The sequence below is a fragment of the Galliscardovia ingluviei genome (genome assembly GCF_014635685.1).
GTDB lineage: Bacteria > Actinomycetota > Actinomycetes > Actinomycetales > Bifidobacteriaceae > Galliscardovia > Galliscardovia ingluviei.
In genome coordinates this window covers 807,400-865,070 of the sequence record NZ_BMDH01000001.1, presented here as the reverse complement: position 1 = coordinate 865,070, position 57,671 = coordinate 807,400, and the positions used below count along the sequence as shown (strand labels likewise).

The following is a 57,671-nucleotide window of genomic DNA, read 5'->3' as shown; positions in this document are numbered from 1 at the left end:
ACACTCCATGTGGTCAACGGTGGCACTGATACTACATCGGCAAACTTTATTGCATACAATGCTGACGGCAAAGAAGTAGGTAGTAAGAAGCTCGAATTACAAGCGAAAACTGGTGTAAGCCTTGAAACACAGGATATTGCTCAGGATAGTGCTGTAATAGTTATGCAGGTTCAGGGACACCATGGTGATACGCCATTGCAATGGTCAGCTACAGTGCATGGGACTAGTGATCATCAGACTGCTAATCTTGCACAAATCCTGCCGACTGCATTAGAGCCTTCATCAGCATCTGTTGCGTTGCAGTATAGCCAGCGCGTGGTGTCATAATTATAAAGCTACTTAGTTCATTGCGGTGCGATATTGGTTTACAACCTAGAGATACTGCTTAGCAATTGCAATAGCGGCTAATCCATATCCCATTGTGGATCAATATCGCGAGGGTCTTTGCCAAGAAGCTGAGCAAAACGCTTGGTAATCTCATCTCGAATAATAAGTTCGCACGCATACCTATCACGGCTGCGATGTTCAATGGGCATGCGATACAGCACGATTCTCATGCGCTCTCCATGCTGTGCAGGAAAGCCTTGTGATAATGCGACACGCTGCTCTTCCCACGCGAGCGGAACACTTGGTGGAACATCTTCAATGGCACAATCACATTGCGCAACTTCTTTAGGAAATTTGGTAGCAAGACGCTTAAATTGTGCAATAACCAAGTTATCAAAGGTTCCTTGGCGGGTACGGTATTGGGGCATTTTCATATGAAACATCGGTTGACGCATTCCGCGACCATGACGATCTCGATAGGTAGAACCAAGCCATGGTACGATATGTTCTGGCGATGATTGCATCTCGTATGAACGCTCATCATGTATGGATAACGCATGCGACATACTTGTAGCATATCGTGTACTATGTGAAAGTTATAAGAATTAGGTGTATAAGCGCGTTTCTTAAATGATACGGTGTATATACAGGTGTGGGTTTGACTTGCAGGAGGCACAATGGAGTGTAATGTCGATATTCATGAGGCAACAGCTGCACAAACTTGTGTTTTACCTCAACATATTCAGGCAATTGCATGTGATTTAGACATGACATTGGCATTATCTCGCCAGCCGATAGAGCAGTCTATGGCTCAAGTATTGTGTGAATTATCTTGGCATATGCCGCTTGCTATTGTTTCAGGTGGAGCTTTTCACCTATTTGAATATCAACTTACACCATATGTGGATGCTCAAGCTAATCGAAAACATATCTATTTACTGCCTACGAGTGGAGCTAGGAGATATGAATTTATCAATGACACGTGGCAATGTGTGCAAGCGCATGATTTAAGCGATGATGATAAGCGCATGGCTATAGCGTCATTAACTAGAAGAGCGCACGAACTAGGACTGTGGCTTGATGATAGTATGGTACAAGGTGACCGTATTGAGGATAGAGGAGGTCAAATTACTTTCTCTGCGCTTGGTCAGTTAGCAAGTCGAGCACACCGCGAAGCATGGGATCCTCAGCGTGTGAAAAAGAATGCGCTGGCGCGACTTGTGGCGCAAGATTTGCCTCACTTAACAGTGAAAACGGGTGGTTCTACTAGTGTTGATGTGATTGCACCTGGCATTGATAAAGGTTTTGCAGTGCGCTCACTAGCCGAGTTGTGGCATATTGATGTTCGTAGTATTGCATTTTTTGGCGACCGTATGCAGAACGATGGCAACGATTGGCCAGCCGCTAAAGAGGGCGCCTACGCTATCCATGTGAATAATCCTGATGAAACCTATACTGTGCTGTCTGCATGGGCGCAAGCATTGGCGCAACGTAAGCTGTGCTAATCATGGAAAGTCTATGGCATACTATCGAAGAACTGGTAGACGCACAGCGTCGTGTGATTACAGCTTTCGGTTTACTGCTATTTCCTAGAGGATGTGCAGGATGTGGCAAACCTGATGAAGTGGTATGTCCGCAGTGTTATCGTCAGCTCACGCAGTGGCAGCAGCAGTCTATTGATACGCGTATTTGCAGTAGTGGCGTGGTTTGTTCGTGTGCACGCTATCAAGGTGCTGTTCGACATATGATTTTGTCGTGGAAAGATAAGGGCGATTGGCAGTGTGATCGAGTATTTGCTCAAAGTATGCGCTCGCTTATCACACATGCTGATATTACTACTGTGTTTAATCAGTTGCCGAAAACAATAACTATTCTTGTAGTTCCTGTGCCATCATCTCATGCATCGCGCCGCAAGCGGGGTAGGTGGCATACAGTAGTTCTTGCTCGTGCAGTAGCTCAACAATGTCGCACACAAGGTTGGAACGCGCAATCGGTGGCATTATTGAGTATGCGTCTGACTGCAGCGAAGTCGCTAACATTATCGCGTGGCACTTCGCGCTCCACGCGTCTTGCTGGACGCCTCAAACTGACAAGAAAAGCTGTACGATATAGGAATACGCATGGTAATACGCCGTTATGTGTGATTCTTGTTGACGATATTATTACTACAGGCGCCACAATTCGCGCATGTAGCACTCAACTGCAAGAAGCTGGTTTTCCTGTATTTACAGCGTTAAGTATTGCTATGGTATAGCGTTTGTATCGCTGCACATGAATGTACGTATGAATGACCTACAAGGAAGTAGTATTGATTAGTGCTACTTTACGATACTGTCATCGATGTGCATAGGAAGCACAACTTCAAAATTAGTGCCGCGAGGGTCGTCCACGACCTGAATACTGCCGCCGTGCAATCCTGCAGCCCATCGCGCAATTGACAAGCCTAGACCCGTACCACCTGAGCCAGTGCCAGGTTTACCGGTGCCTTTAACATAGCGGCGGAAAATATCATTACGCGCCCCACGCGGGATTTGTGAACCAAAATTGATAACATGCGTAATAATTTGATTATGCTGCTCTTTTGCAGTTACCTCAATGAGCACCGTAGTATTATCAGCAGAATGCTTTAGTGCATTACCAATAATATTGGTGAAGAGTTGCCGTAGCCTATTTGGATCACCCTCTACCATAATTCCTGTCGGGGCTTGTAAATGAATATCATGACCGTGCCCACCATCAGCAAGTTCAAGCGGCTCAATTGTTTCATCAAGGAACTGCGCGAAATCAAAGGTTTCAATTTCCAAACTTGCAGCTCCCGCTTCAACACGTGACATATCAAGCAAAAATGCAATCAAATCTGCAAGGCGATGTGTTTGATTCAGAATGCTTTCAAGATTAGCAGGAGTTGGCTCTACTACGCCATCGGCCATATTTTCAACTTGTGCTTGCAAAGCAGAAACAGGTGTACGCAACTCGTGAGAAACATTCGCAATCATATCGCGTCGCATCTGGTCGGCATGTTCAAGCTCAGCGGCCATAGCATTAAATGCACGTGCAAGCTGTCCAATTTCATCGCGTGAATCTTCAATATGATCAACGCGAATAGAGTAGTCCCCATCAGCCATAGCGTCAGCAGCCTTGCGCATTTGGCGCAGTGGGGCAGTAAGACCATGAGCAAAACCGTAGGTGATACCTAGCGCTACGGCAAGCGTCAGCGGCATAGCAATCCAGCCACTCCAACCCCATTTCAGAAAATGCCAAGCTAAAGCAAAAGCAATAGCTGTTGCAATAACAATGAGCACACTGAGTTCCATTTTAATAGAACGAAACATGCCAATAGGGCGTCCAGCTACTGTAGCAGCAACACGTTTACGCCTGCTTGCAAAAGACTGATCATAGGCATTAAAGGAGCTCGAAAACTTGTTTTGCTCACTGCTTTTGCCTGTGCCTTGAGTACGTTTTGCTGTGCTTGGTGGAGTAAACGATGTTGTTGCCATACCAATAAGATCCTTGAAATTAATAAATGCGATAAGCGTGGCGAAGTTGCAGATTGCAAACTGCTCTCGCTTATACGGCTTGCATGTACTCCTCTTGCTTATTGCTCAACAGGTGGCTCAAAAGCGTAGCCAACGCCATGAACAGTACGAATTAAATCAGCACCAAGCTTATGTCGTAATGCTTTAACATGAGAATCTACAGTACGAGTAGTGCCAGAGGCATCAATCCAATCCCATACTTCCTCAAGGAGCTTCTCGCGAGTGAGCACGGAACGCGGTTTACGGGCGAGAGTTGCCAGTAAATCAAACTCTGTTGGTGTTAAATGTACCTGCTTGCCATCAAGTGTGACAATACGTTGTGCAGGGTCAATAACGAGTGAACCAAAATTCAATACTTTCTCATGTTCAGAGTGCTTAGCAATATCTTTTGCACGTTCTACACGGCGCAGTAATGCCTTGCAACGGGCAATAAGTTCACGCATAGAAACAGGCTTGGTCATATAATCATCTGCACCCGCGCCAAGACCGTTAATTTTATCAATCTCACTATCACGTGCGGTCAGCATCATGATAGGCACAGGGCGTGCAGCAGAAATACGCTTCGTTGCCTCTAAACCATCCATAACTGGCAGCATAATGTCCATAATAATTAAATCTGGTTTGAGCTGCATTGCTGCCTGCACTGCACTAGCACCATCTCCAGCAACGCGCACACTCCATTTTTCAGCAGTAAGACGTTGGGCAATTGCAGTGGCTAATGTTGGTTCATCTTCAACTACCAAAATGGTGTAAGGGGTACTTGCCATTGGCGTATTCATGCTTTTCCTTCACTTTTGTGCTTCGCTAATATGCGTTCTGCACGTGCTGTACTATAAACTCTACCGCTATTATAGTCGATGCCAATACAGTTTGCCGAAGGATTGCTGTAACTTAGCTGTGTATTTACTGAAATAGGCAGCCACATTACGCAGCTGCCTAATTTGAATTCTGATAATAGCGTATTGCTACATATTTATAATGGTAACTTACTATTCTTCCTCAGCTACGGGCTTCAAAATAATGGCACCAAGTGCTGGAACAGTAATTGAAGCACGATATGGGCGAGAGTGATACTCACGCTCTTGCGCCACAATATGATCATTATGAATACCTGAACCACCATAGCGCTCGTCATCGGTGGTGAGTATCTCTTCCCATGCTCCACCCTGAGGGAGAGGAACAATATAATCTTGCCATGCAGAGCCGGAGAAGTTCACTAACACAACAATTGGATTGCCAGCTTTATCAAGTCTCATATAGCTCAGTACGTTATGGTCAGCATCGTCACTAGTCAGCCATTGGAAGCCGGCAGGGTCAAAATCAAGCTCCCATAATTGTGGAGTATCGACATACAGAGCATTAAGGTCCTTCACTAGATCATTAACACCCTGATGATCTGGCCATTCCAAAGCATCCCAATCAATGCTTGCGTTGTAATTCCATTCGCCATACTGCGCAATATCATTGCCCATAAAGGTCAAATTCTTGCCCGGGTGAGTCCATTGATAGGCAAATAGCGCACGAACGCCGGCGAACCGTTGCCAATCATCGCCTGGCATCTTGCCAAACAGTGCACCCTTACCATATACCACTTCATCATGGCTAATCGGCAGTACATAATGCTCAGAATAGGCATACATCATAGAGAAGGTAATTTCACCATGATGCCATTTGCGGTTAATAGGGGATTCGTGCAAGTACTGCAACGTATCATGCATCCAACCCATATTCCACTTCAAACCAAAACCAAGTCCGCCGCCATCAGTTGGTGCAGTAACTCCTGGCCATGCAGTAGATTCCTCCGCGATCATCATAATGCCAGGATAACGACCGTATGCTGTTGCTGTAGTTTCTTTAAGGAAATCAATAGCTTCGAGATTTTCACGACCGCCAAACTTATTCGGTCGCCACTGACCTGCACTGCGACTGTAATCCAGATAGAGCATAGAGGACACAGCATCAACACGCAATGCATCCACATGGAACTCATCAAGCCAATAGCAGGCATTGGCAACAAGGAAGTTTCGTACTTCATTGCGTCCGAAATTGAACACATATGTGCCCCAATCCGGATGCTCACCGCGCAGCGGATCTGGATCTTCATACAATGGTGTGCCATCAAAACGGGCTAATGCAAAATCATCCTTAGGGAAGTGCGCAGGCACCCAATCGACAATTACACCAATACCTTCTTGATGGAAAGCATCAATCAGCGCCTTTAATTCATCTGGAGTACCAAGGCGAGATTGTGGTGCATAATATCCGGTAACCTGATATCCCCAAGAGCCGGTAAATGGATGCTCGGCTAGTGGCATAAATTCCACGTGGGTATAGCCCATAGACTTTACATAAGGGACCAGCTCTTCGCGTAACTTCGTGTAATCGTAGCCCTGTTTCCAGCTGCCGGCATGTACTTCATAAATGCTAATAGGCTGGGTATGTGGGTCAGTATCTGCGCGATGCTCCATCCAAGTGCTATCTGCCCATTGATGGTGAGAATCGACGACAATAGAAGCTGTTTCTGGTGGAATTTGATGATAGCGTTCCATGGGGTCAGCTTTTTGCTTCCACTCATTGTTAGCATTCAAAATTTCATACTTGTAGCGCTCGCCAGCACCAATGCCAGGAATGAAGAGTTCCCAAATACCAGAGGAGCCGAGTTCTCGCATGGCATATTGCCTGCCGCCCCAGCCGTTAAAGTCGCCGACTACGCGCACTGCATGAGCATTTGGAGCCCACACCGCAAACGAGGTGCCGCTAACATGACTGGTATCGCTGCCATCTGGTTCGCCCATAGGGTCTTCGTAGGTACGCACATGAGCGCCAAGGACTTCCCATAGACGTTCGTGGCGACCTTCGCCAAATAAGTACAAATCCATTTCGCCCAACGTTGGCAAATATCGGTATGGGTCATCATGCAATGTTTTGGTGCCGTCTTCATACTGTGTCGCAATGCGATAATCGGGCACGTCACCAGCATGTTCGACTGGAATTACTGCGGTGAAAATACCGTTAAATTCGTGCTGAGCTTCGTAGGATCCGTCTTGGGTGATAATAGTGACGGTTTGGGCGAGTGGTCGAAGCACTCGAATTGTTACCCAAGGCTCACTATCGCCGTGTGGATGTACTCCAAGCACAGCATGAGGATCGTAGAAGGTACCATTGCTCACGGCATCCAAAGTGTGGTGATCAACGTTGATCGGCTGGGGGATGCTTCCCGCGGTTTGTACTGTAGCCATAGTCTCAGTGTACCAATCAATTATCGGCTGTCAGCTCCAACGCGCGGAAAGTTCAAAAAATGATACAAGGAATGTGCTGAGCATATCGCGTGGAGTTTGCACAGAGCAAAATTATAGGTCGAGACTTTATGCAATTATGGATTGTCCAAATTTAGCATGGAGGAATTGCAATATGGGATATCAAATCGGCGACACCGTTGTATATCCGCGGCATGGAGCTGCACGAGTTACAGAAATTAGTGAACGAGAAGTTGGCGGTGTGACTCGCAGATATCTCAAATTACAGGTTTTGGCTGCTGACGGACTTGAGATTCAAATTCCTGAAGAGAATGTTGAAAAAGTTGGTGTCCGTGATGTTGTTAATGGCACGGCAGTGTCTCAGGTATTTGAAATTTTGCGTACTCCAATTGTTGAAGAGAAAACTAATTGGTCTAGACGCTATAAGTTGAATGTTGAAAAAATTGCTACTGGCGATGTGAATAAAGTTGCCGAAGTAGTACGTGATTTGGCGCAGCGCGATGATGATGAGCATGGACTTTCTGCAGGTGAAAAGCGTATGCTTACCAAGGCGCGCAATATTTTAACCAGTGAAATCGCGCTCAGTGAGTCATTGAGTGAAGAAGAAACACAGCGTCTGCTCGACGTAAATTTGGGTTATGCAGATCCACAACCTGGTGATGAGCAGCATCATACTCAAGCGCCTGAAGAGCCTGTATATGAGACTTTGCATCGTCTTGAGCAAGAACGTTTAGCTCGTTCCCGTAAGCGTAGGGCTTAGTGCTGATGTGCTGTGTTGCGCTGTAATATAGACGCAGTTTTATAGGGAATTTTATTAGATTTAATAGAGTGCTTTGAACCGCATTGCGACTAGATTGGAGTAATCCGGATTGTAGCCGCGATGCGGTTTATTGGTACTTTGCTGGTTTTGTGCTGTCTTAAGGATAGGTAATTAGAGCACAAACTCTGCAATCAATGTGTGGGATGAATCGGAAGTGTGCTCATAGTACATCATGCTGTCCAGATGTTAGCCTGGTAATCAGCCAAATTAGCGTACTAATAGATACGATAATAAAGCTTGGTGGCGCAGGAAAAATTGCAGAGAGTACTAATCCGCTCCAAATGCTGACAAGGCAAATAAGTGTTGCTACCACCATAGCGCTTAATGGGGAGCGAGTGAGCATACTTGCTGTTGCTGCAGGGGTAATTACTAAGGCAAACACAAGTAACGTGCCTACAGCGGGGACGGCAACAGTAATAACTCCAGCCATAATGGCCATAAAAATAATATTAAGTGCGTGAACAGGCACTCCGCGTGCTGCAGCGACCTCGGTGTCTAATGAGCTGAATAGCAGTGGTCGATACACAATGCACATTACGAGAAATAGCAGTGCGTCAAAGATGGCGAAACCAATAATCTGTGCCGTGCTAATGGTGAGAATGGAACCAAATAAAATAGCTTGCATTTGTTGAGAGGCGCTCGATGAGAGCCGAGCAAAAAAGAGTCCCAAGCCTGTGGCAAAGGCGAGTACTGTGCCGGTAGCAATTTCGCGTTCGGACACCTTCTTGCCCAGTGTGCCAATAACTAATGCACCGCCAAGGGCAAAAGCTCCTAATCCTGCTGCGACAGGAAGCCCTAGGAGTACAGCTCCTGTTGCGCCAGGCAAACCAATATGTGCTAGGGCGTGTGCTGCAAATGTGGAGTGGCGAATAATGGTGAAATAGCCCATCATACCGCAAGCAATGGCAATAAGGATGCCAGCAATAAAGGCTTGAAGCATGAAATCAGATGTGAGAATTTGCGTCCACTGTGTATTAATCAGTGATGTCATAGGTGCTCCTCAGAGTCAGTATGCGATAAAGTCAGTATGCAGTTGTGTTGCAAGTATTGCATAACCGCTAATGGTGTTTTTGGTTTAAGTGCCCTTGCCGTGTGCTGGCACTAGCAGTGTGCGTGAAATTGTGCCGCTTCAAGCACATTATGTGTGTCTATCGTTTGGTGATGTGCCGAACTATGCGGAGTGACAAACATATCACCTTGTGGAGTGGTAATAACTTCGACTTCGGTGCCGTATAAGTGCGTCAGCAATTTCGCATCCAATACCTCAGACATCGGTGCATAATGAGGATGTCCGTCAAGGAGGTAAATTGCTCCGGTTAGTATCGGTAGGAGCATATTGAGATCGTGTGACACAACCTGTACGCTCATATGCCAAGCAGTATTAAGCGTGGCAAGTAAATCTACCAGCGACTGCTGGCTGGCAATATCAAGATTTGCTAATGGCTCGTCTAGTAATAGTAATTCCGGTTTGCTTGCAAGAGCCTGTGCTATAGCCGCGCGTTGGCGCTGTCCTCCTGAAAGTTCGCCCAATCGGGCATTTGCATAATCTTGTAAATGTACAACTTCGATGGCTTCATGAACCTGTTGCCATTGGTGTTCCGTAGTACGGTGCCATCCAAAGCGTGTACCAGTAAGACCGAGGAGTACTGACTGTCGTACGGTAATTGTTGAATCAAGTCCTGATATATAGTTTTGCGGGACGTAGCCGATACGATGGTTTTGTGTACCGGCTGGCGCTCCTAATACAGTAATGCTGCCTTGACTAAGAGCAAGTAAACCTAGTTCTGCGTTAAGTAGTGTTGTTTTGCCTGTACCATTAGTGCCAACAATGGCGGTTATAGTTCCGGTGGGAATGGTGAAATTTCCGTTGAACCAAATAGTGCGACCGTCTCTGCTGATTGCGGCATTGCTAAACTGCACGCTAGCAGTTGGTGTTTGTGCAGATTGCTCTGGTTGTGGTGTGCTCATGGCTTCTCACATTCTACGTAGTCTTATTGATAATCATAATCAATAATGCGGTCAATGTGCAAGCCAAGAGCGTGTGTTGCATCTTCCAGTTCTTGGTAGTGTTTTCTATATATTTGGATTGACACCAACATATTAGTAGTACTCCAAATTACATAGTTCACTTACCATTATCGGAGTATATTTTATTTACCTGGGTCCACCTGTCCTTCATTTGACGGGTGCTCAGCAGATCCTTCGGAAGATTGACCATTGCCTGCTTGCCCAGTATTTGAAGAAGTTCCCGTGTTGTTACTAGTTCCTGTACTACTAACAGGTTATTGCATCGGCATAGCCAAATCGGTGCTGACATGGTTCACAATAGCTGTAATCCAAGAAGGCAATGAAGCATAACTTGCAGGCATAATTGGACTGAGGTCAAGCATTGGCACATCAGAACGTCCCGCAATACCACCAAGTAGATTGACTGTATTACGTTCGGCATCTGCAGGCTGTGTGGATCGGACTAACAACTGTGTTTGTCTTGCTTCCAGCATGGACTGCATACGTCCCACATCTTCTGTAGTAATTGCCGATCCGTTGTCAAGTGCTTGTGTTGCTGTATCTGGAGTTGCGTCAGCAATTCCCATATCACTCATTAAATACTGACCAATAGTACTCGTGGTGATATAAGTGTATTGTTGCTTATCTTTTGCAATGGCTTGAATGGAATCAGCGATGTTCTGTTCTTCGGTGTTATATGCTTCCAGTTGTTGTTTGAAATAATCAGCATGCTGTTGATCTACATTGCTTAACGTATTAGTAAGCTCTTGAGCTACCGCTTTGCGCACATCTGATGAGAACCATAGGTATGGGTTGTCGCCTGTATTCGCGCCAATAATGCGCGCAGCGTTAATGATTTGTGTATTTTGATTGCTTTGGGTGCTCTGGTCATTTTGAGTACTCTGATCATTTTGCTGTGTAGTAGTTGATTGTTTCATCCAATCGTCAAGTCCTGCTCCATTCATCACAAGCAGTTGTGCTTTATTTATAGTGTCCTGCTGTTCTTGAGTAGGAGTGAAATTGGAAATACTGGTATTCTGATCAGCGATGCATGATGTTACTTTCACATATTTGCCACCGAGCTGGCTAGCAAGCGCACCCCATTGGGGTAGTGAGGCAACAATAGTTATTGGTTGGCTCTCTTGAGCCTGTTGCTGTGTAGTATGTTGCGTAGATGCTGATTGCTGCTGCGATGACGAAGCAGTGCCACAGGCAGATAACCCTAGCAATAGTCCTACGCAAGTGCATACAACAAAGACCGTAGCAAGTACATGCGATAGTATGCGATAGGGAGTATGTGACGCGCGTGTATGCTGAGACAAACCTGACATAATTACTCCTTATCGCTCTGTTAGTTGTATTGTAGCGCGGGGCTTGTGTATTTGTGTTATATCGTACAGTAAGACGGTTGTCGGTAACTGCGTGAACTTAGCTATACTAAAAGGACAACAGTAGTTCAACCAGGGGGATTCATGGTACTGGTATTAGATGGCAAACGTACTGCTGCAGCAATTAAACAAGATCTTGCAGAACAAGTAGCGCAATTAAAAGAACGCGGCATTGTTCCCGGTTTGGGAACTTTACTTGTCGGTAATGATGCTGGTTCAGTGAAATATGTCGCTGGAAAACACAAAGACTGTGCGCAAGTGGGGATTGCGTCTATTGCTCGTACATTGCCTGAAAATGCTACAAGCGAGCAAATCATGAATGAAATACAGTACTTGAACCAAGATCCATCAACTACTGGGTTTATTGTGCAACTACCTTTGCCACGTGGTATTGATAGCAATGCCATGATTGATGCGATAGATCCTCATAAAGATGCTGATGGTATGCATCCATATAATCTGGGTGAGCTCGTGCTTCATCCTTATGGGGATATCGAAACACCGTTACCATGTACGCCATTGGGCATTGTGACATTGTTGGATTATTATCGAATTTCTTTAGCTGGTAAACATGTTGTTGTGCTGGGGCGTGGTATTACTATCGGGCGCACTATTGGTTTATTGCTTACTCGCAAAGAAATCAATGCTACGGTAACATGTTGCCATACGGGCACGGTGAATGTTGAAGATATTTTGCGCAGTGCTGATGTGATTGTTGCAGCCATGGGTCAGGCGCATTATGTGAAGCCTTCTATGATTCGTCCTGATGCGGTGTTGATTGATGTAGGAGTGTCGCGCGTTTTTGACGAGCAGGCTGGGCGATACCGTGTATTAGGTGATGTGGATCCTAGGTGTTATGAACATTGTGCGGCATATTCTCCAAATCCGGGCGGGGTGGGGCCAATGACACGTGCCATGTTGTTGCATAATGTTGTTACTATTGCTCAACATATGGCGTAGGCGAAGTGGATGCAGATAAACCTGCATGTAAGTAAATACAGCGGAGTCTAATAAAGATTTGTTTATTGGGTATCTTCAGTAGCTATTGTGTGTTTGCAATCTCTGACCATGCGCATAGCTGAAAAATCCGGGAGTGTCGCATAGTGAAATCCCTTTGTTTTTGACTATGGTTGCAGGTATTCTTATCTTTTGCATGCCCAATGACACACTGCTGAAAGCTCAAAACATATGTTAGTAGTATTCAGCATGTGGCAAGCAGCACGCAAATATATAACTGAATATCGAGTATTATCCATCTATCTATTGAGAAAACCAGTACGTAATGGCAGAAAACAACGCAGAAGTCACCAAGGTCGCAATTAACGACATCGGCACCGAAGAAGACTTCATCAAGGCAGTCGACTCCACCATCAAGAATTTTGACGATGGTGATTTGGTTGAGGGTACCGTAGTCAAGATTGATCGCGACGAAGTACTGCTTGACATCGGCTATAAGACTGAAGGTGTTATTCCTTCCCGCGAACTTTCTATTAAGAAGGACGTCGATCCAGATGACGTCGTAGAAGTTGGCGATACCGTAGAAGCTCTTGTCATCACTAAGGAAGACAAGGAAGGCCGTCTGATTTTGTCCAAGAAGCGCGCACAGTACGAGCGTGCTTGGGGCGATGTCGAAAAGATCAAGGAAGCCGATGGCGTGGTCGAAGGTACCGTCATCGAAGCAGTCAAGGGTGGCCTTATTGTGGACATCGGTCTGCGTGGCTTCTTGCCAGCATCCCTCGTCGAAATGCGTCGTGTACGCGACCTCGCACCATACATTGGTCAGAAGATTCAGGCCAAGATTCTCGAGCTCGACAAGAACCGCAACAATGTGGTACTTTCCCGTCGCCAGTACCTCGAGGAAACTCAGTCCGAAGTACGCGAGACCTTCCTGTCTCAGCTCAAGAAGGGTCAGATTCGCGAAGGCGTTATCAGCTCTATCGTTAACTTCGGTGCATTCGTTGATCTTGGCGGTGTAGACGGTCTCATTCACGTTTCCGAGCTTTCTTGGAAGCACATCGACCACCCATCAGAGGTAGTCAAGGTTGGCGACAAGGTTACTGTTGAAGTACTTGACGTAGATCTCGATCGCGAGCGTATCTCCCTGTCCCTGAAGGCAACTCAGGAAGATCCATGGCAGCGCTTCGCACGCACCCATGTTCCAGGTCAGATTGTTAAGGGCAAGGTTACCAAGATCGTTCAGTTCGGTGTATTCATCTCCGTTGATGACGGCATCGAAGGCTTGGTACACATCTCCGAGTTGGCAAACCGCCACGTAGAGAACCCAGAAACCGTAGTCAAGCCAGGCGAAGAAGTCTTTGTCAAGGTTATTGACGTAGATCTCGACCGTCGTCGTATCTCCCTGTCCTTGAAGCAGGCAAATGATTCCGTAGATATTGCATCTGAGGACTTCGATCCAGCAATGTACGGCATGCCAGCAGAGTACGATGAGCAGGGTAACTACAAGTACCCAGAAGGCTTCGATCCAGAAACCAACGAATGGATTGAAGGCTTCGAGCAGCAGCGTGAAGAGTGGGAATCCCAGTATGCAGCAGCTCACGATTTGTGGGAGCAGCATAAGGAATTTGTCGCTAAGGAGCTGGAGAATGCTGAAGCATCCGCAGCTGCTGACGGTCAGAATGAAGCTGAAGCACCAGAAGAGAAGCCAGTTGAGGAAACCTCCAACTACTCTTCTGAAGCAAGCAACGAAGGCACTTTGGCTGATTCCGATCAGCTGGCAGCACTTCGTGAGCGTTTGCTCAGCGAGAACAAGTAGTCTAAGCACTACTAGTTCTTGATAACTGCTTACAGGGTCTTTGCTCTATTTGGGCAAAGGCCCTTTTGTATACCTGAAATCGACACACACTTACATAAAAATTTGAAAAGTGCTACCCTGTAGGTGGGAAATGTTTTCAAGCGAATCTATTTTATAACAAAAAGATTAAAAATTTAATTAGTTTGTATCTGATGTCTTGTACATGGATATCGTTTAACGTTGCATTGTCAATGGACTTGCTTCATTATTCATTTCCCGAGAAAATAAACACATTATCTGATACAAGGGGGTATCTATTATGTATAGAATAAAAAGGATAGTGGAGTCATTCTTTGTTTTATTGGCGGCACTTTCATTTTGTGTTTTCTTATTGCCTTCTCAAGCAACTGTAGCGAACGCTGCTGGCATTGAAACAACTAACGATACGTTAGCGATTATACCTGCAAAAGATGGAACGCGTACATTAGACAGCTCAAATGGTGTTGATGTACATGCTCAGCTACTTGATGGGGATAGTTTTGTAATTAAAAACAACGAAGTAACATTGGTTAATGCATCTGGAACAAATGTTGCGAAAATTACTGTCACTCTTCCTGTCGGCAAAAAAGTAGTATTTAACAGTACGACTAGTACTTTGCGTATTGTTAATTCCTCGTCTTTTGGGCTAATGTCGGCGAACGGTTGTACAAACAACAAGTGGGCGCAGTGGTTGGTTAGAGTATCGGGTGATCTATTAGTCTGCACACCTGCTGCTATTGCTGCCACAGGTGTTTCTGCTGGTGTTGCTGAAGCTTTTGTCGCCGCTGGATGTGCAGGTGGTGTCGAAGCTTTAGTGACTTGGATCTCGTGTTAAAAGGAGAAAATAATGATACATGATATAGTAACAATGAACAAAAATCCTGTATCTCACTCCACAATGACCGGACACCAGTTGAGCTTGCTCTTGACGGCAATTTTAGGGATGAATCTTATTATTATGTCTATCAAAGAGTTTGACATAGTAATGTTTGTTGCATCTGTTGCTGTGATTATAGTGTTCTTCTTAATTTTTGAGTTTGCGCTCTACCGTATGAACGTTTCTCAAGAACAGCATAAGAAAAAAACAGGTTGGAAGTTTCTAATTTTCGCTGTTGTGTGTGCAGTAATCCTTGTGGTAGCGGTTGCTTGGATTTACGTTCTATAATCTGATTTATCGGAATGTGGGCATCTAAAGTAAAAAGATGTCCACATTCTCTGGGGTATAAGTCAACGTATGCATCTCGTAATCGAAATGGTATCGAAGTTGATACGGTGAGGGAGTTTACTATGTTACGGGAAGTCTGGAATGCAAATAAGCATTATTACAAGCAATCACATATGACAGGTCATGCATGGGCACTACTAATAACATGTTTAACTGCTGTACCATCATTATGGGTTGCATTTTTTCAAGCAAGTGGTTCAGCGATAATGGCGAGTGTAATTGCACTAATTTTTGTTTTTATGCTCTCTGAGTGGTTCTTTGCGCAAGACTATTTAGACAACAAGCATCGCCATACGAAGCAGTAATGCGGTAGTGCCAACACTTTGCAAACTGATAAATACCGTATGAGTGGATTGTTGACTAGTTCACAAAACATATGTTTTTTCAAGTAATACCAGCATAACCTGCCGGAAACAAGTACACTGGTGCATAGGGGTAAGGGGGAGCTATGTTCACTAGAGCAGGACTTACAGGAGGTATTGCTGCTGGTAAAAGCACCGTCGCTGAACGCTTTGAAGATTTAGGTGCGTATGTAATTGATTACGATAAGCTTGCTCACCAAGCAGTTGCTCCAGGAAGTGTGGGATTACAGGAAGTAGTGCGTACTTTTGGGCGTAAAGCTAGAGCTACAGATGGCACTATGAACCGTCAGTGGATGGCGAAGCATGTGTTCAACGATGATGATGCGCGTGCCAAACTCAACGCCATTATTCATCCCATTGTATTTCGTGAAGCAGGTCGTCTCGAATACATGTGGCTTGCTAAACATCCTGTGCCATTAGGTCGGCGAAATTTGGTAATTCATGACATTCCGCTATTAGTAGAAACTGGACGTGTAGGGTATTTTGATACTGTTATCACTGTGGAAGCGCCAGAAGCGTTGCGCATTAAGCGTATGGTCAAAATGCGAGGTATGAGTAAAAAAGATGCACAAGCGCGTATCAGAGCACAGGCAAGTAGCGATTTGCGACTTGATGTAGCTGATTACGTAATTGACTCCACTAAAGATTTCGAACATATGTACGAAGATATTGATAGACTATATACAATATTGACGCGACCTGTGGTGAAAACGCAATACGGATTTGGTTTGCAACGCCATGAAGCATAACGACAAGTTATGTCAAGCTGGTACATAACCGTTATGGCGCAACAAAAATAGCGCAAGCGGCTATGGAGTAAACCACCGTAATGTTATAACTATAAAAAGGTTATCGAGTTTGGGTATCGTGTTTGTGACTGCGCGTAGCTACTGTGCATTGCAATTGCAACACTCGATATGAGACTTGTGAGTATGGGGCTGCTGGAGGATTATGTCATTACTCAATCAGTCAGGAACGATTGAACGTATAGATAAGCCATTTGTTGTGAAATCACCATATAAGCCATCTGGAGATCAGCCTCAGGCTATTGAGGAATTGGCTACACGCATTGAAAATGGTGAAAATGATGTAGTGTTGATGGGTGCTACAGGTACTGGTAAAACCGCAACAACGGCATGGCTGATTGAGCGATTACAGCGTCCAACCCTGATTTTAGAGCCAAACAAAACGCTGGCTGCACAGCTGTGTGCTGAGTTTCGTGAACTTATGCCAGATAACGCGGTGAGCTACTTCGTGTCGTATTACGACTACTATCAACCAGAGGCGTATATTCCACAGACTGACACGTATATTGAAAAAGATTCAAATATCAATGACGATGTAGAACGATTGCGTCATGCGGCAACTGCGAATCTGCTTACACGTAGAGACTGCGTAGTAGTAGCAACAGTAAGCTGCATTTATGGTTTGGGTACGCCAGAAGAGTATGTCGGCAGAATGTTGCTGCTCAAAGAAGGTCAGGTAGTAGATCGCGATGAGCTGCTACGTACTTTTGTCAGTATGCAGTATAAGCGCAACGATATTGCTTTTACCCGCGGCACGTTTAGAGTGCGTGGCGACACTATTGAAATTATTCCTGTATACGAGGAATTAGCAGTACGCATAGAGATGTTTGGTGATGAAATTGACCGTATCAGCACCCTACACCCGCTTACTGGAGATGAAATCGAACATGTTGAGCAAATTCACATTTTCCCAGCATCGCACTATGTTGCAGGTCCTGAGCGCATGGCAAAAGCGCTTGACGGCATCCGCACTGAACTTGATTGGCGTGTAAAAGAATTCAAAAAACAGGGTAAGGAGCTTGAAGCGCAGCGCCTTATGCAACGTACTACCTACGATTTGGAAATGCTAGAGCAGGTTGGCGTGTGCGCTGGCGTAGAGAATTATTCGCGACATTTAGATGGCAGAGGTCCTGGTACGCCACCGCATACGTTGCTTGACTTTTTCCCTGATGATTTCCTATTAGTTATTGATGAGTCGCATGTTACTGTGCCACAAATTGGTGCAATGTATGAAGGTGATGCTTCACGAAAGCGCACTCTGGTAGAACATGGTTTCCGTTTGCCAAGTGCTATGGATAATAGGCCTTTGAAGTGGGATGAATTCCTAGATCGTATTGGGCAAACTGTGTATCTTTCAGCTACTCCTGGCGATTATGAGGTGGGGCTGTCTGATGGTGTGGTCGAGCAGATTATTCGACCAACTGGCTTGCTTGACCCGAAAATTGAAGTACGTCCTGTGGAAGGGCAGATTGATGATTTACTGGCAGAAATTAAAGATCGTGTAGCTAAACATGAACGTACTTTAGTGACAACGCTTACTAAGAAAATGGCAGAGGATTTGACCGAGTATCTGCTTGAACGAGATATTAAGGTCGAATACTTGCATTCTGATGTTGATACCTTGCGTCGTGTGGAATTACTACGTGAACTTCGTGAGGGTAAAATTGACGTTATTGTTGGCATTAACTTGCTTCGCGAGGGTCTTGATTTACCAGAGGTATCGCTCGTCGCTATTCTTGATGCCGATAAAGAAGGTTTTTTGCGTTCGTATCGTTCGCTGATTCAGACTATTGGTCGAGCAGCACGAAATGTTTCCGGCACAGTGCTGATGTATGCCGATCACTACACCGATGCAATGCGTAAAGCTATTGATGAGACTAACCGTCGTCGTGAGAAGCAGATGGCATTCAACAAAGAGCATGGTATTGATCCTAAGCCGCTGATGAAGCGTATTAGTGATGTTAATGACATGTTGGCTAAAGAGGATGTGGATACGCAGGAACTGCTTGCTGGTGGTTATCGCAACGCTGGTAAGGCGGGGAACTCGCATATGGGTATTCCTGGTCTTGATGCTGATTCGGCTCAAGAGCGACATCGCAGAATAGAAGAGTCTGGACTTCCTGCACAAGATCTTGCTGACTTGATTCGCAAACTTTCTGAGCAAATGCATACTGCTGCAGAACAGTTGCAATTTGAGCTTGCAGCACGATTGCGTGATGAAATTGCTGATTTGAAAAAGGAATTGCGCCAAATGACTCAAGCACAGCAATAATCAGCAATAATTAAGTACTGAGTTTGTAATTTGTATATTTGTAACTTGTATAACTTGGTTGAGGTGGCTTAGGCAGACTAGGTATTGCATGGGTCACCTCCACACGATAGAGTGGGAAACATGGCAGAAACACCCCTATGGTTTATGATCGCGACATTCGCGGTGCTCGCTGTATTCTTTGTTGTTGATTTGCTGATTATCGGCAGACGTCCTCATGTTCCTTCCACGAAAGAGTGCGTAACACATATTGCCTTTTTTGTGGTGATGGCACTAATTTTTGGCGCTTTAGTCTGGATAGTCGCAGGAGCAAAGCCGGCTATTGAGTTTTACTCAGGCTGGCTGACAGAGTACTCATTGAGCATCGATAATTTATTTGTATTCGTTATTATTATGGCGAATTTTGCTGTGCCTAAGCAGTTGCAGAAGTTTGTGCTGTCTGTTGGTATTGCTATTGCGCTAGTGTTGCGTGGTATTTTCATTCTGCTTGGGTCGGCGATTATTACTCGCTTTACTTGGGTATTTTTCATCTTTGGTGCTTTTCTACTCTATACCGCAATTAAGTTGGTTAAAGGAGAAGACGATGATGATGAATATAAGGAAAATGCGCTGATTCGTACGTTGCGCAAAGTAATCCGCCTCAGTGATGAGTTTGACGGTGAGCGCTTACGCACGAAGAAAAATGGCATAACATATTGGACGCCAATGCTTGTAGTGTTGCTCGCTATTGGTACTACCGATGTGATGTTCGCTTTTGACTCGATTCCTGCAATTTTTGGGTTAACCAAAGACCCGTTTATTGTGTTTACTTCTAATGTGTTTGCGCTACTTGGATTACAGCAACTGTATTTCTTGCTTGGTGCATTGTTGGATAAGCTCGTGTATTTGCCGCTCGGTTTAGCGGTAGTTCTTGGGTTTATTGGTGTAAAGCTGATTATGGAAGCATTGCATGCCAACACGTTGCCATTTATTAACGGTGGTCAGCCTATTCACGCGGTTCCAGAAATACCTACATGGCTTTCACTAGTTGTCATTATTGTTTCTATTGGCACTGCTGCACTGGCAAGCGTGTTAAAAATGCGTAAACTTGAACGCAAAGCATAGGCTTAGCGCTGCAATGTGGCTTAGTGCTGTACATGATAAGCGTGTAGGTTAATAGTTACTTAGTGTGCCCTCGATGAGGGCGCCATGTGTATGAGCAATATATGCTTTAATACTGGCATGTTGGTATGTATACTATATTTCATGCTTTTTTATACACATCATTGTGCTCATGTAATAGGGCAGTGAATAGGTTGTAAAATGGTGTGTTCACGTCTTGAACGTTCGCTAGACTAGATGTCGGCAATCGTGAGAACTCCGGAGAGTTCTCAATTCAATATGAAGGATAGGCATATGCGTAAAGCCAAGATCGTTGATACTATTGGACCAGCAACCGAATCGCTGGAGAACCTCACTAAGATCGTTGAAGCTGGCATGGATGTTGCTCGCTTGAACCGTTCTCATGGTACTCCAGAAGATCACTTGCGCGTATACAACAATGTTCGTGAAGCTGGTAAGGCAACCGGTCGCAACGTTGCAGTCTTGGTTGATTTGCAGGGACCAAAGATTCGCTGTGGCTGGTTCAAGAAGAACGCTGACGGCGAAGATAAAGTACAGCTGACTGCAGGTCAAGAGTTCATTATTACTACAGACGATATCGAAGGTGACGAGCACATCACCTCCACCACGTTCAAGGGTCTGCCAGGCGACTGCCATCCAGGAGATCCAATCCTGATCGATGACGGTAAGGTACGTCTTGAAGTCACTAAGGTTGAAGGCAATAACGTACACACTAAGGTTATTGTTGCCGGCCCAGTTTCCAGCCACAAGGGCATTAACTTGCCAGGTGTTGCTGTGAGCCTGCCAGCGTTGACCGAGAAGGATGAAGAGGATCTTCGCTGGGCAATTCGCACCGGTGCAGATATTATTGCAATGTCCTTCGTGCGTTTTGCAACTGATATTGACCGCGCTCATGAAATTATGGACGAAGAAGGTCGTCGTATCCCAATCGTCGCCAAGATTGAGAAGCCACAGGCTGTAGAGAATCTTGAGGACATCGTTAAGGCATTCGACGGCATTATGGTTGCCCGTGGTGATATGGCCGTTGAGATGCCATTTGAAGAGGTGCCACTGGTTACTAAGCGCTGCATTTCTTTGGCTCGCCGTTACGCTCGCCCAGTCATCGTGGCAACCGAGGTTCTCGGCTCCATGGTTCATTCCCCAGTACCAAGCCGTGCAGAGGCTTCTGACTGCGCTAATGCTGTGCTTGACGGCGCTGATGCAACTATGACATCTAACGAGACTGCTGTTGGTGAATATCCAACCGAGTCCGTGAACACTATGGCACGTATTTCCGGCTATGCTACCGAGCATGGTTTGGCAAGCATTCCTTCTTTGGACAATCTGGATATGTCAAAGTCTGGTGCTGTTTCCAGTGCTGCTGTTGACTTGGCTGAGAAGATTGATGCTAAGGCAATTGTTGCCTTCACTCAGACTGGCGATACTGTACATCGTGTATCTCGCGAACGTCCAGCTGCTCCAATCTACGGTTTGACTACCGATGAGCACACCTACCACTGGTTGGCTTTGAGCTGGGGTACTGAGGCATTCTTGCTGGACGAGGATTACCATCAGTTGAACCGCAAGCAGATTATGGAGCTCACCGACGCTACATTGAAGGCTGCTGGCAAGGTTGAAGATGGCGATCATGTTGTAGTACTCACATGCTCTCAGGGCGATTTGGAACCAGGTAGCACTGATTCCATCTATGTACACACGGTTGGTACCACTCGCTAAGAGTTAGGATTAGACGGCGTACAAGCTGTTGAACGCGAATAAGGGTCAAGGTTTTCCTTGACCCTTTTAATTAATATATGGCGTGGTATATAGGAAGAAAATGATGCGGTCTAATATACGCGCCGAATGGAGCGTATATACTCATGATTATGAGCGATACTCTGGCTTCCAGATGGTGCTCTCAAGCGCTGCATCAATGGCATTGTCGGTTGGCTCTATGTTTACGCCGCTGAGATGTTGAGCGATAACATTACGTATCACTGCACGGGCAATAGTGCGTGAGAACGTAGTTAACTTCGATACTGGAGGCAGTACAGCAGCACCAGGTAAAGTTGGATCTACAATACCGCCTAGTGCATGGCTGGCAGCTGAGAGTGTATCGCGATTGACGAGTTTCGCATGTGATGCAAGAAGCCCTAGCCCAAGACCTGGGTACATCAGTGCATTATTGGCTTGCCCAATGGTATAAGTTATGCCGTTATACTCCACAGGATCAGCAGGAATGCCAGTAGCAACTAGTGCTCGACCATAAGTCCATTCAATTAAATCCTCAGCTGTTGCTTCTGCAAGTTGTGTTGGATTCGATAATGGAAAAATAATAGGACGTGCAGTATGCGCTGCCATGTCCTGTACAATTGCCTTGGTAAAGGTATGTGGCTGGGTAGATGTGCCAATCAAAATGGTTGGGCGTACAGTTGCTACTGCCGCAGCAAGCGTGGTGAGTGCTTCAGAGTGCGTAAATTCGCTACGCTGGCGTGTGAACTGTCGTTGCGCTGGAGTAAGCCCAGGCGTGTCATCAAAGAGTAGACCTTGCTTATCAACAAGATAAAACCGTGAGCGAGCCTCTTGTGGTTCTAATCCCTGTCGCACCATCTCTTCATAAATCATAGCAGCAATACCACATCCTGCAGTACCTGCACCAAAACTCATCACGCGCTGATCGGTCAGTTGCTCTTTGGAAATATTCAAAGCCCCAAGAATGCCAGCAAGGGTGACAATGCCAGTACCTTGAATATCATCATTAAAAGTCGGGATTGACTGTGCATACTTATTCAAAATATTAGCAGCATTTTCTCGCCCAAAATCCTCCCAATGCAGCAACATATCAGGAAATATGCTGCGTGCAGCCGTAACAAACTGATCAACGAATTCCATATACCTTATGCCGCTAATACGCGGGTGGCGATTCCCTAAATATCGTGGGTTGTTAAGCAGCATGTGATTGTTAGTTCCAACATCAAGACTAACCGGTAAGACTTCTTCTGGATTAATACCAGCTGCAGCTGTATATACCATAAGCTTGCCGATAGCAATATCTACGCCGTTGACACCCCAATCGCCAATGCCTAGTATTCCTTCAGCATCGGTGACAACAATAAGACGAATATGCCGCCCGCCAGCAGCATGTTCGAGAGATGAACTGATTGCCTCAGGATGGTCTATAGATATAAATGCTGCCCCTTGAGGGCGTGTAAACAGATTGTGATATTGCTCAATTGACTGGGCGATCACAGGATCATAGACTATCGGAAGCATTTCTACAATGTGTGAATCAATAAGTTTATAGAATAACGTTCTGTTTGTGTTAAAGATATTCATTAAGAATAATCGCTGTTCAAGTCCCTTTGGCTTTTGCTGATATTGTGCGTAAGCTTGGTCGACTTGCTCTTCTAAAGTTTGCACTGCTGAAGGGAGCAGTCCGGTCAATCCCAGATCCTCGCGCTCTTGCTCAGTAAATGCGGTGCCTTTATTTAAAAATGGATTATTAAGTATTGCAAACCCCTTCATGGTTTCCCCTAACTGTTGACGTTTAATTATGTTCTTTGTGGTGTACTGGCATAGTTGTAACGTGAAGTGCTACGCTTGTGCTGTATGACTGCAGTATCTCGGTTAAGTATATTTATAGTCAATATTGCGCGTGTCAATAAAAATTCTTTATTAATACTATGGTAGGAAAAACTTGGTAAATGGAAAGAAGTGCGAATGCGTACTCAAGATATGCAATATTTTACGATGCTGTGCAAATTGCGTAGTTTCTCTCGCGCTGCACAATACTTTCATGTTACTCAGCCGACAATCTCATATGCGATACGTCGTCTGGAAGAAGAATGCGGCGCATCATTACTAATCCGTGAACATACGCAACAGCAAGTGAAGATCACATCTGCAGGGGAGATTGTACAACGTGCGTGTATGAATATGCTTTATGACTATCAGCAAATGCTCTCCCAAGTTGAGCGTTTTAAGCAGCAACGTATTACCTTTGGATTGCCCCCAATTTTAGGAAACGCGTATTTTATGCAGTTAATACGATCGGTACGACAGCAGGGCTTGCTTGAGCATATTGATTTCGTGAGTGCAGGTTCGAAGGAGATTTTGCAGCAACTTCATGATGGGAAGTTGGATCTCGCGCTAATTGGGTCAATACAGCCGTTGGATGAGTTGCTAGATGAGGGGACATTGCATGTAGTGCAAGTGGGGAAACGACCGTTTTGTATTGTGGTTGCTACTGATGATCCCCTTGCTACTCACTCTGAGGTGAGTATACAAGAGTGTGCGGATCGTAGTTTTATACTGTTAGATGAGCATTATGTGCATGAGTCTGCTTTTCGATTGTTGATGCAGCATGTGCAGCTTGGAGCACATGTTGAGATATATCAGTCTGATGTGCAGATTGTGTTATCGATGATTCGGGAAGGATTAGGAATCGGATTCTTGGCTGATATTGCTCTGAAACAAGCAGAGGGACTTGTGGCATTGCCAATAGCGGGTGCATATCAACCAGAATTTATTGTTTCTGTAGCGAGTACACGACCATTGGAGCAGATTGCTGAAGGTAGGTTTTTGTCGTTCGCACATGAACTGCAAACCGCTTTTCAATAAAGTAGTTTTGTTGTTCCATATGTCATTGCTTTATTGAGAATACGGGACATAAGAGTGGCATATTGGGTATTTATACAGCATTATATAAATTAAAAAAAACGAATATCAAGACCGAAAAATCAAAGCTGAGATTCTAATTCACGCACCCCGTGAGGGGTGCGACGGAAGCAAAAGCATAACCAACGGGGTTACTGCTTTATTTCAATTCACGCACCCCGTGAGGGGTGCGACCAGCAAGACGCTGCTCAACAAAACTCACACCAAATATTTCAATTCACGCACCCCGTGAGGGGTGCGACACGTGTTTAGTTGCCAGATGTACTGTGAGAATGATTTCAATTCACGCACCCCGTGAGGGGTGCGACGTTGATGATATTGACGAGTTTATCGACACGTTCCACATTTCAATTCACGCACCCCGTGAGGGGTGCGACACAAACAAAAAACTGTGCAACAATAGACGGATGATTTCAATTCACGCACCCCGTGAGGGGTGCGACAGCACATTATGAACTTTCTCACCGCACAAGACGTATTTCAATTCACGCACCCCGTGAGGGGTGCGACCTACGCCTGTTTGGTATTCGTGGACACGGTGTTTTGATTTCAATTCACGCACCCCGTGAGGGGTGCGACCTTAACGCCCATGCAGTTTTTAACGCTCTGACAAGTATTTCAATTCACGCACCCCGTGAGGGGTGCGACTGATAAGATCCGTAAGCACCTGAATCATGCAATCATTTCAATTCACGCACCCCGTGAGGGGTGCGACCGCGATAATGGACAATTATGCCCACTATCCAATCATTATTATGGCATATAAGGTACATGCAAAGATGGTTTTTTACTTCACACGCTATGAGGCTGTTTAATATCTCTTTGTAATTATCAGATTTTCAACAGTGTTTTGGATAACTACTCTTATCGTACCGCAGATAAGTTGGAAACTGTGGTGCGAACATGCCGTAGAGAAGTGTGTGCTTAAGGTTCGCGTAGCCGTACATTGGATAACAAGCTTCTTATATACAATGGGTATTGTAGCAAGGGTTGCAAGCTTTTCGAAGAGGAAAGACTAGTGCTACTACTGAAGTTCTACGTACCGTGCTAAGGCGCGATGGCGGTTACAACACATAAAGTGATGATGATAATGTTCAATGATGATAAAGCATTGTATTGGTAGACAAACTCTGCATGGTATTGTGCAATGAAGCAAGTATTCTCAACGCCAGGGTTCGAAGATTCCTACATAGTAGACTATGAACTCACTGACGAGGCACCAGAAGAAGCACGCAAATCATTCTATCAACAAAAAGGGTGAGGAAAATGGTATTGCAGTACTGTGATGAACCATTAGTGAATACTATGGCTGATATATTGTTTGGCAACAGTTATGATGGGTCAGCAAAGCTTGTTTTTGAGCATGTTCAATATGGAGAATTTGACTCTGCTGTTAGTCTTTTTACCGGAAAAGTAGAGAAACATAATATTACTGTTCCGCGTAAGGTTTATGGCGAGTTATTGAGCTGTTACTCTCTTGATCCACAGGATCTGAACTATAGTCCAGACATGTATGCTGATGTGAAAGCTATTGAAGAAGCTGGATTAGTTGAGGATTAAGCATGAAGCGGGATATGGATTGAGTCCGCACTATTTTATTGGAAGCAAGCGCATCTCAAGAGATGCTTGATGCCTCTTATTTCGTTAATGACCAGTATTCGCTAGAAATGGTTGGATACCATGATCCAGATCGTGCAGGAAGCTGAGCTTATTGATGCAACAGTAGTTCGCGCGTTTGGAGGGCAAATCGTTTCCGCGACAGTGAAGCACCTCACGCGGGATAGATTTGTTGTTGCCGAGTTTGCATGAAAATCTCATAAGAATAAGATGGTGTGTGTGCGAATGTCACCCGTGTATCTGACCGTGTTACAAGTGTCAATCTCCACACACCGTCTGTTTCAAAATTTTGTCACAAAGGTTTAAATTCCTCATTCCGCCTATAACCCCATTCTCGACTATTCAGGGAAAATGCTACGAAATCAAAAATGAACCTCTAGACCGAGAACCAGATAAGGGCTCAAAATCTAGAGGCTCTATTCAGAATATAACATTTTTGGGCGGTGTAGTCAAGTAGTTAACGACGCTCGACTGTAACTCGAGTTTCATTCGGAGTACTGGGTTCGAATCGGTGTCTGGCGGTTCTTCGCATTTTGTGGTGTTTGGAGTGAGTGTTTGTGGCAAAACTGGCTACTTTGGAATATCAGATGTTTCAAACCGTACAGAAGAACAGGGTGAAATGGCTGGTTTGCAATAGCTGCTATTGCAAACAGTGCACTACCCAAAACCGCTATTCCCAATAGCAACCGATAGCAAGCAATACAACCACCCTCACATCCCAAGAGGACAATCCAAAGAACCACTAAAAATCGTTGAAAGTAAACGAAAAACCGCTTATCGCAAGTCTTTGCAATAAGCGGCTCATTAGTGCCCCGGGTGGGACTCGAACCCACACTGTACAGATTTTGAGGCTGTCTCCTCTACCAATTGGGATACCAGGGCAACACCTCGATGAACTATACACGCACATGCTGGTAAACGCAACATTGAAGCTCTTCGGCGTGTCGTATTATGTTATCAATGTACAAACACGTATAAAAAAACACGTACGTGCTTACAATATACACCCATAGAAACGCCTATTCTAAAGGGATTTAGCACTTATACTTACTCATTACAAACCATCAAAACAACCCAGTCAACCTACCGATGCACAGCACGATAGAGCGCTCGTGAAATCCTAAACGCCCCATAACTTACTGCTGCAAGAACACTAGCACTTATTGCACTTAATGTAGCAAACACAGAAGGGCGACGTAATTCATCGCGTAGGGAAGCTCCATCAGTTACCACATGGTCTTCTACAAATACGCGCAACTCATTGCTGCTTCGACCGCCTACTAATTCGCCCCAATTCAGCATTCGTGTACGGTATTTCATTGGATCGGACTCATGAAACTCAAATAGGCGAACACCGCGCAGCTTAGTTTTTGGTCCATACGATGTAAAACCACATGTTGGCGCATACCCCAAATCCATGTCATGAACATGGCCAACGAACGCATTTTTATGATCATGTCCGCAATACAAAGCAAAATAGCCGCCAGCTTGACGCATTCGCTCCACTTGACCAGCATTAGTATCCGCGCACCCAATCGACTCGCCAAGCATGCCTCCCGGGTAGCACACATCAGGGTTTAATACGAAGCATCGCCCTGAAAAAGCACGAGCGCCTTCCACAGCGTGCGGCGTATATGCTGGCACTTCTTTCAAGCAATCATAAAATTCTTGTGGTGCAATATGCTGGAATGCAATAGAGGGGACTGGCTTGTTATCTCCATTCATCTGTTGCAGAGTATGTTGAACTGATTCTAGCCAATTAAGGGCTTGTTCAGAAGGTAACCCATAGCCATCTGAATCTGCTAAATCAAGCCCGCGCGCGTTTACCATATAGGCTGCTTGTTCGCTTGCAGATGTTGATCCAGTGCGAGCATGAGCCATATCATTATCAGAGTTGCTGCTAGTTGTATCATCAGCATCCTGCTGTATATCATCCGCATAATCACCCGAATTAACCATCATAATGGACATCGCAATGCGCGTACCGTCTTGCGTATAAATCGGAAGCGCAAATGTACCAGGTTCAGGAGCCAAAGCATTCTCGTCACTTGCTTTAGGGTTCAAGCACCCTGCAAACTCACGATATATATCGTCTTGTTCGTCTACCAGAATGCCGCACTGAAAATCATGATTGCCGTAAGTCGCTGCAAAGGGAACATTAGCCGCGACCATAGGGGCAAGAAAACCTTGGAAACATTGTCGAACTTTTGCTCTTGCATCATCAAGCAACTGCTCTTTTGTAGTATCGCGATGTTGTTCACTAGCATCAAGCATACGTTGTTCAACATCATCAAGTTGTTGGTGCATGGTATCTAACCGTGACACAGTTTCAGGCTTAGCATGTATCAATCGCAACAGTTGTGCTATTCGGTTATGTGCAGCTTGATGGAGGCGTTCGTTCTTCTCCCTAAAAGCAGATTCAAATTTGGTAACTACGCGCACCCTATCGCCAATTTTTTCGCCACGTCGTCGCAAAAATGTACGCATCCAAGCTGGATCATATCCGCGTATTTGATCCCCGGTTAATACCACCAAATCAGGGTCTGCTTGTTCAATCGCAGCTTCCAGTAAGCGAATAGTATCAGGGCTTACATCCGGTCCGTCTTGAATATCGGCCATTTGCAGTACTCTAAAACTTCCGTCGCTCCTGAAATGCAATGGTTGCTCAGCATGCGAAGGCGCATATGAAGAAGCCTGCGATGAAGCTTGTAGTGGAGCATACGAAGAAGTATTGCTTAGTGATTGCATTTGCGTACCCATAGTTCTACTGTAGTCATTTGCAAGAATGAGAGCAAGTGTTTAACTGTTCACTATCCTCTGTTTTGCGTTGGATCGCGTTGTAACAGCAGGAATATCAATGCCAAAACGAGCAGAATACCAATAGAAAGCACGCCGAGTGAAGCATTGCCAGTAATAGAAGTAATAGCAGCAACGAGTAGCGTACCCAAAACGGAAGCAGTACGTCCAAAAATATCATAGAAACCGTAGTATTCATTAGCTCGCTCTTTTGGAATCAGCTTGCCATAATATGAGCGACTTAATGCTTGAATACCGCCCATAAATAAGCCAACAAGTACTGCCAGAATCCAAAATTCCACTGCAGAATCCATCAATAGCGCGGCAAACATGACAATTCCTACATATGCGGCAACAGAAATTGTAATCATACGTTTCGCGCCGATTCGATTCGCTAACGCACCATACGCAATCGCTGAAGGGAATGCTACAAATTGTGTTACTAACAGCGCGACAACCATCATATTGGCATTAAGTCCAAGTTGCGCGCCGTAGGAGGTAGACATGCTAATAACCGTATTTACAGCGTCAATATAGAAAAAGTAAGCAATCATATACAGCAGTAAATTTCGGTTATGTGCGATAGTACGCATCGTGGTACCAAGTTCACTGAACGTACCACGCAGTGCTTCGCGCATTCGTGATGCTGGCAGGCGATAATGGTGTTGGACAAAACTACGTACTAAAGGAATAGTAAAGAGCAGCCACCATAGTGCTGTAATTGCAAAACTACATTGAATACCAAAAGTTTGTGAAAACCCGAAATATCGCGGACCTGCCAAAATAATGCCGAGACAGAGTATGAATGGCAGCGTAGAGCCGACGTATCCGATAGCGTATCCGTATGCGGAAATCTTATCCATGCGTTGCTCACCGGTAGTATCAATAAGCATGGAATCATAGAATGTCATCGATGCATTCAATCCAGTACGCGCTATGATATACAGGATTAAAAATGCTAGCCAATGCATAGGCAGTGCCATTGCGGCGCACGCAAGAATAGCAGTTCCAGTAAAACCAATAAAGAACTTGATTTTCATGCCCTCAATATCGGCAAGAGAACCCAGGATGGGCATAAGAATTGCAGCAATTAATGCGGCAATAGTTTGTGCATATCCCCATGTTGAAACAATATTGGTTTCTCCAGCAGCTTTAAGCAAGCCATTAACATAAATTGGGGCAACTGAAGTCGTTAATAATACGAATGCCGAATTGCCCATATCGTAGAGCATCCAGCGCTTTTCACGAGGGGATAAGGGAGCGGAAGGCTTATTAGGTAATTCGTCAAGTGGGCGCGGTGTAGATGGCTGTGTTGCTGATGCTGCCGGCGCTGCGCGGTGGATGCTTGACATAGGCACTCCTTACGTACGTTATGCATATCCTATCGGTTTACTGTGGACGATGAGGTTGCAATAACAAAATATGAATGAATATGCGCATATAATGGTGTACACGCCATGACCTGCTAGACGCAGGGTGTAGGATACTGGTACACTCAAAGATGAACTTTAACGCAGCATGTACGATATGAAGTACAGTTAAAGCAAACGTAGCTGAGTAATGGATTACAGGCGTAAGTCGGGGGCGTTTTGCAGTGTTTGCAGAATGAGCCTCGTATAGAGCAACGACGGAAGGGGCATAATGGGCCAGCAACGAAATCAAGAAGAAACAACTTCGCAAGGTCGTACAGTTGTAGTTGCTGAAGATGAAGCACTCATTCGTCTTGACATTGTAGAGTCTCTACGTGCAGCTGGATACGATGTTGTGGGAGAGGCAGCAAGCGGACAAGAAGCTGTTGATCTTGTCCGTGATCAAGAACCAGATGTAGTGGTTATGGATGTGAAAATGCCGGGTAAGGATGGCATTACTGCAGCTCAGGAGATTGCTGATGAAAACCTTGCTCCTGTGGTGATGCTGACTGCATTTTCACAGCAGTCCTTGGTTGAGAAGGCAGCAGATGCAGGTGCTATGGCGTATGTAGTAAAGCCATTCGTGCCAGAAAAACTGTTCCCAGCTATCGAAGTGGCAATTAGTCGTTTTGATCAGATGAATGCACTGCGCGATGAAGTTTCTGACATGAAAGCGCGTTTTGAAGCACGTAAGCGTGTCGATCGTGCTAAGGGATTGCTGATGGAAAATATGGGATTAAGCGAGTCTGAGGCATTCCGTTGGATTCAAAAAACTTCAATGGATAGGCGACTAACTATGCAGGAAGTGGCTGATGCTGTTATTGCTCAGGTGCAGTAGCAGTTTGATTGTACTCAACCGCAGTTTTTGCAGTATTTATTGCAGATGCAGTATCTATTGCAGATAATGTAGCTTATCTAAGGCGTGCATGTCACGCCTTTTCTTGTAATATTGACAGGGTATAAACAGCCGGTATTGCACGAAACTGCATAACAACCGCATAATTACGCATAACATATAAGTGTAAGCAGCACATAGGTAGCACAAAAACATAGACAGCACGTAGACAACACTGCAGTAAGTTGAACAGGGTATTATGACACAAGATCGTTTACTCATTATTGATGGTCATTCGTTAGCATTCCGAGCATATTTCGCTTTGGATGCCTCACATTTTTCTACAAAAAGTGGCTTGTCTACCAACGCCATCTGGGGATTTGCCAACATGCTTACTACTGTAGTTAATGATGAGCACCCCACGCATATTGCCGTCGCTTTTGATGTAAAGGGCGGTACTTTCCGCAACGAAATGCTGCCCCAGTACAAGGGCACCAGAGATGCTGCGCCAGAGGATTTATTGCCGCAGTTCCCTTATATTCAACAGCTTCTTAAGGCGTTGGGCATTACGTATATTGAAAAGCCCGGGTATGAAGGCGATGACATTATTGGCACGCTCGCCACAATGGGCTCTCAAGCAGGTATGGATACTTTAGTGCTTTCAGGAGATAGGGATGCCTTCCAGCTTATTGACGAACACGTCACTGTACTGTATCCAGGGCATCATTTTAGAGATCTGAAACATATGGATGAGCAGGCTGTGCTGGATAAGTACAAAGTAACTCCAGCACAGTACCCTGATTTGGCTGCATTACGAGGAGAAACTGCGGATAATATTCCGGGAGTGCCTGGAGTAGGCGATGGGTTTGCAGCAAAGTGGATTGCACAATTCGGCTCTCTTGAAGGCATTCTAGAACATAGCGATGAAATAACAGGTAAAAAAGGTGAAGCACTGCGCGAGCATATTGACCAAGTACGCCTCAATCGCAAAGTAAATGCACTTGTGCGCGATATTGATTTAGGCATTAGTCTAGATGAATTGTATTGCAAAGGCAGTCATTTAGGTGAGCTTGACAGTATTTTGCATACACTAGAATTTGGTACTCGTACACGCGCAAAATTATTGCGAGCGTTCCCTGCAGATCCCAATGATACTGCTGATAACTCAAGCAATAGCAGCAACTCTAGCGATGTTTCGGAGGAAACACTCGACCCATCAGCAACAGCGCAACAATCCGAACTGGATCCAAGACATGTGGTAAGCGTTAATGTGCTTGACCAACAGCAAGTCAGCGAACTAGTACGCGCTGAAGTCCAACAAGTATCGTGCGATTCATGGGTTGAAGAGCATTTTGCCTCATTGAGGCAGACACAGCATAATGATGAATCATATGCTTTGCCTGAGCGACTTGATCAAGCGTCAGAAATCGATAGCCATGATCAGAGCCACCTATCACATGAACAGCATTTTGATCCAACAAAGGTATGGGTGCTCTGGGCAACTGGCTCTCTTACCCATGCACAGGGTGCGCTAGAAACGCTTACCATTCTTGCTCCTGACCGCCATGCGCTGGTACTTAATGCGGGTCAAGCTCAAAGCCATGCAACAGCTGTGGCACGCCTTTTGCATGATTTTGGACATACCTGTGCTACATATGATGCCAAGTCGCAAATGCATATCCTGCGTGCTCTCAACTCAGAAGCATTAGTACAAGCGTATCAGCCTGCATATGATATTGACCTTGCACAATACGTGGTCGATTCACAATTCCACGCTAAAGACCTCACTGAGCTTATAGAGCACACATTTGAAGGCATTGAACTTGAAGAGACACAACAGTCACAGGAGGTGCAGGGCGCGTTTAATTTCGATGATATTGACAACCCGCAGCTTCTTACGAATACGTTTGATCCAACGCCATGTGCGCGTCAAGCGGCTACAATCGCCTCAGTTGCTCAAGTACTGATTCCAAAAGCTATTGAAACGCACCAGCTCGAATTGATGCAAGGTATCGAATTGCCAGTTTCCAGAGTATTGGAACGCATGGAACATGTTGGTGCGGCTGTTGATGAGCAGCGTTTGGACTCAATGTTAGAGCGTTTCAGCAGCGAAGTGGAACTAGCGCAGCAGCAGGCATATGACGCTGCGGGGAAGACCATGAACCTGCAAAGCCCTAAACAACTGCAATCAGTGCTCTTTGACGATATGGGACTTGTAGGTGTGCGCAAAACTAAATCTGGTGGGTATTCTACAGACGCACAAACTTTACAAGAGCTTGCCACACGATATGTGCATGATGAGCGTGCTAGCAGTTTTCTTGTAGCATTACTACGCCACCGAGAAATGAATAAACTCAAGCAAATTGTGCAAAGCTTAATCGATGAGATTGACGCGCATGACCATCGTATTCATACAACTTTTGAACAGACGGTAGCTGCAACAGGACGCCTCAGTTCAACCGCGCCAAATTTGCAAAATATTCCAAATAGGAATATGACTGGACGTGAAATTCGCAGTGCATTTGTGCCAGGTGATGGCTTTGTGTCCCTCATGAGCTGTGATTATTCACAAGTGGAATTACGTATTATGGCACACGCTTCAGGCGACGAGTCTTTGATTGAAGCTTTCCGATCTGGTACTGATTTCCACCGGTATGTAGCCTCTTTAGTGTATGGAGTCTCTCCAGAGGATATTAGTGCCGATCAGCGCTCGCATGTAAAAGCTATGAGCTACGGCTTGGCATACGGGTTGAGTACTTATGGCTTAGCGCAGCAATTGCAGGTTTCTCCGGCAGAAGCAGATGTGCTAAAAAATCGGTATTTTGCGACATTTGGTAAAGTGCACGACTATCTTGAGCGCCTTGTTGCAGAAGCCAAAACACTTGGGTATACGCAGACTATGTTCGGTAGGAGACGGTATTTCCCAGGTCTGCACTCCACTAACCGTCGAGTGCGTGATGCTGCTGAACGCGCGGCATTAAATGCCCCTATTCAGGGTACTGCGGCTGACATTATGAAAATTGCTATGATTCGGGCGGATCAAGCATTACAAGAGATGGGTGCTCGTTCTCGAGTTATTTTGCAGATTCACGATGAATTAGTAGTAGAACTTGCTGCTGGAGAAGAAGCCCAAGTGGAAGCAGCGGTGCGTGATGCTATGGAACATGCAGTATCGCTTGATGTTCCTCTTGATGTTTCTACTGGTGTTGGTGCTGACTGGCAGCTAGCAGCACACTAATTGGCAACAAACCATTACCAATAAGGAGCGGGTATGGCTGGTATAGCACTATATCAACTTTGTGAACTCTTGGATGAGCTCTATCCTTTGTCGTTAGCTGAGTCATGGGACGAGCCGGGGCTTATTATTGGCGATGTCTGTGGGGAAGTACAATCCATACTGTATGCGGTCGATCCTACTCCAGCAGTAATTGATGAGGCTATTGATGGCGGGTTTGATGTGTTAATTACGCATCACCCACTGTATTTTAGAGCAGTGCATCAGGTCAGTGGCTACTCACATCGTGGTGATATGGTGCGCAAACTCACACAAGCTGGTTGTGCATTATGGGTAGGGCATACCAATATTGATAGTGCATACCGCGGTACTGCACATGCCTTTGCTGATCAGTTGCAATTACAGCATATGAGACCACTGGTATCTGCCGGTCGCACTGATGATGCGGGACACGAACTTGGTATTGGTCGAGTAGGCGAATTAGCGCAAGAATGCAGTTTCCAAGAGTTAGTGGAGCGTGTAGCACGCATACTACCTCGAACTACGCTCGGTATTACTGCTGCCGGTGACCCACAGGCACAGGTGCGTACTATTGCAACATTACCTGGTTCTGGTGATTCTTGTTTTGATGAAGTACGTGACAGCGGTGCAGACGTGTATATTACCAGTGATTTGCGCCATCATCCTGCTCTTGATACTCGTTTACAGGCAGAATATGAGGCACAATTGACTCGTATGGGTGCCTTGCCTGCAAAAGAGCGTGATATGCATGCTGAACTTGCCAGACCAATGCTAATCAATACACCACATAGTGCTATTGAGCGCAGTGCGTTTACTTATGTGCCTGATGATGTTGCGCGACTAGTTGAAGGCCGTTGGGGAGTGCGTTTGCGCAGTGTGGTTTCGCAAATAGTCACTGATCCATGGAATATTCGAATCTAGCGAAAGTCAAGAATACATACCATACGAGATAGCAAATGGGGAGTAGCTGTTGAACTACTCCCCATATGTATACTACTCAAAACACAAATACATACTGTGTAGTATGAGCACTACTCAATCTTATGCAACGGTATTGCCGTAGGTATCCTTACCAGCCTGAGCAATAGCGTCAGACTTACGAGCAATAGCAAGCTCTTCGTTAGTAGGAATAACAGCAATAGTTACCTTGCTATCTGGGGTAGAAATAATACGTGGTTCCTTAGAACGTACAGCATTCTTCTCCAAATCGAGCTTAACACCAAATGGTGCTAGTTTCTCGCAGACGAGCTTACGTACGATATCGTCGTTTTCGCCAACGCCTGCAGTAAAGGTAATAACGTCTACGCCACCCATTTGAGCAGTGTAGTTGCCGATATATCCAACAATACGGTGTACATATACTTCGAGAGCGAGCTTGGCATCTTCATTGCCTTCTTCCACCAAGCGGTGAACCTCACGCAAATCGCCAAAGCCAGTCATACCGGTCATACCAGAACGCTTGTTGAAGAGAGTATCCAATTCATCCACGTTCATATGAGCGTTACGAATCAGGTGGAATACGACAGCTGGATCAATATCACCAGTACGACCACCCATTACCAGACCTTCAAGTGGGGTTAGACCCATAGAAGTCTCTACTGGACGACCAGAAATCTGAGCGGAAGCAGAAGCGCCATTGCCAATATGCAAAACAATTTGCTTCAAACCTTCTGCTGGCTTACCAACAACTTCTGGTACTACAGAACCAATAAACTCGTGGCTGGTACCGTGTGCACCGTAACGGCGAATATGATACTGCTCAGCAATCTCCTTATTCAAAGCATACGTGCTTGCAGCCTTTGGCAGCTGGAAGAAGAAGGAGCTATCAAATACGAATACCTGAGGAATATCAGGCATCAATGAACGCATAACCTCTGCGCCTAAAGCTTCTGGACCATTGTGCAATGGTGCAAGAACAGCCAAGTCCTTAACCTGAGCAATAGTCTCGTCGGTAACGAGCGCTGGCTCTGGGAAGATGGATCCACCCTGAACTACGCGGTGACCGACAGCAACAATACCTGCCTCAGCCAAGGAAGGTCCGAACTCATCAAAGAATCCGAGCACACGCTTAAGACCGACTTCGTGGTCTGGGATTGGCTCTTCAAGCTCGTGCTTTTCACCATTATATTCGTGCTTATAGTGACCGTCGATTGGCTCGCCGATCTTTTCTACGAGACCGGATGCGAGACCTTCGCCAGATTCCAAGTCAACCAGCTGATACTTGATGGAGCTGGAACCAGAATTGATTACAAGGACGGTTTTGGCCATAGTGGCTTCCTCCATTAATGTGTTGTCCCCAATGGGTTACCTATTCGAGAATACTCGTTGGTTAATACAAACCGCATATACTTATCAGGCGGTGACAGCAGTAAGAGCGACAGTGTTAATAATGTCTTCTACTAAAGCACCACGTGACAAGTCATTAACTGGCTTGTTTAAGCCTTGCAATACAGGACCAATGGCAAGAGCACCAGAGGAGCGCTGTACAGCCTTGTATGCAATATTTCCAGCACACAAATCTGGGAATACAAATACATTGACATGTCCTGCAACATCATTGCCCTTAGCCTTAGTAGCGGCAACAACAGGAGACCATGCAGCATCAAACTGGATAGAGCCAACAACTTTGAGCTCAGGATCCTTTTGCTTAACAATAGCTGTGGCTTCTTCCACCAAGTCGACATCAGATCCCTTGCCGGAACCTAGGGTTGAGTAGGAAAGCATACCAACATGAGGCTCAATGCCGAAAGCACGTGCAGTTTCAGCAGATTGCAAAGCAATATCAGCAAGCTGTTCAGCATTTGGATTGAGATTAATGGCGCAGTCAGCAAAAATAGCGACATGATCCTTGAAACACATTAAGAATGCACCAGAAACAAGGGAAGCGCCTGGCTTTGTCTTAATAACTTGCAACGCAGGACGCACAGTATTAGCGGTGGAATTAATGGATCCAGATACCAAACCATCAGCTTTGCCAAGTACTACCAGCATAGTGCCAAAATAGCTAGGATCTGCAAGCTGCTTACGTGCTTGTTCAGGAGTCATACCCTTCTTTGCACGTAATTCACAGAGCTTGTCAACCATTGGTGCAAGTACAGTCTCATCATCCATTGCTTGGAATTGAGCCTTGTCTAAGGACTGCAATCCAAGTTCCTGACCGCGAGCAAGGATAGCATCCTTATTGCCAACGATAATCAAATCAACGATATCGCGCTCAAGCAAATAATCAGCTGCCTTGATAATGCGATCCTCTTCGCCTTCTGGCAGCACAATGGTCTTACGGGAGGCTTTTGCCTTAGCCAACAAATCAGCCTGGAAGGCATAAGGGGTGGTTGGTTGAGCAAACTCTGATTCAAGTGCAGCAATAAGCTCTTGAGCTGGAATATGTGCAGCAATCTCATCGTAGGTAGCTTCTGCTTGCTTTTGTGTTTCGCAATCGTATGGAGGAATCGTCCAAACTGGAAGCTCGAATTCATCAAGAGTAGCCTTTTGCTCTACAGCACGTTCATCATCACATCCGGTGATAACTACACCAGCTACATGCTGACCTGCATCTTCTACAGTGCTCTTGAGCAGCGCTACAGTTTCGCGCAGTTGCTTGGCGTTACGATGACGTGTGCATACAGCAAGCAATACTGGAGTTTTCAGATCAGCCGCCACCTGAGCATTGAAGGTAAAGCTTTGTGGGTCAAAGACTGCTGACTTATCAGTACCCACTACAACCATATATTGAGGTTGCTGCTGTTCGATAACAGTGCCATAGGTGCGCACAATATCTCCGCGGGCGCCTTCTTTGTCATCACGTACATTGCATGGGCATACGGCAACAGCGCTCTCACGTGATTGCTGTACGCCGGCAGCATTAAGCAATACTTGAGTAAATGATTCATGCTTGCATGCCGCTGGGCGGAATACGGATGTTGTTCCGCGCTGTGCGAATGCACGTACTACAGCATATGCAACTAGATTACGACCGTTTGCAGCTTCAGGGCTGGCAATGTACACGCTGGTAAAACTCACAGCATAACTCCTTTGTTTCTCCATGATGTGCTTCTGTGCACATACCATAAGTATGGTAAGCCGTGTTCTTGACTGTACTTGCTCTAGTAACGGAGTCAAAGAAGATGACGCGCATAAAATGTGATGTAATTTACATTTTATGATGATGTTGCCAAAAGTTGGTTAGCCAGTAACTCGATGAGCATGCATGAATATGTGCACACGTCATACATGCTCTGAACAGAGAATTGAGAAAGATGTCGAGATATAGAAAAGGGGCTGGAAAACCAGCCCCTAGAGTATAACTTACTGAAAGTAATATACAGTAATTACTCGTTATCGCCTGCAGTTGCAGCAGTTGCGGAAACTGCACCTGGCAAGTCAGTCTTGACGCCTGGCCATACCCAGTCAGTGTAGTCTGGGTGATCATAGCCATTGTCAACTGCGAACTGGAATGCTTCCTGACGGAATGCTTCCAACTCGTTGATCTTGTCAGCGAACTTCTCAGCATCAACCATGCGCAGTGCCTCTGCTACCAATTCGTAACGGTCGATGTCGTTGACGCGAACCATATCGAATGGGGTAGTAGTGGAGCCCTGCTCCTTGTAACCATGAACGTTGAAGTTGTCGTGGTTTGGACGGTCGAAGATCAAGCCACGTACGTCATGTGCATAGGAGTGATAAGCGAAGAGAACTGGCTTGTCTGCAGTGAAGAGATCTTCGAACTCTTCGTCAGAAAGTGCCTCGTCGTTCTCCTTTGCAGACTGCAACTTGAGCAAGTCCACAACGTTAACAACCTTGAACTTAATGCCTAGCTCGTTGAGCTTATCAGCAGCAGCCATGATTTCCTGAGTTGGAACATCGCCGACGCCAGCAAGAACAACCTGAACTTCGTCGTTGGACTTAGCATTGGAAGCCCACTTCCACTCAGCTGCGCCCTTTTCGAGCTCTTCGCGAGCTTCGTCAAGAGTCAACCAAGTTGCAGCTGGCTGCTTACCAGCAACGATAGCGTTAATCTGGTTGGTGGACTTGTAAGCCTTCTCAGCAACAGCGAGCAACATGTTGGAATCTACTGGGAAGTAGATGTTCACTACATGATCGTTGTTGAAGGTCTTGTTCAGGAGCAAGGAGGTCACACCTGGATCCTGGTGTGAGAAGCCGTTGTGATCCTGACGCCATACGTGAGAGGATACCAACAAGTTCATGGAAGCGATTGGCTTACGCCATGGGATTTCACGAACAGTTGCCTCAAGCCACTTAGCGTGCTGGTTGAGCATGGAGTCGATAACGTGTACGAAGGACTCGTAGGAGCTCCAGATGCCGTGACGACCGGTTAAGAGGTAGCCTTCCAAGAAGCCTTCCATCTGGTGCTCGGAGAGCTGCTCAGTAACCTGACCAGTTACTTCCATATGCTCATCAGTGAGGGTCTTGGACAAGTAGCCTGCATCCCACTGCTTGTTGGTTACTTCGTAAGCAGCCTGCAAGCGGTTAGAAGCGGTCTCATCAGGTCCGAAGATGCGGAAGGAATCTGGGTTGCGCTTGATGATGTCACGGGTGTAAACACCGAGGCGACGGGTAGCTTCGAGCTGACCCCAACCGTGACCATACTGTGCAACTTCCTTTACCTCGTAATCCTCGAGGTTAGGGAGCTTCAAATCTTCACGGATACGACCGCCGTTTGCGTTTGGATTCTGACCAATACGCAATTCGCCGGTTGGCATGAAGGAGGTCACTTCTGGCTTAATAGCGCCAGTTTCATCGAAGAGCTCTTCTGGCTTGTAGGATTCGAGCCAGCCCTTCAATACGTTGAAGTGCTCTTCGGTGTCACGAGCAGATGCCAGTGGTACCTGGTGTGCACGCCATGAACCCTCGGTCTTCTTGCCGTCGATGAACTTAGGGCAGGTCCAGCCCTTAGGAGTACGGAAGATGATCATTGGGTAGAATGGACGATCCACATCGTTAGTCTGTGCAGCAGCCTTGATGTCGCAGATTTCATCGAATACGGTTTCGAGCAATTCTGCGAAGCGGCTGTGGATGGAGAGATGATCTTCATCGTCGAAGCCTGCAACGAACTCGTATGGTTCGTAGCCCATACCGTGGAAGAACTCATGGAGCTCTTCATCAGAAATACGAGCCAAAATAGTTGGGTTTGCAATCTTGTAGCCGTTGAGGTGCAAGATTGGCAAAACGATACCGTCGGTACGTGGGTTGACGAGCTTGTTGGACTGCCAACCTGTTGCCAAAGGACCAGTTTCTGCTTCACCGTCGCCGACGATTGCTGGGACGAACAAGCTTGGGTTGTTCATTACAGCGCCGTAAGCGTGGCTCAAAGCATAACCAAGTTCGCCACCTTCATGGATGGAACCTGGGGTCTCTGGTGCGAAGTGAGATGGGATACCACCTGGGTAGGAGAACTGGCGGAAGAACTTCTGCAGGCCAGCTTCATCTTTGGTGATCTGTGGGAAGTACTCAGTATAAGTACCGTCGATGTAGGATTGTGAGGTACCTGCAGGTCCACCGTGGCCTGGGCCCATAATGATTACCGTGTTCTGCTGGTGATCAGCGATCAAACGGTTGATGTGACCAATGAGGAAGTTCAAACCTGGAGTGGTTCCCCAGTGACCAACCAAACGATGCTTGACATCATCACGAGTGAATGGTGCCTTCATCAAAGGATTGCTACGCAAATAGATTTGGCCAATGGACAGGTAGTTGGCAACACGCCAATACTTATCTACAGCCTCAAGGGTTTCCTCAGAAATAGGAGCGTCGAGCTTCTTCCAAGGGGTGCCAATAACAGGACTAGTCATGTGTACTCCTGTACTCCTGCACGTTAGTGCGATCGGTTATTATGTCAGGGCTTGCAAGTCCTGTGCCAGACCTATTGGAACGTGCACAGGAAGCGCTTCCCAATCGGTATAATGGTATGTGATTGAGCGGACGTATTTGGTGGCGCATGTCAAGAAATGTTCAAAAATGTATAATTTTCTAACAAAAACGCAAGTATTGTGTTTGCTCGTAACATTGCATTCCAAGCTCAATTACAAGTCTTTTCAAGGCTTCAGCATAATTTGCACGGTAAAACTCAATAATTACATGACATAGCGCAAAGCAGTTTCGATACTATGCGTGGCGTGTCGCTATTGCCAGAGCAGAACATAATTTAAGCATTACATAACCTTACATGTATTTGCCTTATATATCACTAAAGTAGTTTATGCGCTTACTTCATGCAATTAGCTTGAAACACTTAAAAAAGTGAGCTGTATGTGTTAGCATTCTCATAATTCGTGCAATGCAGATGAAAGGTGAATAATGGCGCAAGGACCAGTTCTTGTTGTCGATTTTGGTGCACAGTATGCGCAGCTTATTGCTCGTCGAGTGCGAGAAGCTCGCGTATATTCAGAATTAGTACCTCATTCGATGCCTGTTGAGGACATGCTTGCTAAAGATCCGCAGGCAATTATTCTTTCCGGCGGACCCGCTTCTGTTTACGAGCCAGGTGCTCCTGGAATTGATCCAAAAATCTTCGAGGCTGGTGTTCCAGTGCTGGGTATTTGCTACGGCTTCCAGGTTATGGCCCACGAACTCGGCGGTGATGTAGACCGTGCGGCACTTGGAGAATACGGCAAAACTGAAGCCACAGTTACCGATTCTCGCGGAATTCTTGCAGGCTCAGATGATGAGCAGAGTACGTGGATGAGTCATGGTGTTGCTGTAAAGCAAGCTCCTGAAGGTTTTGAAGTATTAGCACATACTGATGGTGCTCCAGTTGCAGCTATGGCTGATGATAAGCGCAAGCTCTATGGCGTGCAGTGGCATCCAGAAGTGAAGCATTCGCCTCATGGTCAAGAGCTTATTGAAAACTTCCTGCATCGTGTATCCGGGTTAAAGGATAACTGGGATCCACAGAGCATCATTGAAGACCAAGTTGCCGCTATCCGCGAAAAGGTTGGCGACGCTCAGGTCATTTGTGGTCTTTCCGGTGGTGTTGATTCTGCAGTGGCAGCAGCATTAGTACATAAGGCAATCGGTGACCAGCTTACTTGCGTATTCGTTGATCACGGTTTGCTTCGCAAAGGCGAAGTTGAGCAGGTCAAGCATGACTTTGTTGAAGCAACTGGTATTAAGCTGATTGCGGTAGATGCTTCTGAGGACTTCTTAACCGCTTTGAAGGGTGTTACTGAGCCGGAGCGTAAGCGCAAGATTATTGGCGAAAAGTTCATTCGCACCTTTGAGAAGGCGCAGCGTCAAGTTATTGAAGAAGCTGGTGCACAAGGCAAAGAAGTTAAATTCTTGGTGCAGGGCACGCTCTATCCAGATGTTGTAGAGTCTGGTGGCGGTGATGGCGCTGCCAATATTAAGAGTCATCATAATGTTGGGGGCTTGCCAGAGGACCTTAAGTTTGAGCTGATTGAGCCATTGCGCACCTTGTTTAAGGATGAAGTGCGTGCTATTGGTACAGAGCTTGGACTTCCAGACGAAATCGTATGGCGTCAACCATTCCCAGGTCCTGGTCTTGGTATTCGAATTATTGGCGAAATCACTAAAGAGCGTCTTGATGTGCTGCGCGAGGCCGATGCTATTGCTCGCGAAGAGCTTTCCAAGGCAGGGTTAGATCGTGATATTTGGCAATGCCCAGTAGTGCTTTTGGCTGATGTTCACTCTGTGGGTGTGCAAGGCGATGAGCGCACGTACGGCTCACCAATTGTGCTGCGACCAGTGAGTTCAGAAGATGCTATGACTGCCGATTGGTCTCGTGTACCATACGATGTATTAGCTCGTATTTCTACACGTATTACGAACGAATGCCGTCAGATCAATCGCGTAGTGCTTGATGTAACCAGCAAGCCACCTGCCACAATCGAGTGGGAGTAGTGTGCTGTATTTGTAGTTTTGCTACAAGCACTTAAGTGATTAGCTTAAGTGAATAACGAAAGCTCTGGGTTTTCCCAGAGCTTTGTTGTTTAGTGTACTTTGGTGCCATATTATTTCAAAGAGCGAATAGTCGAAGAGAAGAACATACCTACAGCAAGCACGGTAATAGCAATACCCGACCCAATAAACCAAAGCGGCAGATCAATCGAATCAACGAAGAACGATGAGACGATAAGCCCTGCAGGCAGTGCCCAAGTTGACAGCGCTGTAAAGAATGCAAACGCGCGACCAAGGAACTCTGCTTGAATGCGCTCTTGCATATACACCGTGATAGCGGCGTTATACATCGGCATAGCCAAACCCATAATCGTATTGATCACAATAAATGGGATAAATCCACTCGGAGGTACAGCGCCACACGCGACGAGCCCCACGCCAAATACTAGGCATGCCACTACAGGGGAGAGCCAGCGCGGTTTGAACAATCCGGTAATACCGATTACTGCGCTACCAATAATCATGCCGAGTGACCAACTCACTTCAGTAAGTGAAGCGCCAGTGGTGCCAGCATGGAAATAATCAATGGCATAGATAGCAAACAGTGCGCTCAAAGGTGAGAAAGCAAGCGTGAAGAGGAAATCACACATCATCAAGGCAAATAATCCCTTGTCAGCGCGAATCACTTTCCACCCGCTTAGCGCTTCTTGTACGATGGCGCGCAGCGCTTCTCCTGCACCGTTAGTCTCCTCGCGCTCGCGATTGCGCGTATCGGCAAAGCGCGTAAATGCCACGCATATGCACGCCAAACCTGCGCCAACTACGTCAAGTCCGATCATGGCACCCAGTCCGCCAACCGGATAAATAACTGCAGCAAGAGCTGTACCAATTAAATATCCAGTAGACTGCACACCTTGACTTATGCCAGAAAGCCTATCGAGCACATGCTTTGGAGCAATCAGCGGCGTCATACTGTTAAATGCGGGATTGTGGAACGCCTGTCCCAAAGAGCGCAGTGCAAGAATAACAAAAATAACCCAGACCGGAATATTGGGCATCACAATAGCCAATACAGCAATAGGGATACTCACGATAGCAATAGAAAGGTCTGCGCCAATCAATACGGCTTTCAAAGGCAATCTATCGACAAATACTCCAGCAAAAGGTCCCAAGAGTGCCGTAGGAATAAAGCCGACCAGCGTCGCCAACGTAGTTGACAGCGGGGAGTGCGTGACCATAATAATATGCCAAATCAGACCCATCTGAGCTATAGCACTGGTAAGAATAGAGATAAGTTCTCCGGTAAACACTGTGCCAATAGCTACCATCCACGGGTCTATGTGGCGCTTAGAAGCGGTGCTATTCATATTGTCCATTACAGGGCAATCTCCATCACGTTAAAGTCATTCGAATAGTTAGGCGGAATGTGCAACGTAATAACACCGTGTGCAAACCCATACTATACCATACTGATTCACACACGGTGCATGATGCTCACAGAGAAACTTTGCCCTGCTTGCGTTACTTAGTTTGCTCAGAGTCTTCAGTAGCAGTAGGAGCTGCCAAGAAATGCTTTTCGCTAGGCAATACGGCATTCAAAATAACAGCAACCACAAACGCAACAGCAATGCAGTTTTGTGCAAAAATTTGCTGGAATAATTGAGGGAAGTGTACAAAAATATCACTTACCTGTGTAAAACCAATGCCAATAGTCAAGCTTAATGCTGCAATAGTAATATTGCGCTGTGAGAAGCCTGCTTCAGCAATCATCTGGAATCCAGAAAGAATAATCGAACCAAACATCATAATAGTGCAGCCGCCAAGCACAGCCTGAGGCAACGAATTAAAGACTTCAGCAATAGCTGGTACAAAGCTAGCCAATACCAAAATCAGACCGCCAGAAAGAATCACCTTGCGATTGACTACCTTGGTCATTGCAACAAGACCAATATTCTGCGCAAAGCTCGTCAAAGGAAGGCAACCAAACAAACCAGACACAGAAGAAATCAAACCATCTCCTGCAATAGCGCCAGCAGTTTCACGCTCCGTTGGTGCACGGTTTAAGCCTACTTTGGTTAATGCTGCTGTATCGCCCAATACCTCAACAGAGGAGACGACATAGAGCAATGCCATAGAAATAATGGCACCCAAATCAAACTCAGGAGCAAATGGCATGAATTTTGGCACTGAAACAATAGCAAGATGCTCAAACCCTGAAAAATCAACTTTACCCATGACAATAGCGGCAATATAGCCAACTACCAGACCAAAAAGGACAGAAAGTTGCTTTAATGTACCTTTCATCAGCAGTTGGAAAGCAAGGCAGGCGACCAATGAAATCAAGCCAAGGGTAAGATTTTGCCAAGAACCAAAATCTTTAGCACCAGAACCGCCACCAAAACTTGTAGCACCAACATTGAGCAATGAGAAACCAATAGAAGTCACTACAATTGCAGAAACAATAGGTGGCACAAAGCGTCGCCAATATTTAGCAGTTAGACCTAGAATAAGCTCGATAAAGCCGCCAACAATAACAGCGCCAACTACAGCACCGTATCCGCGCGTAGAGCTAATTGCAACTGCTGCTGCAACATAGGTAAACGAAATGCCAGTTACCATAGGCAAACGCGAGCCAATTCGCCAAATAGCATACAGCTGCAAGCAAGTGCCAAGACCTGCAACGAGCAAGCCTGCTTGAATAATACTTGCTGATTGCTCTGGCGAAAGTTTAGCAGCTGTGGTCACAATAAAAATAGGGGCAAGATTAGCAACGAACATTGCCATAACATGCTGCAAACCAAATGGAATGCCCTTCCAGAATGATACTGGAGCGTCCAAGCTACTTAATGCTTCACTGGACATGGTTGATGGTGAGCTTGTTGATTTGCTCATAACTTCCTCTTCAATCCCTAATGTATGGGCAGGTATAGCGCATACACTGGTATCAACGGTATCGACATTTGAATCAATACTGTAAACAGTATGCAGTATGCGCATACCTATCATGACATAGCCGCAGTATAACTATGTCAGTTTGTGGGAAGAATAAGAAAAAGCTCACTCTAGCAATAGTAGTGAGTAAGAGTAGTGAGCTTATGTTTAACGGAATACGATAGTTCCGCTTTCAGGATCCATCGACTCTACAATGGCGAGAGAATCAACATCGTAGCCCTCAGCGCGCAAATCATCGCCACCGCCCTGGAAGCCTTTCTCAATAGCAATGCCAATGCCAACCACTTCAACCTCAGCATGCTGGCAAATATCTAAAAGCCCACGTAAAGCCTTACCATTGGCCAGGAAGTCATCAATAATGAGCACGCGCTCGCCGGGATTGAGGAATTTCTTAGCAACAATAACGGGGAACTCACGTTGTTTAGTAAACGAATAAATGCTAGTGGAATACTGGTCGCCATCGAGATTAATAGATTGAGCTTTTTTCGCAAAAACTACAGGCACATTGTTAAAATGACGTGCAGCACAGCAGGCAATGCCAATACCAGAAGCTTCAATAGTTAAAATCTTATCAATCTGCTTGCCTGCGAAATGCTCAGCCCAAGCCTGACCCATCTGGTCAAAGAGCGCAACATCGCATTGGTGGTTTAAGAAAGCATCAACTTTTAGTACATTTCCTGGCTTAACAGTACCTTCTTTGCGAATGCGCTCTTCGAGTTCCTTCATATTTCCTCTTTCACGAGTACGCTAGTGCCGCAACTTCCTGTAGATGCGTTTTGCGTTCCATTTTCGTATAGTAAAACGCGAGCACTATCGTAATACTGGTTGTGATAGTAATGTATATGCACATTAGCGCCGGATACTGACCTCAGGCAGAGTATCGCGTATAGTTGTGTCGAGTTGTAGCTCAGTATGCATGAAGTACGGTTACGAATCATAAGCAATATAAGATAATGTCGCCACTGCCGGTAATTTGATAAGTAGATATGTGTTGGTATGGCAATGGTGAAGTTGTAGATCAAAAGTTATGCATACTGGCTATATACGCTGATACTGCACATGCTAGTTCTGTACATGATGGCTCGAAAACAGGCACACGGAGCATTACAGAGCATCACAGCGCGCAGCAATCGACATGGTGAAAGACGGGGAGAGCATATGAACAATCTATGGGTATTACTAGCAATGGTAGTGTATTTTGCTGCCATGCTATCCGTGGGATTCTTCTACTCGAAACGGTCTAATTCCTCGGCTTCACAATATTTTGCTGGCGGCAGGGGAGTAGGTCCTTGGCTTACAGCGCTTAGTGCAGAAGCCTCTGATATGTCAGGATGGCTGCTTATGGGGCTCCCCGGTCTGGCATATGCTACGGGAATTGCGAATGCGGGTTGGACTGCCGCTGGACTGGCTATTGGCACCTACGCTAATTGGAAACTGGTTGCTAAGCGGTTACGTCGATATTCTGCAGCTGCCGGCAATGCTATTACGTTGCCTGATTATTTTTCAAAACGTTTTGATGATTCAAAAAATATCCTATCTACACTTGCTGCGATTATTATTATTGTTTTTTTCTCAGTATATGTCGGCAGTTGTTTTGTAACCGTCGGTAAGCTTTTTGACACATTGTTCGGTTTTGATTATCACTTGATGATGATTTTGGGAGCCATTATTGTTTTCGCTTACACCGTGATTGGCGGTTATTTATCCGTTGTTGCTACAGACTTTATCCAAGGTCTGCTCATGTTCTTCGCACTTATTGTGGTGTTTACCGGTACTGTAGCTAGTGCAGGCGGTATTGAACATGTAGCGCAAGTATTACAGTCCATTCCTGGCTATATTTCTGGCAATCAAACAGCTAGTGCAGTGCTTGATCAGGCTACAGGATTGCAGGCAGTACAGCAAGGTATGCCGGTATTTGGTCAGCCGCAAACTATGAGCGCCATAACTATTATTTCGTTGCTGGCCTGGGGTCTAGGATACTTCGGCATGCCACAAGTATTAGTGCGCTTTTTATCTATTCGAGATGCGGATGAAATTACACAGTCTCGCATTATTGCCACCACATGGTGCGTTATTTCTCTTGCTTGTGCAATTGCTATTGGCTTAGTAGGTAGAGCCATGCTACCGACACAATTTTTAAGCCAGGCTTCCGCAGAAACTATTTTTATCGTACTTTCGCAAATGCTGTTGCCGGCTATTGTGTGTGGCGTTGTGGTTTCGGGTATTTTTGCTGCATCAATGAGTTCCTCTTCAAGCTATATGATTATTGCAGGATCAGCAGTAGCTGAAAACTTGTTTAGAGGATTGCTCTATCGCAAGGCTACCGATCGCCAAGTGATGTTTGTTGCGCGTATCACCATGGCACTGATTTTCTGCTTCGGCTGTGCTGTGGCTTGGGATCAACATTCCTCCATTTTTGAGGTAGTGTCATATGCTTGGGCAGGATTGGGTGCTGCGTTTGGGCCTTTGGTTTTGTGCTCATTGTATTGGCGCAGAACTACCTGGCAGGGAGCCCTTGCAGGAATGATTAGTGGCTCAATTGTAGTGCTGATTTGGCCTCGATATATTGCACCACTTGGTGGCATGTTTAGTATTTATGAGCTGCTACCGGCCTTTATTATTGCGTTGCTTGCTATTATTATAGTTTCTTTGGCAACACCTGCTCCAAGCAAGCATATTACGTATATTTTTGATCATTATATGGATGCAGATCGTACTGTCGGCGATATGATGCTGGATTCGGCGCAACACCACAGTATTGAAGAACATGCCTGATTGAGTGTATGGTAGATTGCCTGAGTTTTATCATTCATAGAATTGTCCATGGATAGATGGTGGTATGGCGCTTTGTCAACTATGGCGCAGTACTAGCTTGAGTATGTATGGGCACGCAATGCTGTAGTACGTGACAACGAGGATTGAGTATGACATTTGATATTCCGGTACCTCCAGCGCCAGAAACTGGAAATGCTAACCATCACGCAGAGGCTGCGTTGACTGAGGGGCTCAATGACCAACAGTTAGCAGCAGTAACCTATCAAGGTCCAGCATTACTGATTGCAGCAGGTGCAGGTTCTGGAAAAACACGCGTGCTTACTCGCAGAATTGCTTGGTTAATGCAACAATTGCACGCCTCTTCTCGTCAAATTCTGGCAATTACCTTTACCAATAAGGCAGCAGCGGAAATGAAGCAGCGCCTTGCTTCGCTTATTGGTCCAGTTGCTCAACATATGTGGGTATCAACATTTCACTCAGCGTGTGTACGTATTTTGCGATCTGATGGCTCAGCAATTGGCTTAAAATCAGGATTTTCTATTTATGATACTGCGGATAGCACTCGTCTGATTAAGCTTATTAGCGCTGATTTTAATATTGATGCCAAACGCTACACGCCGCGTGCACTGCTAGCAAAAATTTCAGATTATAAAAATAGTTTACGCACTGCAAGTCAAGTGCTTGCTGATTTTGCGCCAGATTTTGTGCCCGGTAAAACTGGCACAACTATTGCCGATGCGGGTAATCAAGAGTATGTAGCTGCGTGTGTATACGCAGAATATCAACATCGACTTGCTGCAGCGAATGCTGTTGATTTTGATGATCTTATTATGCGCACTGTGGAACTCTTACAAAGTAATGCAGAAGTTGCTGCCAAGTATCATCAGATGTTCCGCTATATTCTTGTCGATGAGTATCAGGATACTAATCACGCTCAGTATGTGCTGATTCGCGAGCTAGCTCATGTTGGTGCTGATGATGCAGCATGGATTACTGTTGTAGGTGATTCGGACCAGTCTATTTATGCATTCCGAGGCGCTGATATTCGCAATATTCAAGAGTTTGAGCAAGATTTTCCTCATGCAACAACTATTTTGCTTGAACAAAATTATCGCTCAACGCAAACAATTTTGAATGCCGCTAATGCAGTTATTGCCCATAATCCAGGTAGGAAACCAAAAAAACTGTGGACTGCGTTTGGTGAAGGCTCAAAAATTATCGGCTATGCTGCTGATAATGCGCAACAAGAGGGCGCTTGGATTGCTACTGAAATTGCACGCCTTGCTAGTGAAGAGTCCATTGCGTATTCCGATATGGCAATAATGTATCGCGCTAATGCTCAGTCAAGATCATTAGAAGAGGCACTAATTCATGCAGGACTACCATACCAAATTGTAGGTGGTACGAAGTTTTATGAGCGCAAAGAAGTAAAAGACGCATTAGCATATTTGCAGGTTATCGCCAACCCTGATGACGGCGTGAATTTCTTACGCATTTTAAATACGCCAAAACGTGGACTTGGTGCTCGCGCAGAAGCACTGATTACGCAGGTGGCGAATGAGCATGGAATGAGCATGTTTAGTGCGCTTGAAGCATGTGCCAGCGGCAGTATAGCTTCGGTACCAACGCGAACTGCAACATTGATGGCAAAGTTTGCTGATGAGCTTGAGCAAATGCGCATTTTTGCTGTAGCCCATGATGCTAAGCCTAGCGAAGTAGTAGCACATGTGCTTGATCATTCAGGACTGTTATCAGAGCTTAAACAATCAAAAGATCCACAAGATTTAACGCGCGTTGATAATCTTTCGCAGCTACAGTCTACTGCTGCTGAATATGAACAGACTACGCCTGACGCTTCTTTGAGTGGCTTTTTAGAGACTACAGCCTTGGTTTCTGATAGTGACCAACTTCCTGATGAATCTCAAGATTTAGGTACGGTCACTTTGATGACCCTGCATACGGCAAAGGGCTTGGAATATCCAGTGGTTTTCCTTACCGGTATGGAAGAGGGCACGTTCCCTCATGCTCGAGCAATGGAAAATGCCAGTGAGCTTGAAGAAGAACGACGTTTGGCCTATGTGGGTATTACTCGCGCTCGCAAAATCCTCTATGTTACCCGTGCTGCTGTGCGTGCGCAGTGGGGACAGGCACAAGATATGATGCCAAGCCAATTCCTTGATGATATTCCACAAGAGCTGATGGATTGGAAGCGTAAATCTTCATCAATGGAACGCATGCGTGAAGGCGGCTATGGCGGTTCATCATCGCGTTTTGCTAGTGACGAATTTGGTGGGTTCGAAGACGATTATGCTGATTACTCCACGTATGGTGCTGCGAATTATGGTAGCTCTTCTAGTAGCTCTTATGGTGGTTCTTATGGCAATTCGCGCAGCGGGTATGGATATGCCTCATCAAGCTCTAGTTCATATGGTTCACACTCTTATGGTTCACGCTCCTATAATGGGTATGGTCGCACTTCGTCAAAATCTGGACCTGTAACCACAAAGCGTATGCGTCAGCAACTGTTGGATTCCGTAAGCCGAGCAAAACAACGTACTCCAGCGCCATCTACAGCAACATCGCCTTCTGAGCAAAGCGTATCTATTAATGATTTTCATATCGGAGATCGCGTAAATCATGACCAGTATGGTTTAGGCACGGTAGTTGATACACAGGATAAAGGGCGAAATTCAGTTATTACTGTTGATTTTGGCTCTGATGGTGTGAAACGACTATTACTGCGTGTGGCTCCTATTGAAAAAATTTAAGATACTTGGCTTATTCCTACCTTCGTGTATAGTTAGCCAGCGTTACACCGTCAGGTGTTTCTGGAGCCTTAGCCCATCAACGGGACGGCAACTTAAGTTGTTCACGCTTGCGTGGTGAAGCGTTGGAGAGGCCGGCTCAGCATTATGCAACCGCATAATGTTCCGTTCAAATAACGACAGAAAGATTGGGAAATGACAAACGTTCAGCGTTCCCGCCGTCAGGTGCGTCTTTCACGCTCCCTCGGCATTGCTTTAACTCCAAAAGCTCAGCGTATCTTCGAGAAGCGTCCATATGCTCCAGGTGAGCATGGTCGTACTCGTCGTCGCACTGAGTCTGATTATGCAGTACGTCTGCGCGAGAAGCAGCGTCTGCGCGCACAGTATGGTATCTCCGAGAAGCAGCTTCGCGCCGCTTATGAGAAGGGCACTCACGAAGCTGGTCAGACTGGTAACGCCATGCTTGTTGATTTGGAATCCCGTCTTGACGCATTAGTATTGCGCGCAGGTTTTGCTCGCACAACCGCTCAGGCACGTCAGTTCGTTGTTCACGGTCATATTTTGGTCGATGGCAACAAGGTTGATCGTCCGAGCTACCACGTCAAGCCAGGTCAGACCATTCAGGTTCGTCCAAAGAGCCAGACCATGGTTCCATTCCAGATTGCTGCAGAAGGTGTACACCGCGATGTATTGCCAGCAGTTCCAGGATATTTGACTGTTGATTTGGCAAGTTTGAAGGCAACTTTGACCCGTAAGCCAGAAGTGGAAGAGATTCCAGTTCAGGTAAATATTCAGTACGTGGTCGAGTTCTACGCTCGCTAAAGTTTAGCATTTGCGAAATCGTTGGGTCTGTGTCATATGCTACATATGGCACAGGCTTTTTCTGTATAGGGGGAATAATGATTACTGAAGTTGTGCTTGTACGTCATGGTAGAACGGGATACAACGTTATTCACCGCTTACAAGGGCAAATTGATATTCCTCTCGATATTGTGGGGCAGTGGCAGGCAGACCAAACGGGTATGGCACTAGCAAAACGCTATTATTGGGCAAAAGTATCTGATATTGCTACGCACCCCGAACGCTTGGTAGAGCATGGCGCAGCAGCTGATGGACAGGCAGATCATAGCTTATGGCAGCATGCTCCTGCGGCAGCGCGACGATTGCGAGTAGTGTCATCAGATCTTATACGTGCGGTACAAACTGCACATGCTTTTGCAGATATTTTAGGGTTACCAGTAGAGACTAATCCGGCATTGCGTGAGCGCAGTTTTGGCCAGTGGGAAGGTCATACGCGCGAAGAAATTGACCAGATGGATCATGAAGCTTATGTGTCTTGGAAAAGTCATATGGGTGGTGAAGCGAAATATGGTGTGGAATCTCGTCAAGCATGTGGTACAAGAGGCGCACAGGCGCTTATTGAATATCTTGAAGCTGATGCACAGAACCCCACACCATGCACTTTAGTAGTATTCGGCCATGGTTCATGGATTGCTTCAACTATAGAGCATTGTATTGGACTTGAGCACGATTCCAATAATGGGATTGGCGGTGTGCGCAATGCTTCTTGGTCACGTCTTACGCCATACCAGCGCGATAATGTGTGGTGCTGGCGTTTAGAAGATTTTAATGTAAATCCTGTGTCGCTACAAGGGGAGCTTGATAGTGAATGGGATCGAGGTCCAAGCTGGATTCAGTCACCAAATATGGATCAATGGACCCCATTCACCTATTAGTACCAGCCATTATTTACACGTACTGTTTATCAGTATGTATATCAGCTTATTAGTATGTACATCAGCCTATTATTTTTGAAACAATACTTGAAACTATTGCCAGCACAATAGAGCCAAGTATGGCAGTAAGTGTGTCAGTAAATACAATGCCAGTTTGGAACGTAGACAGCGCAAGCTCTGAAGCCAAGTGCAGACACAAAATATTGATGGCAAAAGCGCTTAATCCCAAAGTGAGAATAGTAATAGGCAAGCTTAGCGCATGCAAAATTGGGCGTATTGAAGCGTTTACTAATGCAAGGAAGAGTGCAAATACTACTACAGCAATTGCAGTATTATCGCCAACAACTTGAATATTTGGCAGTAGCCAAATCATTACAGCTGCAGCTACGGATAAAGAAACCCATCGACCAAAAAATCTAGACATACGATATATTGTGCCAATACACACCTACAGATGATGCAATACGCAATTGTGCATAGCTTGATTATGATAGGACGTATGCATTTACATTGGTATGTTGTCAGACATGGGCAAACACGGTTTAATCGATATAATCGTTTGCAAGGGTGGTCAGATTCACCGCTGACGAAACAAGGTATTGCTGACGCGATGAAAGCTGCTCATAAGTTAGATCATCTCCAATTTGCTGCAGCATTTTGCTCTGATACCGGAAGAGCTACGCGCACAGCAGAGCGAATTCTTGACGTCAATGAACAGGCTGGGCATACCAGGCCGTCACTTGTACGGGATTTGCACTTCCGCGAGCAGTTCTACGGCTATTTTGAAGGTCAAGATATGGCCATGTCTTGGTACGCAGCAGGGGCACCATATGGCGCACCAACTTTCAATGATATTGTCGAGAAGTACGGAGCTGCGGCAACTAAAGATTTCTTAAAAGAAGCAGATCCATTCCATGATGCTGAAAGTAATGATGAGTATTGGGCTCGTATCGAAGGTATTTTCCCGCTTATTGAGCACACACCAGGACTTAATGATGGGGATAATATTCTTATGATTTCACACGGCAACACGTTGTTGAGTCTTATGAGACGTTTTGCGCCAACCGGTTTTGATTTGTCACAGCGCCCGGCAAATGGCAGTGTTACCGTGTTCGACATTGATACTGATAAGCCACTTGATGAAGGACATGTAGTAGTAACTTCGTATAACCAATAACTGAAACAAATTAGATAGTGGCGAGAAGTGTAGTGCTATCAGGGGACTACTTTGTGCAGTAATAGCAAAGGGTAATAGTGCATAGATGGTTTCGCGGTATGAGAATAGCTTCATTACAAGTAATTGCGAGTACAGTAATGCAAGTAATACGAAGGTTGTTCTTTGATAGTGTTACCCTTAAAGGTTGAAGCCTGAAACCGATAAGACGAGAGCGAGGGCATTATGGATATTGGGCAGATTGCGGCACTTATTGCTGCTATTGTCTTTGCCATTTTAGCTGGATGCATGATTTACCCATTGATTCGCTTGGGTAAGCTCTTTGACCAGATAGCACAGACTGTGCGTGATACTGGCGAGCATGCATTGCCGGCACTCGATGAGGGTGTTACTACAGTACAAAAGGTCAATCGCTCTCTTGATGATGTAAATGCTATTTCGGATGCTGCTCAGCGCAGTGCTACGAATATTGGAGCACTTACTGATTTGTATGGATCATTCTTAGGCAAACCATTGATTGCTGTTGCTTCTAGTGTTTGGGCTGTAAAGGCAACAGTGCAAGACTTTTTGCAAGCACAAACTGCGCGTAGTCGCTCTGGAGAACAGGATATACACACTTCTTCCTCAAATACAGGCAAGTGAGTTAGAGCACAAGGAGAACTATGTTCAAACGGTTATTTTGGGTATCTGTTGGCGTAACCATCGGTGTGATTGGTGTAACCAAAGCCCAAGCATATGTTCGTGCGCACACGCCTGAACCAGCACGCACGTTTGTTTTTGGAGATCAGCAACCAATTGATGCGGCTTTTACTGTAGAAACCGTCAAGCATCTGGTTCAAGATTTTACCCAGCATCGTCGCGCTCGTGAGCAACAATTGATTGCACAATATAGTGACCAGCGCGCCCGACAGTAGTACAGGCTTGGTATTGATATAGAAAGCATATATAGCGTATAGTAAGTAGCTGTTTTGTGCAGCAAGTTATCAATTATGGCACAGTAGGGTGTAGTCTGCGCCATAGGCAGTAGATAGGAGTCGCATTCCATGCGCACATCGGAAATTGCAAAGCGATATCTCAACTATTTTGAGCAGCATGATCATTTAGTGGTTCCATCTGCTTCGCTTATTTCTCCAAATCCGACAACACTATTCACTATCGCAGGTATGGTGCCTTTTATCCCATACTTGCTTGGAGAACAAACGCCTCCACGCTCACGTATGGCAAGTAACCAGAAGTGTGTGCGTACTCTCGATATTGATGAAGTTGGTAAAACTACCCGTCACGGTACCTTCTTCCAAATGTTAGGTAATTTTTCTTTTGGAGATTACTTTAAGGAAGAGGCCATTCATTATGCATGGCAGCTACTCACTACTGCTCAAGAGCAAGGTGGCTATGGCTTCGATCCAGAAAAACTCTGGATTACCACATTTACGGATGACGAAGAAGCTCGCAGCATTTGGCGTAATGAGGGTATTGATCCTGAGCATATCCAGATTATGGGTATGGAAGACAACTTCTGGACTACAGGCGGTCCAGGACCTGGGGGTCCTTGCTCTGAGATTTATGTAGATCGTGGACCAGAATTTGGTAAAGAAGGCGGTCCAATCGCTGACGAGAACCGTTATATTGAAATTTGGGATCTTGTTTTTGAAAATTATGAAGTAGACAATGTGCAATCGAAAACTGATCTGCATATTGTGGGTGAATTAGAGCACAAGAATATTGATACTGGCGCTGGCTTGGAGCGTTTGGCATACCTCTTGCAGGGTAAGAATAATATTTACGAAATCGATGAAGTCTTCCCGGTAATTGAAGCCGCACAGCGTCTTTCTGGTCGTATGTATGGCGATGACGAAGCCATGGACGTGAAATTCCGCGTGGTTGCTGATCATGTGCGCTCTGCGTTGATGATTATGAGCGATGGTGTGCGACCAAGCAATACCGGTCGCGGCTATGTGTTGCGTCGTCTTCTGCGTAGAACTGTTAAGGCCATGCGTGAGCTTGGTGTTCAGGAAGCTGTTATGCCTACCTTATTGCCTGTATCCAAGGCTGCAATGGAGGCGAGTTATCCTGAACTCAATGAGACTTTCCATGAGGTCAGCGAATCAGCCTATGGTGAAGAGGATGCTTTCTTGCGTACCCTGAGCGCTGGTACAGAAATCCTTGATGTTGCTGTGAATAAGGCAAAGCAAGGTAATGGTACAGTTAGCGGCGCTGATGCCTTTAAGCTACATGACACCTACGGATTCCCTATCGAATTAACACTCGAAATGGCTGCCGATCAGGGAGTAAAGGTCGATGAGGCTAAGTTCCGCGAGCTGATGGCTGAGCAAAAGTCTCGTGCACGTCAAGATGCGTTAAAGAAGCGTCATAACGTGGATCTGTCGGTTTATGATGACTTTAAGAAGACTTTGGAAGCTCCAATCGACTTCCTTGGCTATACACAGATGTCTTCACGCGCTCGTGTGATTGGCATTATGCAAGAGGGTAAGGGCGCTGTGAGCGCAGTAAGTGCCCCTGCTACTGTAGAAGTTATTTTGGATCGCACACCATTCTACGCAGAGGCAGGCGGTCAGCTTGCTGATCAAGGTGAGATTTTAACTGACGACGGCGCTGTTCTTGAAGTTGATGATGTGCAGAAGCCTATTAAAGATCTTATTGTGCATCAATGCCGTCTCACTGAAGGTACACTGGTTGTTGGTAGCGAAGCAAGTGCCAATATTGATTTGGCTCGCCGTGGTGCTATTGCTCGTTCTCATACCGCAACGCATATGGTACATAAGGCTTTGCAAGAAGAACTTGGTCCACAGGCTACCCAGCGTGGTTCTGAAGATGCACCAAATCGCTTGCGTTTTGACTTCCAGTGGTCGTCTGCTCCCTCTAAGGATGCGATCAATGCTGTTGAAGAGCGTGTTA

44 protein-coding genes, 1 tRNA gene and 1 CRISPR repeat array (2 of these 46 only partly in view) are annotated in these 57,671 nt (G+C 45.7%); of the genes, 27 read left to right on the top strand and 18 right to left on the bottom strand.

The window, feature by feature from the left end:
* A protein-coding gene (locus IEU85_RS03575) for a DUF5719 family protein (protein ID WP_188354829.1) crosses the window boundary here: on the top strand, window positions 1–327 show its 3' end. Its footprint begins 1,197 nt before the window's first position; only the last 327 of its 1,524 coding nucleotides appear in the window; its start codon lies beyond the left edge, outside the window; it ends in the stop codon at window positions 325–327.
* 77 nt (window positions 328–404) lie between these two features.
* Here IEU85_RS03575 and IEU85_RS03570 read toward each other — a convergent pair whose 3' ends face one another.
* The gene (locus tag IEU85_RS03570; protein ID WP_229714708.1) at window positions 405–893 is read right to left on the bottom strand and encodes a metallopeptidase family protein; all 489 of its coding nucleotides are present in this window, start codon (window positions 891–893) and stop codon (window positions 405–407) included.
* 111 nt (window positions 894–1,004) lie between these two features.
* On the opposite strand from IEU85_RS03570, the gene IEU85_RS03565 reads away from it, so the two are divergent.
* A complete protein-coding gene (locus IEU85_RS03565; protein ID WP_188354828.1) occupies window positions 1,005–1,832 on the top strand; it encodes an HAD-IIB family hydrolase in 828 nt (275 codons plus the stop codon).
* A 2-nt stretch (window positions 1,833–1,834) separates the two neighbouring features.
* Window positions 1,835–2,581: a ComF family protein gene (locus IEU85_RS03560; protein ID WP_188354827.1), complete on the top strand. Its 747-nt coding sequence runs from the start codon at window positions 1,835–1,837 to the stop codon at window positions 2,579–2,581.
* A 64-nt stretch (window positions 2,582–2,645) separates the two neighbouring features.
* On the opposite strand, the gene IEU85_RS03555 is transcribed toward IEU85_RS03560, so the two are convergent.
* From IEU85_RS03555 to glgB, 3 genes are all read right to left on the bottom strand, one after another.
* A complete protein-coding gene (locus IEU85_RS03555; RefSeq protein ID WP_229714747.1) occupies window positions 2,646–3,659 on the bottom strand; it encodes a sensor histidine kinase in 1,014 nt (337 codons plus the stop codon).
* Between the two features lie 263 nt (window positions 3,660–3,922).
* Window positions 3,923–4,642 carry a response regulator transcription factor gene (locus IEU85_RS03550; RefSeq protein ID WP_188354825.1) on the bottom strand — a complete coding sequence of 240 codons (720 nt, stop codon included), beginning with the start codon at window positions 4,640–4,642 and terminating at the stop codon, window positions 3,923–3,925.
* 210 nt (window positions 4,643–4,852) lie between these two features.
* A complete protein-coding gene (gene glgB, locus IEU85_RS03545) occupies window positions 4,853–7,102 on the bottom strand; it encodes a 1,4-alpha-glucan branching protein GlgB (protein ID WP_188354824.1) in 2,250 nt (749 codons plus the stop codon).
* A 172-nt stretch (window positions 7,103–7,274) separates the two neighbouring features.
* Between glgB and IEU85_RS03540 the strand changes: the two genes are divergently transcribed.
* Window positions 7,275–7,880 carry a CarD family transcriptional regulator gene (locus IEU85_RS03540; RefSeq protein WP_188354823.1) on the top strand — a complete coding sequence of 202 codons (606 nt, stop codon included), beginning with the start codon at window positions 7,275–7,277 and terminating at the stop codon, window positions 7,878–7,880.
* Window positions 7,881–8,100: 220 nt separating this feature from the next.
* On the opposite strand, the gene IEU85_RS03535 is transcribed toward IEU85_RS03540, so the two are convergent.
* From IEU85_RS03535 to IEU85_RS03525, 3 genes are all read right to left on the bottom strand, one after another.
* On the bottom strand, window positions 8,101–8,931 hold the full coding sequence (locus IEU85_RS03535; protein WP_188354822.1) for a metal ABC transporter permease: 831 nt from the start codon (window positions 8,929–8,931) through the stop codon (window positions 8,101–8,103).
* Window positions 8,932–9,041: 110 nt separating this feature from the next.
* A complete protein-coding gene (locus IEU85_RS03530; protein WP_188354821.1) occupies window positions 9,042–9,908 on the bottom strand; it encodes a metal ABC transporter ATP-binding protein in 867 nt (288 codons plus the stop codon).
* Between the two features lie 314 nt (window positions 9,909–10,222).
* The gene (locus IEU85_RS03525) at window positions 10,223–11,278 is read right to left on the bottom strand and encodes a metal ABC transporter solute-binding protein, Zn/Mn family (RefSeq protein ID WP_188354820.1); all 1,056 of its coding nucleotides are present in this window, start codon (window positions 11,276–11,278) and stop codon (window positions 10,223–10,225) included.
* Window positions 11,279–11,419: 141 nt separating this feature from the next.
* Here IEU85_RS03525 and IEU85_RS03520 point away from each other — a divergent pair, with 141 nt between their 5' ends.
* The 9 genes from IEU85_RS03520 to pyk all read left to right on the top strand — a co-directional run bounded on the left by IEU85_RS03520 (window position 11,420) and on the right by pyk (window position 21,626).
* The gene (locus tag IEU85_RS03520; protein WP_188354819.1) at window positions 11,420–12,295 is read left to right on the top strand and encodes a bifunctional methylenetetrahydrofolate dehydrogenase/methenyltetrahydrofolate cyclohydrolase; all 876 of its coding nucleotides are present in this window, start codon (window positions 11,420–11,422) and stop codon (window positions 12,293–12,295) included.
* 322 nt (window positions 12,296–12,617) lie between these two features.
* On the top strand, window positions 12,618–14,108 hold the full coding sequence (gene rpsA, locus IEU85_RS03515) for a 30S ribosomal protein S1 (RefSeq protein ID WP_188354818.1): 1,491 nt from the start codon (window positions 12,618–12,620) through the stop codon (window positions 14,106–14,108).
* A 319-nt stretch (window positions 14,109–14,427) separates the two neighbouring features.
* The gene (locus IEU85_RS03510; RefSeq protein WP_188354817.1) at window positions 14,428–14,961 is read left to right on the top strand and encodes a hypothetical protein; all 534 of its coding nucleotides are present in this window, start codon (window positions 14,428–14,430) and stop codon (window positions 14,959–14,961) included.
* Between the two features lie 12 nt (window positions 14,962–14,973).
* On the top strand, window positions 14,974–15,291 hold the full coding sequence (locus IEU85_RS03505) for a hypothetical protein (RefSeq protein ID WP_188354816.1): 318 nt from the start codon (window positions 14,974–14,976) through the stop codon (window positions 15,289–15,291).
* A gap of 122 nt (window positions 15,292–15,413) precedes the next feature.
* Entirely contained in the window at window positions 15,414–15,656 is a 243-nt protein-coding gene (locus IEU85_RS03500) for a hypothetical protein (protein ID WP_188354815.1), read from the top strand.
* A gap of 143 nt (window positions 15,657–15,799) precedes the next feature.
* Window positions 15,800–16,462 (top strand): dephospho-CoA kinase, encoded by a 663-nt coding sequence (gene coaE / locus IEU85_RS03495; RefSeq protein ID WP_188354814.1) that lies wholly within the window; start codon window positions 15,800–15,802, stop codon window positions 16,460–16,462.
* Between the two features lie 202 nt (window positions 16,463–16,664).
* The gene (uvrB, locus tag IEU85_RS03490) at window positions 16,665–18,791 is read left to right on the top strand and encodes an excinuclease ABC subunit UvrB (protein WP_188354813.1); all 2,127 of its coding nucleotides are present in this window, start codon (window positions 16,665–16,667) and stop codon (window positions 18,789–18,791) included.
* A gap of 120 nt (window positions 18,792–18,911) precedes the next feature.
* The gene (locus IEU85_RS03485) at window positions 18,912–19,892 is read left to right on the top strand and encodes a TerC family protein (protein WP_188354812.1); all 981 of its coding nucleotides are present in this window, start codon (window positions 18,912–18,914) and stop codon (window positions 19,890–19,892) included.
* A 291-nt stretch (window positions 19,893–20,183) separates the two neighbouring features.
* Window positions 20,184–21,626, top strand: a complete 1,443-nt coding sequence (pyk, locus tag IEU85_RS03480) for a pyruvate kinase (protein WP_188354811.1) — start codon at window positions 20,184–20,186, stop codon at window positions 21,624–21,626.
* Between the two features lie 147 nt (window positions 21,627–21,773).
* Here pyk and IEU85_RS03475 read toward each other — a convergent pair whose 3' ends face one another.
* Complete coding sequence (locus IEU85_RS03475; protein WP_268234207.1) at window positions 21,774–23,441, bottom strand: malolactic enzyme; 1,668 nt, start codon at window positions 23,439–23,441, stop codon at window positions 21,774–21,776.
* A gap of 168 nt (window positions 23,442–23,609) precedes the next feature.
* Between IEU85_RS03475 and IEU85_RS03470 the strand changes: the two genes are divergently transcribed.
* Both IEU85_RS03470 and IEU85_RS03465 read left to right on the top strand, forming a co-directional pair.
* Window positions 23,610–24,509, top strand: a complete 900-nt coding sequence (locus tag IEU85_RS03470) for a LysR family transcriptional regulator (protein ID WP_188354809.1) — start codon at window positions 23,610–23,612, stop codon at window positions 24,507–24,509.
* A gap of 130 nt (window positions 24,510–24,639) precedes the next feature.
* Window positions 24,640–25,281: a CRISPR direct-repeat array (repeat unit 33 nt; unit sequence ATTTCAATTCACGCACCCCGTGAGGGGTGCGAC).
* A gap of 551 nt (window positions 25,282–25,832) precedes the next feature.
* The gene (locus tag IEU85_RS03465; protein ID WP_188354808.1) at window positions 25,833–26,126 is read left to right on the top strand and encodes a hypothetical protein; all 294 of its coding nucleotides are present in this window, start codon (window positions 25,833–25,835) and stop codon (window positions 26,124–26,126) included.
* An 865-nt stretch (window positions 26,127–26,991) separates the two neighbouring features.
* Here IEU85_RS03465 and IEU85_RS03460 read toward each other — a convergent pair.
* The 3 genes from IEU85_RS03460 to IEU85_RS03450 all read right to left on the bottom strand — a co-directional run bounded on the left by IEU85_RS03460 (window position 26,992) and on the right by IEU85_RS03450 (window position 30,211).
* Window positions 26,992–27,065, bottom strand: a tRNA-Leu gene (locus tag IEU85_RS03460).
* Between the two features lie 201 nt (window positions 27,066–27,266).
* On the bottom strand, window positions 27,267–28,802 hold the full coding sequence (locus tag IEU85_RS03455; protein ID WP_188355006.1) for a metallophosphoesterase family protein: 1,536 nt from the start codon (window positions 28,800–28,802) through the stop codon (window positions 27,267–27,269).
* Window positions 28,803–28,993: 191 nt separating this feature from the next.
* A complete protein-coding gene (locus tag IEU85_RS03450) occupies window positions 28,994–30,211 on the bottom strand; it encodes an MFS transporter (RefSeq protein WP_229714746.1) in 1,218 nt (405 codons plus the stop codon).
* Window positions 30,212–30,620: 409 nt separating this feature from the next.
* Between IEU85_RS03450 and IEU85_RS03445 the strand changes: the two genes are divergently transcribed.
* From IEU85_RS03445 to IEU85_RS03435, 3 genes are all read left to right on the top strand, one after another.
* Complete coding sequence (locus IEU85_RS03445; RefSeq protein ID WP_188354806.1) at window positions 30,621–31,226, top strand: ANTAR domain-containing response regulator; 606 nt, start codon at window positions 30,621–30,623, stop codon at window positions 31,224–31,226.
* Between the two features lie 256 nt (window positions 31,227–31,482).
* Window positions 31,483–34,461 (top strand): DNA polymerase I, encoded by a 2,979-nt coding sequence (gene polA / locus IEU85_RS03440; protein ID WP_188354805.1) that lies wholly within the window; start codon window positions 31,483–31,485, stop codon window positions 34,459–34,461.
* A gap of 33 nt (window positions 34,462–34,494) precedes the next feature.
* Window positions 34,495–35,400, top strand: a complete 906-nt coding sequence (locus IEU85_RS03435) for a Nif3-like dinuclear metal center hexameric protein (protein ID WP_188354804.1) — start codon at window positions 34,495–34,497, stop codon at window positions 35,398–35,400.
* Between the two features lie 120 nt (window positions 35,401–35,520).
* On the opposite strand, the gene IEU85_RS03430 is transcribed toward IEU85_RS03435, so the two are convergent.
* From IEU85_RS03430 to IEU85_RS03420, 3 genes are all read right to left on the bottom strand, one after another.
* Entirely contained in the window at window positions 35,521–36,747 is a 1,227-nt protein-coding gene (locus IEU85_RS03430; RefSeq protein ID WP_188354803.1) for an acetate/propionate family kinase, read from the bottom strand.
* 84 nt (window positions 36,748–36,831) lie between these two features.
* The gene (gene pta / locus IEU85_RS03425) at window positions 36,832–38,499 is read right to left on the bottom strand and encodes a phosphate acetyltransferase (protein ID WP_188354802.1); all 1,668 of its coding nucleotides are present in this window, start codon (window positions 38,497–38,499) and stop codon (window positions 36,832–36,834) included.
* A gap of 308 nt (window positions 38,500–38,807) precedes the next feature.
* On the bottom strand, window positions 38,808–41,288 hold the full coding sequence (locus IEU85_RS03420; RefSeq protein ID WP_188354801.1) for a phosphoketolase: 2,481 nt from the start codon (window positions 41,286–41,288) through the stop codon (window positions 38,808–38,810).
* Window positions 41,289–41,793: 505 nt separating this feature from the next.
* Here IEU85_RS03420 and guaA point away from each other — a divergent pair.
* A complete protein-coding gene (gene guaA, locus IEU85_RS03415) occupies window positions 41,794–43,356 on the top strand; it encodes a glutamine-hydrolyzing GMP synthase (protein WP_188354800.1) in 1,563 nt (520 codons plus the stop codon).
* Window positions 43,357–43,466: 110 nt separating this feature from the next.
* Here the strand turns inward: guaA and IEU85_RS03410 are convergent, their stop codons facing one another.
* The 3 genes from IEU85_RS03410 to IEU85_RS03400 all read right to left on the bottom strand — a co-directional run bounded on the left by IEU85_RS03410 (window position 43,467) and on the right by IEU85_RS03400 (window position 47,031).
* Window positions 43,467–44,720, bottom strand: a complete 1,254-nt coding sequence (locus IEU85_RS03410; protein ID WP_188354799.1) for an MFS transporter — start codon at window positions 44,718–44,720, stop codon at window positions 43,467–43,469.
* 154 nt (window positions 44,721–44,874) lie between these two features.
* A complete protein-coding gene (locus tag IEU85_RS03405) occupies window positions 44,875–46,245 on the bottom strand; it encodes a nucleobase:cation symporter-2 family protein (RefSeq protein WP_188354798.1) in 1,371 nt (456 codons plus the stop codon).
* 207 nt (window positions 46,246–46,452) lie between these two features.
* Window positions 46,453–47,031: a xanthine phosphoribosyltransferase gene (locus IEU85_RS03400; protein WP_188354797.1), complete on the bottom strand. Its 579-nt coding sequence runs from the start codon at window positions 47,029–47,031 to the stop codon at window positions 46,453–46,455.
* 432 nt (window positions 47,032–47,463) lie between these two features.
* Between IEU85_RS03400 and IEU85_RS03395 the strand changes: the two genes are divergently transcribed.
* From IEU85_RS03395 to IEU85_RS03380, 4 genes are all read left to right on the top strand, one after another.
* Window positions 47,464–49,080, top strand: a complete 1,617-nt coding sequence (locus IEU85_RS03395; RefSeq protein ID WP_229714707.1) for a sodium/proline symporter — start codon at window positions 47,464–47,466, stop codon at window positions 49,078–49,080.
* A 149-nt stretch (window positions 49,081–49,229) separates the two neighbouring features.
* Window positions 49,230–51,848, top strand: coding sequence for an ATP-dependent helicase (locus IEU85_RS03390; protein WP_188354796.1), 2,619 nt, complete (start codon window positions 49,230–49,232; stop codon window positions 51,846–51,848).
* Window positions 51,849–52,040: 192 nt separating this feature from the next.
* Window positions 52,041–52,667 carry a 30S ribosomal protein S4 gene (gene rpsD, locus IEU85_RS03385; RefSeq protein ID WP_188354795.1) on the top strand — a complete coding sequence of 209 codons (627 nt, stop codon included), beginning with the start codon at window positions 52,041–52,043 and terminating at the stop codon, window positions 52,665–52,667.
* 77 nt (window positions 52,668–52,744) lie between these two features.
* The gene (locus IEU85_RS03380; protein ID WP_188354794.1) at window positions 52,745–53,581 is read left to right on the top strand and encodes a histidine phosphatase family protein; all 837 of its coding nucleotides are present in this window, start codon (window positions 52,745–52,747) and stop codon (window positions 53,579–53,581) included.
* A gap of 61 nt (window positions 53,582–53,642) precedes the next feature.
* Here IEU85_RS03380 and IEU85_RS03375 read toward each other — a convergent pair whose 3' ends face one another.
* Entirely contained in the window at window positions 53,643–54,005 is a 363-nt protein-coding gene (locus IEU85_RS03375) for a phage holin family protein (protein ID WP_188354793.1), read from the bottom strand.
* 75 nt (window positions 54,006–54,080) lie between these two features.
* Between IEU85_RS03375 and IEU85_RS03370 the strand changes: the two genes are divergently transcribed.
* The 4 genes from IEU85_RS03370 to alaS form a co-directional block, all read left to right on the top strand.
* On the top strand, window positions 54,081–54,758 hold the full coding sequence (locus IEU85_RS03370) for a histidine phosphatase family protein (protein ID WP_188355004.1): 678 nt from the start codon (window positions 54,081–54,083) through the stop codon (window positions 54,756–54,758).
* A 222-nt stretch (window positions 54,759–54,980) separates the two neighbouring features.
* Window positions 54,981–55,397 (top strand): DUF948 domain-containing protein, encoded by a 417-nt coding sequence (locus IEU85_RS03365; protein ID WP_188354792.1) that lies wholly within the window; start codon window positions 54,981–54,983, stop codon window positions 55,395–55,397.
* A gap of 20 nt (window positions 55,398–55,417) precedes the next feature.
* Window positions 55,418–55,669: a hypothetical protein gene (locus IEU85_RS03360; protein ID WP_188354791.1), complete on the top strand. Its 252-nt coding sequence runs from the start codon at window positions 55,418–55,420 to the stop codon at window positions 55,667–55,669.
* 129 nt (window positions 55,670–55,798) lie between these two features.
* Window positions 55,799–57,671 carry the 5' portion of an alanine--tRNA ligase gene (gene alaS / locus IEU85_RS03355; protein WP_188354790.1) on the top strand. 800 nt of this gene lie beyond the right edge of the window, so 1,873 of the gene's 2,673 nt are visible here — the first part of the coding sequence; its start codon is at window positions 55,799–55,801; its stop codon lies beyond the right edge, outside the window.

Excerpts from the sequence above, each read along its gene's own strand:
- IEU85_RS03570 (WP_229714708.1), bottom strand. The coding sequence starts at position 893 with ATGTCGCATGCGTTATCCATACATGATGAGCGTTCATACGAGATGCAA.
- IEU85_RS03565 (WP_188354828.1), top strand. The coding sequence starts at position 1,005 with ATGGAGTGTAATGTCGATATTCATGAGGCAACAGCTGCACAAACTTGT.
- IEU85_RS03560 (WP_188354827.1), top strand. The coding sequence starts at position 1,835 with ATGGAAAGTCTATGGCATACTATCGAAGAACTGGTAGACGCACAGCGT.
- IEU85_RS03555 (WP_229714747.1), bottom strand. The coding sequence starts at position 3,659 with ATGTTTCGTTCTATTAAAATGGAACTCAGTGTGCTCATTGTTATTGCA.
- IEU85_RS03550 (WP_188354825.1), bottom strand. The coding sequence starts at position 4,642 with ATGAATACGCCAATGGCAAGTACCCCTTACACCATTTTGGTAGTTGAA.
- glgB (WP_188354824.1), bottom strand. The coding sequence starts at position 7,102 with ATGGCTACAGTACAAACCGCGGGAAGCATCCCCCAGCCGATCAACGTT.
- IEU85_RS03540 (WP_188354823.1), top strand. The coding sequence starts at position 7,275 with ATGGGATATCAAATCGGCGACACCGTTGTATATCCGCGGCATGGAGCT.
- IEU85_RS03535 (WP_188354822.1), bottom strand. The coding sequence starts at position 8,931 with ATGACATCACTGATTAATACACAGTGGACGCAAATTCTCACATCTGAT.
- IEU85_RS03530 (WP_188354821.1), bottom strand. The coding sequence starts at position 9,908 with ATGAGCACACCACAACCAGAGCAATCTGCACAAACACCAACTGCTAGC.
- IEU85_RS03525 (WP_188354820.1), bottom strand. The coding sequence starts at position 11,278 with ATGTCAGGTTTGTCTCAGCATACACGCGCGTCACATACTCCCTATCGC.
- IEU85_RS03520 (WP_188354819.1), top strand. The coding sequence starts at position 11,420 with ATGGTACTGGTATTAGATGGCAAACGTACTGCTGCAGCAATTAAACAA.
- rpsA (WP_188354818.1), top strand. The coding sequence starts at position 12,618 with ATGGCAGAAAACAACGCAGAAGTCACCAAGGTCGCAATTAACGACATC.
- IEU85_RS03505 (WP_188354816.1), top strand. The coding sequence starts at position 14,974 with ATGATACATGATATAGTAACAATGAACAAAAATCCTGTATCTCACTCC.
- IEU85_RS03500 (WP_188354815.1), top strand. The coding sequence starts at position 15,414 with ATGTTACGGGAAGTCTGGAATGCAAATAAGCATTATTACAAGCAATCA.
- coaE (WP_188354814.1), top strand. The coding sequence starts at position 15,800 with ATGTTCACTAGAGCAGGACTTACAGGAGGTATTGCTGCTGGTAAAAGC.
- uvrB (WP_188354813.1), top strand. The coding sequence starts at position 16,665 with ATGTCATTACTCAATCAGTCAGGAACGATTGAACGTATAGATAAGCCA.
- IEU85_RS03485 (WP_188354812.1), top strand. The coding sequence starts at position 18,912 with ATGGCAGAAACACCCCTATGGTTTATGATCGCGACATTCGCGGTGCTC.
- pyk (WP_188354811.1), top strand. The coding sequence starts at position 20,184 with ATGCGTAAAGCCAAGATCGTTGATACTATTGGACCAGCAACCGAATCG.
- IEU85_RS03470 (WP_188354809.1), top strand. The coding sequence starts at position 23,610 with ATGCGTACTCAAGATATGCAATATTTTACGATGCTGTGCAAATTGCGT.
- IEU85_RS03465 (WP_188354808.1), top strand. The coding sequence starts at position 25,833 with ATGGTATTGCAGTACTGTGATGAACCATTAGTGAATACTATGGCTGAT.
- IEU85_RS03455 (WP_188355006.1), bottom strand. The coding sequence starts at position 28,802 with ATGGCCGATATTCAAGACGGACCGGATGTAAGCCCTGATACTATTCGC.
- IEU85_RS03450 (WP_229714746.1), bottom strand. The coding sequence starts at position 30,211 with ATGCTCTACGATATGGGCAATTCGGCATTCGTATTATTAACGACTTCA.
- IEU85_RS03445 (WP_188354806.1), top strand. The coding sequence starts at position 30,621 with ATGGGCCAGCAACGAAATCAAGAAGAAACAACTTCGCAAGGTCGTACA.
- polA (WP_188354805.1), top strand. The coding sequence starts at position 31,483 with ATGACACAAGATCGTTTACTCATTATTGATGGTCATTCGTTAGCATTC.
- IEU85_RS03435 (WP_188354804.1), top strand. The coding sequence starts at position 34,495 with ATGGCTGGTATAGCACTATATCAACTTTGTGAACTCTTGGATGAGCTC.
- IEU85_RS03430 (WP_188354803.1), bottom strand. The coding sequence starts at position 36,747 with ATGGCCAAAACCGTCCTTGTAATCAATTCTGGTTCCAGCTCCATCAAG.
- IEU85_RS03420 (WP_188354801.1), bottom strand. The coding sequence starts at position 41,288 with ATGACTAGTCCTGTTATTGGCACCCCTTGGAAGAAGCTCGACGCTCCT.
- guaA (WP_188354800.1), top strand. The coding sequence starts at position 41,794 with ATGGCGCAAGGACCAGTTCTTGTTGTCGATTTTGGTGCACAGTATGCG.
- IEU85_RS03410 (WP_188354799.1), bottom strand. The coding sequence starts at position 44,720 with ATGAATAGCACCGCTTCTAAGCGCCACATAGACCCGTGGATGGTAGCT.
- IEU85_RS03405 (WP_188354798.1), bottom strand. The coding sequence starts at position 46,245 with ATGAGCAAATCAACAAGCTCACCATCAACCATGTCCAGTGAAGCATTA.
- IEU85_RS03400 (WP_188354797.1), bottom strand. The coding sequence starts at position 47,031 with ATGAAGGAACTCGAAGAGCGCATTCGCAAAGAAGGTACTGTTAAGCCA.
- IEU85_RS03395 (WP_229714707.1), top strand. The coding sequence starts at position 47,464 with ATGAACAATCTATGGGTATTACTAGCAATGGTAGTGTATTTTGCTGCC.
- IEU85_RS03390 (WP_188354796.1), top strand. The coding sequence starts at position 49,230 with ATGACATTTGATATTCCGGTACCTCCAGCGCCAGAAACTGGAAATGCT.
- rpsD (WP_188354795.1), top strand. The coding sequence starts at position 52,041 with ATGACAAACGTTCAGCGTTCCCGCCGTCAGGTGCGTCTTTCACGCTCC.
- IEU85_RS03380 (WP_188354794.1), top strand. The coding sequence starts at position 52,745 with ATGATTACTGAAGTTGTGCTTGTACGTCATGGTAGAACGGGATACAAC.
- IEU85_RS03375 (WP_188354793.1), bottom strand. The coding sequence starts at position 54,005 with ATGTCTAGATTTTTTGGTCGATGGGTTTCTTTATCCGTAGCTGCAGCT.
- IEU85_RS03370 (WP_188355004.1), top strand. The coding sequence starts at position 54,081 with ATGCATTTACATTGGTATGTTGTCAGACATGGGCAAACACGGTTTAAT.
- IEU85_RS03365 (WP_188354792.1), top strand. The coding sequence starts at position 54,981 with ATGGATATTGGGCAGATTGCGGCACTTATTGCTGCTATTGTCTTTGCC.
- IEU85_RS03360 (WP_188354791.1), top strand. The coding sequence starts at position 55,418 with ATGTTCAAACGGTTATTTTGGGTATCTGTTGGCGTAACCATCGGTGTG.